This is a genomic window from Streptomyces sp. NPDC048370 (assembly GCF_043200825.1).
Taxonomy (GTDB): domain Bacteria; phylum Actinomycetota; class Actinomycetes; order Streptomycetales; family Streptomycetaceae; genus Streptomyces.
Window position 1 is genome coordinate 141,060 of sequence record NZ_JBICYI010000011.1, and the last position, 54,729, is coordinate 195,788.

The 54,729-nt window shown below is 72.3% G+C and carries 53 protein-coding genes, 1 tRNA gene and 1 pseudogene (1 of these 55 cut by a window edge); 27 read left to right on the forward strand and 28 right to left on the reverse strand.

The window, feature by feature from the left end:
• Positions 1–741, reverse strand: a 741-nt coding sequence (locus ACGFYP_RS23585; RefSeq protein WP_393496839.1) for a hypothetical protein, incomplete at its 3' end; no start/stop codon positions are given.
• Positions 742–788: 47 nt separating this feature from the next.
• On the opposite strand from ACGFYP_RS23585, the gene ACGFYP_RS23590 reads away from it, so the two are divergent.
• Positions 789–977 carry a DUF5703 family protein gene (locus ACGFYP_RS23590; protein WP_393496842.1) on the forward strand — a complete coding sequence of 63 codons (189 nt, stop codon included), beginning with the start codon at positions 789–791 and terminating at the stop codon, positions 975–977.
• Between the two features lie 52 nt (positions 978–1,029).
• Here the strand turns inward: ACGFYP_RS23590 and ACGFYP_RS23595 are convergent, their stop codons facing one another.
• The 3 genes from ACGFYP_RS23595 to ACGFYP_RS23605 form a co-directional block, all read right to left on the reverse strand.
• Positions 1,030–1,875 (reverse strand): chaplin, encoded by an 846-nt coding sequence (locus ACGFYP_RS23595; RefSeq protein WP_393496845.1) that lies wholly within the window; start codon positions 1,873–1,875, stop codon positions 1,030–1,032.
• 155 nt (positions 1,876–2,030) lie between these two features.
• Entirely contained in the window at positions 2,031–2,264 is a 234-nt protein-coding gene (gene chpH, locus ACGFYP_RS23600; RefSeq protein ID WP_361963677.1) for a chaplin ChpH, read from the reverse strand.
• Positions 2,265–2,419: 155 nt separating this feature from the next.
• Positions 2,420–3,745 carry a M20/M25/M40 family metallo-hydrolase gene (locus ACGFYP_RS23605; RefSeq protein ID WP_361963679.1) on the reverse strand — a complete coding sequence of 442 codons (1,326 nt, stop codon included), beginning with the start codon at positions 3,743–3,745 and terminating at the stop codon, positions 2,420–2,422.
• Positions 3,746–3,954: 209 nt separating this feature from the next.
• Here ACGFYP_RS23605 and ACGFYP_RS23610 point away from each other — a divergent pair.
• A tRNA-Leu gene (locus ACGFYP_RS23610) sits at positions 3,955–4,042 on the forward strand.
• A 70-nt stretch (positions 4,043–4,112) separates the two neighbouring features.
• Positions 4,113–5,060 carry an RluA family pseudouridine synthase gene (locus ACGFYP_RS23615; RefSeq protein ID WP_393496850.1) on the forward strand — a complete coding sequence of 316 codons (948 nt, stop codon included), beginning with the start codon at positions 4,113–4,115 and terminating at the stop codon, positions 5,058–5,060.
• 48 nt (positions 5,061–5,108) lie between these two features.
• On the opposite strand, the gene ACGFYP_RS23620 is transcribed toward ACGFYP_RS23615, so the two are convergent.
• On the reverse strand, positions 5,109–6,581 hold the full coding sequence (locus ACGFYP_RS23620; protein WP_393496853.1) for an amino acid permease: 1,473 nt from the start codon (positions 6,579–6,581) through the stop codon (positions 5,109–5,111).
• 196 nt (positions 6,582–6,777) lie between these two features.
• Entirely contained in the window at positions 6,778–7,479 is a 702-nt protein-coding gene (locus ACGFYP_RS23625) for an FCD domain-containing protein (RefSeq protein WP_361963685.1), read from the reverse strand.
• A gap of 137 nt (positions 7,480–7,616) precedes the next feature.
• On the opposite strand from ACGFYP_RS23625, the gene ACGFYP_RS23630 reads away from it, so the two are divergent.
• Together ACGFYP_RS23630 and ACGFYP_RS23635 are read left to right on the forward strand one after the other, a co-directional pair.
• Complete coding sequence (locus tag ACGFYP_RS23630; RefSeq protein WP_393496856.1) at positions 7,617–8,141, forward strand: gluconokinase; 525 nt, start codon at positions 7,617–7,619, stop codon at positions 8,139–8,141.
• 122 nt (positions 8,142–8,263) lie between these two features.
• Positions 8,264–9,661, forward strand: a complete 1,398-nt coding sequence (locus ACGFYP_RS23635; RefSeq protein WP_361963689.1) for a gluconate:H+ symporter — start codon at positions 8,264–8,266, stop codon at positions 9,659–9,661.
• A gap of 39 nt (positions 9,662–9,700) precedes the next feature.
• Here the strand turns inward: ACGFYP_RS23635 and ACGFYP_RS23640 are convergent, their stop codons facing one another.
• Both ACGFYP_RS23640 and ACGFYP_RS23645 read right to left on the reverse strand, forming a co-directional pair.
• Positions 9,701–10,588 (reverse strand): TIGR03619 family F420-dependent LLM class oxidoreductase, encoded by an 888-nt coding sequence (locus tag ACGFYP_RS23640; protein WP_393496859.1) that lies wholly within the window; start codon positions 10,586–10,588, stop codon positions 9,701–9,703.
• Positions 10,589–10,691: 103 nt separating this feature from the next.
• Positions 10,692–12,347, reverse strand: a complete 1,656-nt coding sequence (locus tag ACGFYP_RS23645) for an FAD-binding dehydrogenase (protein ID WP_393496862.1) — start codon at positions 12,345–12,347, stop codon at positions 10,692–10,694.
• A gap of 95 nt (positions 12,348–12,442) precedes the next feature.
• Between ACGFYP_RS23645 and ACGFYP_RS23650 the strand changes: the two genes are divergently transcribed.
• From ACGFYP_RS23650 to ACGFYP_RS23670, 5 genes are all read left to right on the forward strand, one after another.
• The gene (locus ACGFYP_RS23650) at positions 12,443–13,078 is read left to right on the forward strand and encodes a TetR/AcrR family transcriptional regulator (RefSeq protein ID WP_393496865.1); all 636 of its coding nucleotides are present in this window, start codon (positions 12,443–12,445) and stop codon (positions 13,076–13,078) included.
• Positions 13,075–13,857: a glucose 1-dehydrogenase gene (locus ACGFYP_RS23655; RefSeq protein ID WP_393496868.1), complete on the forward strand. Its 783-nt coding sequence runs from the start codon at positions 13,075–13,077 to the stop codon at positions 13,855–13,857. Before ACGFYP_RS23650 ends, ACGFYP_RS23655 begins: the two co-directional genes overlap by 4 nt.
• Before the next feature lie 83 nt (positions 13,858–13,940).
• The gene (locus tag ACGFYP_RS23660; protein WP_393496871.1) at positions 13,941–14,453 is read left to right on the forward strand and encodes an NUDIX hydrolase; all 513 of its coding nucleotides are present in this window, start codon (positions 13,941–13,943) and stop codon (positions 14,451–14,453) included.
• 34 nt (positions 14,454–14,487) lie between these two features.
• Entirely contained in the window at positions 14,488–14,883 is a 396-nt protein-coding gene (locus tag ACGFYP_RS23665; protein WP_393496874.1) for a YidH family protein, read from the forward strand.
• The gene (locus ACGFYP_RS23670) at positions 14,880–15,212 is read left to right on the forward strand and encodes a DUF202 domain-containing protein (RefSeq protein ID WP_361963703.1); all 333 of its coding nucleotides are present in this window, start codon (positions 14,880–14,882) and stop codon (positions 15,210–15,212) included. Before ACGFYP_RS23665 ends, ACGFYP_RS23670 begins: the two co-directional genes overlap by 4 nt.
• Positions 15,213–15,248: 36 nt before the next feature.
• On the opposite strand, the gene ACGFYP_RS23675 is transcribed toward ACGFYP_RS23670, so the two are convergent.
• The gene (locus ACGFYP_RS23675) at positions 15,249–16,190 is read right to left on the reverse strand and encodes an NADP-dependent oxidoreductase (RefSeq protein ID WP_393496878.1); all 942 of its coding nucleotides are present in this window, start codon (positions 16,188–16,190) and stop codon (positions 15,249–15,251) included.
• Positions 16,191–16,397: 207 nt separating this feature from the next.
• Here ACGFYP_RS23675 and ACGFYP_RS23680 point away from each other — a divergent pair, with 207 nt between their 5' ends.
• Together ACGFYP_RS23680 and ACGFYP_RS23685 are read left to right on the forward strand one after the other, a co-directional pair.
• Positions 16,398–16,694 carry a hypothetical protein gene (locus ACGFYP_RS23680; RefSeq protein WP_393496881.1) on the forward strand — a complete coding sequence of 99 codons (297 nt, stop codon included), beginning with the start codon at positions 16,398–16,400 and terminating at the stop codon, positions 16,692–16,694.
• A gap of 189 nt (positions 16,695–16,883) precedes the next feature.
• Positions 16,884–17,753, forward strand: coding sequence for an MBL fold metallo-hydrolase (locus ACGFYP_RS23685; protein WP_393497198.1), 870 nt, complete (start codon positions 16,884–16,886; stop codon positions 17,751–17,753).
• 32 nt (positions 17,754–17,785) lie between these two features.
• On the opposite strand, the gene ACGFYP_RS23690 is transcribed toward ACGFYP_RS23685, so the two are convergent.
• Positions 17,786–19,027: a glucarate dehydratase family protein gene (locus tag ACGFYP_RS23690; RefSeq protein WP_393496884.1), complete on the reverse strand. Its 1,242-nt coding sequence runs from the start codon at positions 19,025–19,027 to the stop codon at positions 17,786–17,788.
• Positions 19,028–19,161: 134 nt separating this feature from the next.
• Between ACGFYP_RS23690 and ACGFYP_RS23695 the strand changes: the two genes are divergently transcribed.
• Together ACGFYP_RS23695 and ACGFYP_RS23700 are read left to right on the forward strand one after the other, a co-directional pair.
• A complete protein-coding gene (locus ACGFYP_RS23695; RefSeq protein ID WP_393496887.1) occupies positions 19,162–20,184 on the forward strand; it encodes a phosphotransferase family protein in 1,023 nt (340 codons plus the stop codon).
• A gap of 6 nt (positions 20,185–20,190) precedes the next feature.
• Positions 20,191–21,405 (forward strand): acyl-CoA dehydrogenase family protein, encoded by a 1,215-nt coding sequence (locus ACGFYP_RS23700; RefSeq protein ID WP_393496890.1) that lies wholly within the window; start codon positions 20,191–20,193, stop codon positions 21,403–21,405.
• Between the two features lie 6 nt (positions 21,406–21,411).
• Here the strand turns inward: ACGFYP_RS23700 and ACGFYP_RS23705 are convergent, their stop codons facing one another.
• From ACGFYP_RS23705 to ACGFYP_RS23715, 3 genes and pseudogenes are all read right to left on the reverse strand, one after another.
• Positions 21,412–22,005, reverse strand: a complete 594-nt coding sequence (locus ACGFYP_RS23705; RefSeq protein ID WP_361969918.1) for a TetR/AcrR family transcriptional regulator — start codon at positions 22,003–22,005, stop codon at positions 21,412–21,414.
• A 51-nt stretch (positions 22,006–22,056) separates the two neighbouring features.
• Complete coding sequence (locus ACGFYP_RS23710) at positions 22,057–23,748, reverse strand: AMP-binding protein (protein ID WP_393497201.1); 1,692 nt, start codon at positions 23,746–23,748, stop codon at positions 22,057–22,059.
• A 207-nt stretch (positions 23,749–23,955) separates the two neighbouring features.
• Positions 23,956–24,510 (reverse strand): annotated as a pseudogene (locus ACGFYP_RS23715) (SDR family oxidoreductase); the annotation flags it as partial.
• 151 nt (positions 24,511–24,661) lie between these two features.
• Between ACGFYP_RS23715 and ACGFYP_RS23720 the strand changes: the two are divergent.
• The 6 genes from ACGFYP_RS23720 (at position 24,662) to ACGFYP_RS23745 (ending at position 31,517) form a co-directional block, all read left to right on the forward strand.
• A complete protein-coding gene (locus tag ACGFYP_RS23720; protein WP_393496893.1) occupies positions 24,662–25,948 on the forward strand; it encodes an exo-beta-N-acetylmuramidase NamZ domain-containing protein in 1,287 nt (428 codons plus the stop codon).
• Between the two features lie 78 nt (positions 25,949–26,026).
• The gene (locus ACGFYP_RS23725; RefSeq protein ID WP_393496896.1) at positions 26,027–27,358 is read left to right on the forward strand and encodes an erythromycin esterase family protein; all 1,332 of its coding nucleotides are present in this window, start codon (positions 26,027–26,029) and stop codon (positions 27,356–27,358) included.
• A 113-nt stretch (positions 27,359–27,471) separates the two neighbouring features.
• A complete protein-coding gene (locus ACGFYP_RS23730) occupies positions 27,472–28,689 on the forward strand; it encodes a serine-threonine protein kinase (RefSeq protein ID WP_393496899.1) in 1,218 nt (405 codons plus the stop codon).
• A 157-nt stretch (positions 28,690–28,846) separates the two neighbouring features.
• Positions 28,847–29,458, forward strand: coding sequence for a hypothetical protein (locus ACGFYP_RS23735; protein WP_393496901.1), 612 nt, complete (start codon positions 28,847–28,849; stop codon positions 29,456–29,458).
• 156 nt (positions 29,459–29,614) lie between these two features.
• Positions 29,615–30,334, forward strand: a complete 720-nt coding sequence (locus ACGFYP_RS23740; RefSeq protein ID WP_393497204.1) for a 3-keto-5-aminohexanoate cleavage protein — start codon at positions 29,615–29,617, stop codon at positions 30,332–30,334.
• Between the two features lie 112 nt (positions 30,335–30,446).
• Complete coding sequence (locus ACGFYP_RS23745; protein WP_393496904.1) at positions 30,447–31,517, forward strand: RNA ligase (ATP); 1,071 nt, start codon at positions 30,447–30,449, stop codon at positions 31,515–31,517.
• Positions 31,518–31,652: 135 nt separating this feature from the next.
• Here the strand turns inward: ACGFYP_RS23745 and soxR are convergent, their stop codons facing one another.
• The gene (gene soxR / locus ACGFYP_RS23750; protein ID WP_393496907.1) at positions 31,653–32,117 is read right to left on the reverse strand and encodes a redox-sensitive transcriptional activator SoxR; all 465 of its coding nucleotides are present in this window, start codon (positions 32,115–32,117) and stop codon (positions 31,653–31,655) included.
• Between the two features lie 102 nt (positions 32,118–32,219).
• Between soxR and ACGFYP_RS23755 the strand changes: the two genes are divergently transcribed.
• On the forward strand, positions 32,220–32,681 hold the full coding sequence (locus ACGFYP_RS23755) for a MaoC family dehydratase (protein ID WP_393496910.1): 462 nt from the start codon (positions 32,220–32,222) through the stop codon (positions 32,679–32,681).
• Here ACGFYP_RS23755 and ACGFYP_RS23760 read toward each other — a convergent pair.
• The 3 genes from ACGFYP_RS23760 to ACGFYP_RS23770 all read right to left on the reverse strand — a co-directional run bounded on the left by ACGFYP_RS23760 (position 32,672) and on the right by ACGFYP_RS23770 (position 34,880).
• A complete protein-coding gene (locus tag ACGFYP_RS23760) occupies positions 32,672–33,307 on the reverse strand; it encodes a TetR/AcrR family transcriptional regulator (protein WP_361969887.1) in 636 nt (211 codons plus the stop codon). The genes ACGFYP_RS23755 and ACGFYP_RS23760 overlap by 10 nt on opposite strands.
• 62 nt (positions 33,308–33,369) lie before the next feature.
• On the reverse strand, positions 33,370–33,657 hold the full coding sequence (locus ACGFYP_RS23765) for a YiaA/YiaB family inner membrane protein (protein ID WP_361969884.1): 288 nt from the start codon (positions 33,655–33,657) through the stop codon (positions 33,370–33,372).
• Positions 33,658–33,728: 71 nt separating this feature from the next.
• A complete protein-coding gene (locus ACGFYP_RS23770; protein ID WP_393496915.1) occupies positions 33,729–34,880 on the reverse strand; it encodes an acyl-CoA dehydrogenase family protein in 1,152 nt (383 codons plus the stop codon).
• A 72-nt stretch (positions 34,881–34,952) separates the two neighbouring features.
• Between ACGFYP_RS23770 and ACGFYP_RS23775 the strand changes: the two genes are divergently transcribed.
• The 3 genes from ACGFYP_RS23775 to ACGFYP_RS23785 are packed head-to-tail and all read left to right on the forward strand — an operon-like array spanning position 34,953 to position 37,324.
• Positions 34,953–35,624, forward strand: coding sequence for a TetR/AcrR family transcriptional regulator (locus ACGFYP_RS23775; RefSeq protein ID WP_393496919.1), 672 nt, complete (start codon positions 34,953–34,955; stop codon positions 35,622–35,624).
• 18 nt (positions 35,625–35,642) lie between these two features.
• On the forward strand, positions 35,643–36,338 hold the full coding sequence (locus tag ACGFYP_RS23780; protein ID WP_393496922.1) for an ArsR/SmtB family transcription factor: 696 nt from the start codon (positions 35,643–35,645) through the stop codon (positions 36,336–36,338).
• A 32-nt stretch (positions 36,339–36,370) separates the two neighbouring features.
• Entirely contained in the window at positions 36,371–37,324 is a 954-nt protein-coding gene (locus ACGFYP_RS23785) for a DMT family transporter (RefSeq protein WP_393496926.1), read from the forward strand.
• A 196-nt stretch (positions 37,325–37,520) separates the two neighbouring features.
• Here the strand turns inward: ACGFYP_RS23785 and ACGFYP_RS23790 are convergent, their stop codons facing one another.
• The 11 genes from ACGFYP_RS23790 to ACGFYP_RS23840 all read right to left on the reverse strand — a co-directional run bounded on the left by ACGFYP_RS23790 (position 37,521) and on the right by ACGFYP_RS23840 (position 51,345).
• On the reverse strand, positions 37,521–38,600 hold the full coding sequence (locus tag ACGFYP_RS23790) for a Zn-dependent alcohol dehydrogenase (RefSeq protein WP_361964891.1): 1,080 nt from the start codon (positions 38,598–38,600) through the stop codon (positions 37,521–37,523).
• A gap of 53 nt (positions 38,601–38,653) precedes the next feature.
• Positions 38,654–40,045 (reverse strand): aldehyde dehydrogenase family protein, encoded by a 1,392-nt coding sequence (locus tag ACGFYP_RS23795; RefSeq protein WP_393496929.1) that lies wholly within the window; start codon positions 40,043–40,045, stop codon positions 38,654–38,656.
• Positions 40,046–40,172: 127 nt separating this feature from the next.
• Positions 40,173–40,670 carry a DUF3574 domain-containing protein gene (locus ACGFYP_RS23800; RefSeq protein WP_393496932.1) on the reverse strand — a complete coding sequence of 166 codons (498 nt, stop codon included), beginning with the start codon at positions 40,668–40,670 and terminating at the stop codon, positions 40,173–40,175.
• 174 nt (positions 40,671–40,844) lie between these two features.
• Positions 40,845–41,585, reverse strand: a complete 741-nt coding sequence (locus ACGFYP_RS23805) for a class F sortase (protein ID WP_393496934.1) — start codon at positions 41,583–41,585, stop codon at positions 40,845–40,847.
• Positions 41,572–42,243 (reverse strand): hypothetical protein, encoded by a 672-nt coding sequence (locus tag ACGFYP_RS23810; RefSeq protein WP_393496937.1) that lies wholly within the window; start codon positions 42,241–42,243, stop codon positions 41,572–41,574. The genes ACGFYP_RS23805 and ACGFYP_RS23810 overlap by 14 nt, the downstream gene beginning before the upstream one ends.
• A gap of 154 nt (positions 42,244–42,397) precedes the next feature.
• Positions 42,398–43,840, reverse strand: coding sequence for a CitMHS family transporter (locus tag ACGFYP_RS23815; protein ID WP_393497209.1), 1,443 nt, complete (start codon positions 43,838–43,840; stop codon positions 42,398–42,400).
• A gap of 159 nt (positions 43,841–43,999) precedes the next feature.
• Positions 44,000–46,195, reverse strand: a complete 2,196-nt coding sequence (locus tag ACGFYP_RS23820) for a molybdopterin oxidoreductase family protein (RefSeq protein ID WP_393496939.1) — start codon at positions 46,193–46,195, stop codon at positions 44,000–44,002.
• Between the two features lie 171 nt (positions 46,196–46,366).
• Positions 46,367–47,044 carry a TetR/AcrR family transcriptional regulator gene (locus tag ACGFYP_RS23825; protein ID WP_393496942.1) on the reverse strand — a complete coding sequence of 226 codons (678 nt, stop codon included), beginning with the start codon at positions 47,042–47,044 and terminating at the stop codon, positions 46,367–46,369.
• A gap of 46 nt (positions 47,045–47,090) precedes the next feature.
• Positions 47,091–48,386: a hypothetical protein gene (locus ACGFYP_RS23830; protein WP_393496945.1), complete on the reverse strand. Its 1,296-nt coding sequence runs from the start codon at positions 48,384–48,386 to the stop codon at positions 47,091–47,093.
• Positions 48,383–49,231, reverse strand: a complete 849-nt coding sequence (locus ACGFYP_RS23835) for a hypothetical protein (RefSeq protein WP_393496948.1) — start codon at positions 49,229–49,231, stop codon at positions 48,383–48,385. The genes ACGFYP_RS23830 and ACGFYP_RS23835 overlap by 4 nt, the downstream gene beginning before the upstream one ends.
• Positions 49,228–51,345 (reverse strand): right-handed parallel beta-helix repeat-containing protein, encoded by a 2,118-nt coding sequence (locus tag ACGFYP_RS23840; protein ID WP_393496951.1) that lies wholly within the window; start codon positions 51,343–51,345, stop codon positions 49,228–49,230. Before ACGFYP_RS23840 ends, ACGFYP_RS23835 begins: the two co-directional genes overlap by 4 nt.
• A 150-nt stretch (positions 51,346–51,495) precedes the next feature.
• Here ACGFYP_RS23840 and hmgA point away from each other — a divergent pair, with 150 nt between their 5' ends.
• From hmgA to ACGFYP_RS23855, 3 genes are all read left to right on the forward strand, one after another.
• The gene (gene hmgA, locus ACGFYP_RS23845) at positions 51,496–52,818 is read left to right on the forward strand and encodes a homogentisate 1,2-dioxygenase (RefSeq protein WP_361964727.1); all 1,323 of its coding nucleotides are present in this window, start codon (positions 51,496–51,498) and stop codon (positions 52,816–52,818) included.
• Positions 52,819–52,847: 29 nt separating this feature from the next.
• Positions 52,848–53,600, forward strand: a complete 753-nt coding sequence (locus ACGFYP_RS23850) for a GntR family transcriptional regulator (protein WP_361964729.1) — start codon at positions 52,848–52,850, stop codon at positions 53,598–53,600.
• 169 nt (positions 53,601–53,769) lie between these two features.
• Positions 53,770–54,729, forward strand: the 5' portion of a protein-coding gene (locus ACGFYP_RS23855; RefSeq protein ID WP_393497212.1) for a type ISP restriction/modification enzyme. The gene runs 195 nt beyond the window's last position; 960 of the gene's 1,155 nt are visible here — the first part of the coding sequence; its start codon is at positions 53,770–53,772; its stop codon lies beyond the right edge, outside the window.

The following is a 54,729-nucleotide window of genomic DNA, read 5'->3' on the forward strand; positions in this document are numbered from 1 at the left end:
GCCCGCGGCCGCCCCCCCCCCCCCGGCCGCCCCCCCCGCGCCCGCGCGCCCCGCCCCCCCCCCCCCCCCCCCCCCCCCCCCCCCCCCCCCCGCCCCCGCGTCCTGCTCCTCCAGGTCGTCGTCCAGCTCGTCGTCGAAGACCGCGCTGACGTCGAAGCGGCAGACGATCCGCTCCGGATCGGCCTGCTCGAAGGGGGCGTTCAGCCACTCCCCCGGTTCGGGCAGCTCCTCCGCGGCCGAGACCCAGAGCGTGGAGTCGCCCTCCTCCAAGCCGAACTCCTTGTGCCGCGAGGCGATTTCGTCCGGTTCGTACTCCCCGAAGAGCACACCGAGCGCGGCGTGCGTACTGACACCGACGGCGGCGGTCGCGTCCGACCCCTCCTCGTCGTTCTCCAGATCGGCGATGCGCTGGGCCTGGGCGAGCAGCCGCTGCGGTTCCACGACGGCGTAGTCGCGGCGGATCAGCACACTGAGGGCGTGGGGCTCCTCGGGCCCGGCGTAGGGCGGGAGGGAGTCGTCGGCGCCCGGGATCTCGAAGGGGGTGACCTCGTCGTAACGGTCGTAGAGCCGCTCGTCGTAGGCCTCGGCCGCCGCGGCGAGGGCATTGAAGGCTTCGTAGACGGCCGGGTCGTCGTCCCCCGAACGACGTTCGACCGCCTCAAGGTGACGGTCCAGTGCGGCTTTGACCGCCTCGGCGGCGGCACGTACCTCGGCAGCGGTGGGCTGCGCAGCATCAGACATGGGACGCACGCTATCCGTACCGGGCCCGTGCCCGCACAATAGATGCGATGCCGGAATACGAATTTGTCGACGTGTACGTGCCGCGCAGCGTCTCCCGCAAGGAGGCTACGCGGCTACTGACCGACCATGCCGAGTACGGGCACTGGGAGTTGGACCGCCTGAGCCTGCACCGGGACGGCAGCCGCAGGGTGCGGCTGCGCCGGCGCATCATCCGTCAGGTTCGCGCCACCTGGTGAACACGAGAAGGGGCCCCGCCGTGCGGGGCCCCTCTGCGTCACTCGATCTTCCCTAGGCGGACCGGCGGGCGCGGCGGTAGAGCACCGATCCGGCGAGCAGCAGAGCGGCACCGGCCGGGACGGCCATGCCGAGCGGACCGGAACCGGTCTGCGCCAACTCCTCGGTCGCCTCGGGCTGCGTGATCGTGTGCGTACCAGGCGTGTTCGGCCCCTGCGGCGTCCCGTGCTCACCGGAGTCACCGGGGTTGCCGGGGGTCCCCGGGTTACCGGGCTCACCCGGGTTCCCAGGGTTGCCCGGCTCACCGGGGTTGCCCGGGTTCCCAGGGTTGCCGGGGTTCCCAGGGTTGCCGGGGTTGCCCGGGTTCCCAGGGTTGCCGGGGTTACCAGGGTTGCCGGGGTTACCAGGCTCGCCCGGGTTGCCCGGGTTCCCGGGGTTGCCCGGCTCGCCAGGGTGGCCCGGGTGCGTGGGCTCGATGCCGTTGCCGCACTCGTTGCCGAACGACGGGTTGATGGCACCGATGACCGAGACGCTGTTCCCGCAGGCGTTCACGGGGGCGTCGACCGGCACTTGGACGGTGTTCCCGGAGCCGACGCCCGGGGAGTGACTGGCGCCACCCTCGGCCGAGGAGCCGCGGTGCTTGCCCGTGCCCGGCTTGGAGACGTTGGCGCACTTGTTGCCGAACGCCGGGTTCATCAGACCGACGACGTTGACGGTGTTTCCGCAGACGTTGACCGGCGCGTGCACCGGAACCTGGACGGAATTTCCGGACGCGACGCCCGGGGAATTCGAGGCCGCGCCGTTCGCATTCGAATCGGCATTCGCATAACCACCACCGAGGGCGATGACGCCGCCCGCGGCCGCAACGGTGATCAGGCCCTTGCGCGTGACCTGTCGCATAGCTTGTTCCCTGCCTTCTCGGCTTCTGCCTTCTGGCTTCAGAAGAGGGGCCACCGGGCCCGAACGCCCGGGGCGGAATGCCCGCCGGCCCCGGAGTGCATGGCACGCACTCCGGGGCCGGCCTGGCTCAGACCCTCACGGGTCGAGGCACAACGTCAGGCGTTGACGCAGGTGTTGCCGAAGGTGGGGTTCAGCAGCCCGATCACGGAGACCGTGTTGCCGCACACGTTCACGGGGATGTGAACCGGCACCTGGACGACGTTGCCCGAGAGCACGCCGGGGGAACCGATGGCGGCACCCTGGGCACCCGAGTCGGCAACGGCCATGCCCGCACCCGCGAGAACGAGACCGCCCGTGGCAGCCGCAGCAGCGACGACCTTCTTGATCATTATTCCTCCTTGTTGGCAATGCGATCCCAGCCGCGGACCGCACCACCTGTAACGAGGGGGAAGTAATGGGGCTACGAGCCTATGAGTTCATTCACTCTTTCCGGTCAAAGCCGCACGCGCGGTCGATTATCGGCAACGGATGAACGAGAGAGCGCTCAGGAGGCGTCGATGAACCGGTCGAGGACGCGGACGCCGAACTTCAGTCCGTCGACCGGCACCCGCTCGTCCACGCCGTGGAACATCCCGGCGAAGTCCAGCTCCGGCGGCAGCTTGAGCGGCGCGAAGCCGAAGCAGCGGATGCCGAGGTCGTCGAAGGACTTGGCGTCGGTGCCGCCGGAGAGCATGTACGGGACGGCCCGGGCGATCGGGTCCTCGGCGCTGAGGGCCAGCTGCATCGCGTCCACGAGGTCGCCGTCGAAGCTGGTCTCCAGGGCCTTGTCCCCGTGCACGTCCTCGCGCTTGACCCGGGGGCCGAGGATCCGGTCGAGGTCGGCCAGGAACTCCTCCTCGTAGCCCGGCAGGAACCGTCCGTCGACGTGCGCCGTGGCCTGGCCGGGGATGACGTTGACCTTGTACCCGGCGCCGAGCATGGTCGGGGCGGCGGAGTTCCGCAGGGTCGCGCCGACCATCTTGGCGATGCCGCCCAGCTTGGCGAGCGTCGCCTCCATGTCCTCGGGGTCGAGCGGGGTCCCCAGCGCGTCCGAGAGCTCGTCCAGGAAGGACCGTACGGTCTTGGTGACCCTCACCGGCCACTGGTGGCGTCCGAGGCGGCCCACGGCCTCGCAGAGCTCCGTGATGGCGTTGTCGTTGTTGGTCATCGACCCGTGCCCGGCCGTGCCCTCGACGGTCAGCCGCATCCAGTGCATGCCCTTCTGGGCCGTCTCGACCAGATAGAGCCGCAGGTTCTCGTTGACGGTGAAGGAGAAGCCGCCGACCTCGCCGATCGCCTCCGTGACCCCGTCGAAGAGGTCGCGGTGGTGGTCGACGAGATGCCGGGCGCCGTAGGTGCCGCCCGCCTCCTCGTCGGCGAGGAAGGCCAGGACGATGTCGCGCGGGGGCTTGCGGCCGCTGCGCATCCGGTCCCGGACGACCGCGAGGGTCATCGCGTCCATGTCCTTCATGTCGACCGCGCCCCGGCCCCAGACGCAGCCGTCGGCGACCTCGCCGGAGAAGGGGTGGTGGGTCCAGTCCTCGGCGTTGGCCGGGACGACGTCGGTGTGGCCGTGGATGAGGAGGGCCGGCTTCGACGGGTCCTCGCCCTCGATCCGGGCGACGGTGGAGGCCCGCCCCTTGTGCGACTCGATGATCTTCGGCTCGAGACCGACCTCCGCGAGCTTCTCGGCGACGTACTCCGCCGCCGCCCGCTCGCCCGGGCCTGAGTGGTCGCCGTAGTTGCTGGTGTCGATGCGGATGAGGTCACGACAGAGGTCGACGACCTCGTCCTCGCCGGTGACGCTCCGGGCCGTGTTCGACTCGCTCACGCTGCTTCCTCCCACTACGTGCCCCACGTGCTTGCTGGTGGACGCCCCCATCCTCGCGCGCCCGACGCCCCGGACCCAAGGGCGGCCACCGACCGACATCCGCCCGTCACACGGTTCCGGCCGGAACGGGGGTGGTGATCGACCACCTCCAATGTTTGCTATGGTTTTCCACGTCGGAACGGCCCAGCGGCCGGAAAGACAGACACCTTGTCCGGGTGGCGGAATGGCAGACGCGCTAGCTTGAGGTGCTAGTGCCCTTTATCGGGCGTGGGGGTTCAAGTCCCCCCTCGGACACCAGCGAAGGACCCCACGTCACGTGGGGTCCTTCTTGCTTTTCGGCCAGGGCTGTACGGGATCGGTGGGAGCTGTGGGACGCAGGACGAGGACGCCGGGGGCGCCGCTCGCGCAGCGGGAGGGGATCGATCCTGTGCGGGTGCGGCTGCCCGAGGCGGCAGGCGAGGGGTGGGCGACCGTCGGGGCGTACCTGCGGGCACGGTTCGGTGGGGCCGTCGGGGACGCACGGGTCCGGGAGATGGTGCGGGACGGGCGGTTCGTGGGCGCGGACGGGCGGCCCCTTCGGGAGGACGAGCCGTACGCCGCGGGGATGTACCTCTGGTTCCACCGGGACTTTCCCGCCGAGGAGCGGGTGCCGTTCGAGATCGGGGTCGTCCACCGGGACGAGCGGATCCTCGTCGTCGACAAGCCGCACTTCCTGGCGACGATGCCGCGCGGGCGGCATGTGACCGAGACGGCCCTCGCCCGGCTGCGGCGGGAGCTGGGGGTGCCGGAGCTGCAGCCCGCGCACCGGCTCGACCGGCTGACGGCCGGGCTCGTGCTGTTCGTCGTGCGGGCCGGGGACCGGGGCGCGTACCAGACGCTGTTCCGGGACCGGCTTGTCGGCAAGGAGTACGAGGCCGTGGCGGCGTACGACCCCGGGGTCGCGCTGCCGGTGACCGTGCGGAGCCGGATCGTGAAGGAGCGCGGGGTGATCGCCGCGCGGGAGGAGCCGGGCGAGCCGAACAGCGAGAGCCGGATCGAGCTGGTCGAGCGGCGGGGCGGGCTCGGGCGGTACCGGCTGCTGCCGATGACCGGGCGCACCCATCAGCTGCGGGTGCACATGAACAGCCTGGGGCTGCCGATCCTGCACGATCCGGTCTATCCGGTGGTCCGGGAGGACGGGCCTGAGGACTACGCGCGGCCGCTGCAACTGCTCGCACGGGTGCTGGAATTCACCGACCCGGTCACGGGGGTGCCGATGCGGTTCGAGAGCGGTCTGCGGCTCGACGGGCTCGATCAGGGGCCCGGGAACGGGTGAGACCCCCGCAGGCCGCCGCCTGCGGGGGTCTCGTTCCCGTGGGGGGCTTCAGCCCTGGGAGGCCGCGGCGGTCGCGCGGACCCGCTTGCGGACCAGGAACCAACCGCCGACGAGCAGGAGCCCGATCAGCGGGAGGCAGTTCACGGTGGTGCGGCTGATGCCGCCGTCCATCCACATCAGGACCAGGACGGAGCCGAGGAAGACCAGCGTGACGATCTGGGTGTACGGGGCCCAGGGCAGCTGGTAGCCGGGGCGGGTGACCCGGCCTTCCTTGGAGCGGTTCACGAACAGCAGCGAACAGACCATGATCATGGCCCAGGTGCCGATGATGCCGATCGAGGCGAAGTTCAGGACGAGCTCGAAGGCCTCGCCGGGCATGAGGTAGTTCAGGCCGACACCGAGGACGCCGAAGGCGGCGGTGAGCAGGATGCCGCCGTAGGGGACGCCGCCCTTGTTCATGACGCCGGTGAACTTGGGCGCGGAGCCCGACAGCGACATGGAGCGCAGGATCCGGCCGGTGGAGTACAGGCCCGAGTTGAGGCTGGAGAGCGCGGCCGTCAGGACGACCAGGTTCATGACGCCCGCGGCACCGGGGATGCCGAGCTTGTCGAAGACCGTGACGAAGGGGCTCTGGTCGCCGGAGTACGCGGTGTACGGCAGGAGCAGCGCGAGCAGGACGACGGAGCCGACGTAGAAGAGGCCCACGCGCCACATGATCGAGTTGATCGCCTTCGGCATGATCTTCTCGGGGTTCTCGGTCTCACCGGCGGCGACGCCGCACAGCTCGACGGAGGCGTAGGCGAAGACGACACCCTGGATGAGCAGCAGCATCGGCATGACACCGGTGGGGAAGATGCCGCCGTTGTCGGTGATGGTGGAGAAGCCCGGGGTGTGACCGCCGACGTCGTGCGAGGTCACGATCAGGAAGATGCCGATCAGCATGAAGGCGACGAGGGCGCCGACCTTGATGATCGCGAACCAGAACTCCATCTCGCCGAAGTACTTCACGGAGATGAGGTTGGCGGCGAGGACGACCGCGAGGGCGATCAGGGCGAGGATCCACTGCGGGACGTCACTGAACATGGCCCAGAAGTGGGCGTAGGTCGCGGCCGCGGTGATGTCGGCGATGGCGGTGGTCGACCAGTTGAGGAAGTAGAGCCAGCCGGCCGTGTAGGCGCCCTTCTCGCCCATGAACTCACGGGCGTAGGAGACGAAGGCGCCGGAGGAGGGGCGGTAGAGGACCAGCTCGCCGAGGGCCCGCACCACGAAGAAGGCGAAGACGCCGCAGACGGCGTAGGCGATGAAGAGGGACGGTCCCGCGTTGGCCATGCGGCCGCCGGCGCCGAGGAAGAGGCCGGTGCCGATCGCGCCACCGATGGCGATCATGTTGATGTGCCGGGACTTGAGGTCCTTGCGGTATCCGGCGTCACCGGCGTCGACGTGGGGGGACGCTCCGGTGGCCGTCGCCGGAGGTGGCGTGGCGGACAGCGTGTCGGCCGCAGAGGGGGTGCGGTCACTCATGGAGTTGTTCGCCTTCGTGAGGGGGAGGGTCTGTGCGGTACCCGGCCGCGCGCGCGTGGAGGTCGTCCACGGCTCTTACGGCCAGCGCACATCGTCACGGCAAGGCGGGAATTCAGCAGTGGCCAATGTCACTGATCGCCCTTATTTGAGCTACTTCTGAGGTTGCTCCAGGGCGAATGCCTGGGATCGGCAGGGTTTACGGCGCGAGAACGTCCAGTTCCTTGAGCGCGCCGACCGCGATCTGGCGGGTCAGCTCCTCGGCGCGGACCGCGTCCCTCTCCCGTACCGCCTCGGCGACCTGGACGTGCAGGGTGACGGCGGCCGGGTCGGGGTCCTCGAACATCACCTGGTGGTGCGTACGGCCGGTGAGGACCTCGGCGACCACGTCGCCGAGCCGGGCGAACATCTCGTTGCCGGAGGCGTTGAGGACGACCCGGTGGAAGGCGATGTCGTGGACGAGGTACGCCTCCAGCTGCCGGCCGCGCGAGGTGGCGACCATGCCGAGCGCCTGCTCGGTCAGCTCGCGGCACTGCTCGGGGGTGGCGTGGGTGGCGGCGAGGCCGGCGGCGACGGGTTCGACCGCCGAGCGGAGCACGGTGAGCGAGCGCAGCTGGCGGGGGCGGTCCGCGCCGGCCAGGCGCCAGCGGATGACCTGGGGGTCGTACACGTTCCACTGCTCGGTCGGCAGGACGATCACGCCGACGCGGCGGCGGGACTCGACGAGGTGCATGGACTCCAGGACGCGGACGACCTCGCGGACCACGGTGCGGGAGACGTCGAAGCGCTGGGCGAGCTCGTCGGTGCGCAGCACGCTGCCGGGCGGGTACTCCCCGGCGGTGATCGCGAGACCCAGGGTGGCGAGGACGTGCGGATGAAGCCCCTGGGCCGGTGTCGTCATGGGGGTCAGCCTACGCGGCGACCAAGATCGGGAACGAAAAGTATGACTTTAATGTCACAGCCTCTTGAATACGTCGTACCCAATGGGTTTCATGAGCGCGACGGATCGATGTCGAAGAAGACAGCGAGGCACCACCCATGAGCACCACCTCCCCGACGGTCCCCCGGGTCGTCGTCGTGATGGGCGTCGCCGGCACAGGCAAGACGACCATCGGACCGCTGGTCGCGGCCGCGCTCGGCGTCCCCTATGCCGAGGGCGACGACTTCCACCCGGCGGCGAACGTCGCCAAGATGTCCGCGGGCGTCCCGCTGGACGACGCCGACCGCGGGCCCTGGCTCGACGCGATCGGGCGGTGGGCGCACAGCCGGGAAGGACTCGGCGGGGTGGTCAGCAGCTCCGCCCTGAAGCGGATCTACCGGGACCGGCTGCGGGCGGCCGCCCCGGGCGTGGTCTTCCTCCATCTGACCGGCGACCGCGAGCTGATCGAGCGGCGGATGGCCGACCGCAAGGGCCACTTCATGCCGACGGCCCTGCTCGACTCCCAGTTCGCCACGCTGGAGCAGCTCGGCGACGACGAGGCCGGTGTCGCCGTCGACGTCACCGGATCGCCCGAGGAGATCGCCGCGCGGGCGGTCGCCGCGCTGGGTCGACACGTCGACTGATCCGTCGTACGCCCCGTCCCCTCGGGGCGACCCGTCCGTGCGCCGGTCCCCTCGGCGCAGCCCTCAGCACCGCTCCTGTTCCGTACCCCCTCCTGCCCCCACCCCGTCCCTAAGGAACCACCGTGACCAGTCTCAGCGTCGAGATGCTGGCAGCGGACGCCGTCGAGCCGATCACCTCGGCCGGCAACGCCCAGCTCGGCTTCGCCGTGCTCGCGGGCATCGCCGTCATCGTCCTGCTCATCACCAAGTTCAAGCTGCACGCCTTCCTGGCCCTGACCATCGGGTCGCTGGCCCTGGGCGCCTTCGCCGGTGCGCCGCTCGGCGCGACCATCGACTCCTTCACCTCCGGTCTCGGCAAGACCGTCGCGGGTGTGGGCGTGCTGATCGCGCTCGGCGCGATCCTCGGCAAGCTGCTGGCCGACTCCGGCGGCGCGGACCAGATCGTCGACACGATCCTCGCCAAGGCGAGCGGGCGCGCGATGCCCTGGGCGATGGTGCTGATCGCCTCGGTCATCGGGCTGCCGCTCTTCTTCGAGGTCGGCATCGTGCTGCTGATCCCGGTGGTCCTGCTCGTCGCCAAGCGCGGCAACTACTCGCTGATGCGGATCGGCATCCCCGCCCTCGCCGGTCTGTCGGTCATGCACGGGCTCATCCCGCCGCACCCAGGACCGCTGGTCGCCATCGACGCGCTCGGCGCCAACCTCGGTGTCACGCTCGCCCTCGGTGTCCTGGTCGCGATACCGACGGTGATCATCGCCGGTCCGCTGTTCTCCCGGTACGCGGCCCGCTGGGTCGACATCCCGGCCCCCGAGAACATGATCCCCGCGCGTCCCTCCGAGGACCTGGAGAAGCGTCCCGGCTTCGGCGCCACGGTCGCGACCGTCCTGCTGCCCGTCGTCCTGATGCTGGTCAAGGCGCTCGTCGACATCGTCGTGGACAACCCCGACAACGCGCTGCAGAAGGTCACCGACGTCATCGGCTCGCCGCTCATCGCGCTGCTCGCGGCCGTGCTCGTGGGCCTGTTCACGCTGGGCCGCGCGGCCGGCTTCACCAAGCAGCGGCTCTCGTCCACCGTCGAGAAGTCCCTCGCCCCGATCGCGGGCGTGCTGATGATCGTCGGCGCGGGCGGCGGCTTCAAGCAGACCCTGATCGACGTGGGCGTCGGCCAGATGATCCTGGACTTCTCCAAGAACTGGTCGATCCCCGCGCTGCTCCTCGCCTGGCTGATCGCGGTGGCGATCCGTCTCGCGACCGGCTCCGCCACCGTGGCGACGATCTCGGCGGCCGGGCTGGTGGCTCCGCTCGCCGAGGGCATGGGCACGAGCGAGACGGCGCTTCTCGTCCTCGCGATCGGTGCGGGCTCGCTCTTCTTCAGCCATGTGAACGACGCCGGATTCTGGCTGGTGAAGGAGTACTTCGGCATGAACGTCGGCCAGACGATCAAGACCTGGTCGGTGATGGAGACGATCATCTCGGTCGTCGGCATCGTCTTCGTCCTGCTGCTGTCGCTGGTGTTGTAACCGCTCCTCCCCGCCGTACGGACCGGGTTCGGGCGCCGCTCAGGCGTTCCGGATCCGGTCCAGTACGTTCCGGCCCAGGTCCAGTGCCTCGTCGGGTTCGCGGGTCGCCTGCTGGAAGTCGACGAAGCAGGAGTCCGCCCCGGTCTCCCGGACGCCCGCCAGGACCGCGGCGATGTCGTCGGCCGTCGCGCCCGGGGTGGCGTTGTACCGGATGTGGCGGCGCAGCGCGTCGGGGTCCCGGCCCGCCTCATCGGCGGCACGCCTGGCCGTCGCCCAGAGGCCCGCGGCGGCCTCCGGCGGCAGGACGGCGCCGACCCAGCCGGCGGCCCGCCTGCCGACCCGGCGCAGTGCGGCCGGGCTGAAGCCGCCGAGGAAGACCGGGGGCCCGACGGGCTGGGCGGGGCGGAGCCCGACGTACGCGCGGGGGATCGTCCAGTGCGGGCCCTTGTGCCCGAACTCCTCCTCGGTCCAGATGCCCCCGAGGATGTCGAGGATCTCGTCGAGGTGTGCGCCGCGCTTCCCGAAGTCGGCGTTGACGGCCGTGTACTCGTCACGGAGCCAGCCGATGCCCAGGCCGACGTCGAGCCGGCCCCCGCTCAGCCGGTCGAGCGAGGTGAGGCTGCGGGCGAGCAACAGGGGCGGGTACCAGGGGGCGTTGAGGGTGGACATGCCGAGGCGGGCACGCGTGGTGGCCGTCGCGGCGACGGTGAGCACGGTGAGCGGGTCGAGGAAGGTCCGGTACTCCTGGGGGTACGGGTTCTCGGGGGTGTGGCCCGGGTAGAGGTCGCTCGGCGCGACCGGGGTGAGCGAACGGTCCCCCACCCAGAAGGAGTCGAAGCCCGCCTCCTCCGCGTCGCGGGCGAATCCGGCGATCACCTCGGGGCGGGCGTGCGTTCCGTACTGGGGCAGTGCGATGCCTATGTCCATGGCCCTCATGGTGAGTTGGGGGCGGTCGGCGCCACGAAGGGGTGGGCGCGTGAGCCGCGCCACACGCCCGTGCCGCACCTAGGCCCGGGCCGGAGCACTCGTGTCAGCTCACCGCCCGGGCCGCCGCCCTGCCCGCCGCTCGCCCCGAGAAGATGCAGCCGCCGAGGAACGTGCCCTCCAGGGAGCGGTAGCCGTGGACGCCTCCGCCGCCGAAGCCGGCCGCCTCACCCGCCGCGTACACCCCCTCCAGTACCTCGCCGCCCTCCCGCAGCACCCGCGACGACAGGTCCGTCTCCAGGCCGCCGAGCGACTTGCGGGTGAGGATGTTCAGGCGTACGGCGATCAGCGGACCGGCCTTGGGGTCCAGGATCCGGTGCGGGGCCGCCGTACGGATCAGCTTGTCGCCCAGGTACTTGCGCGCGCCCCGGACCGCGGTGACCTGGAGGTCCTTGGTGAAGGGGTTGGCGATCTCGCGGTCGCGGGCCGTGATCTCGCGACGCAGCTCCGCCTCGTCGATGAGCGGCTCGTCCGTGAGGGCGTTCATGCCCCGGACGAGGGCGGGCAGGTCGTTCTCGACGACGAAGTCGACGCCGTGGTCCATGAACGCCTTCACCGGGCCCGGTACGTCCGCGCGGGCCCGGCCGATGACGTCCCGGATCGACTTGCCGGTCAGGTCCGGGTTCTGCTCGGAGCCGGAGAGGGCGAACTCCTTGCCGATGATGCGCTGGTCGAGGACGAACCAGGTGTGGTCGTGGCCGGTCCGCATGATGTGTTCGAGCGTGCCGAGGGTGTCGAAGCCCGGGAAGAGCGGGACGGGCAGCCGGCGTCCGGTCGCGTCCAGCCAGAGGGAGGACGGTCCCGGCAGGATGCGGATGCCGTGCTTGGCCCAGATCGGGTTCCAGTTCTCGATGCCCTCGGTGTAGTGCCACATCCGGTCGCGGTTGATGTGGTGGGCCCCGGCCCCCTCGGCGATGCCGAGCATCAGTCCGTCGACATGGGCGGGGACGCCGGAGAGCAGCTTCGCGGGCGGGGTGCCGAGCCGGTCGGGCCACTGCTTCCGTACGAGGTCGTGGTTGCCGCCGATGCCGCCCGAGGTGACGATCACCGCCTGCGCCCGGAGCGCGAAGGAGCCGGTCACCTCCCGGCCGCTCGCGGTGCCGCGCTCGGCGGAGGACGGCTCCAGGATCTCGCCGCTGACGGTGTCCACGGCCCCGGCCGTGGACCCGAGGGCGGTCACCCGGTGCCGGAAGCGGAACTGGACGAGGCCGCGGGCCACGCCCTCGCGGACCCGGCGCTCGAAGGGGGCGACGAGGCCCGGTCCCGTGCCCCAGGTGATGTGGAAGCGGGGCACCGAGTTGCCGTGCCCGTTCGCGTCGTACCCGCCGCGCTCGGCCCAGCCCACCACGGGGAAGAACCGCACCCCGCGCGCGTGCAGCCAGGAACGCTTCTCGCCCGCCGCGAAGTCGACGTACGCCTCCGCCCACTTCCTCGGCCAGTGGTCCTCGGACCGGTCGAAGCCGGCCGTGCCCAGCCAGTCCTGGAGGGCGAGGTCGTGGCTGTCCTTGATCCGCAGCCGGCGTTGCTCGGGCGAGTCGACGAGGAAGAGGCCGCCGAAGGACCAGTGGGCCTGGCCGCCCAGGGACTGTTCGGGCTCCTGGTCGAGCAGGATGACGCTCCGCCCGGCGTCCACGAGTTCGGCGGTGGCCACCAGGCCGGCGAGGCCGGCTCCGATCACGATCACATCAGCGTCGTACGACATGGACCGAATCTTGGATACACGGATGTATCGAGTCAACCGTTCGGACCCGTGCACACCCTTCCCGCTTTCTAATGTCGAGCATTAATATGGGCGACATGGCAAGGACGTCAGGGCCCGAGACCCGGGAGAAGCTGATCCGCGCGGCGGAGGAGATCTTCGCCGCGCAGGGCGTCGACGGCGCCCAGCTGCGGGATGTCGTGGCCCTCGCGGGCCAGAGCAACCCGTCGGCCGTGCAGTACCACTTCGGCTCGCGCGCGGGCCTGCTCGACGCGGTGATGGCCGGCCGCCAGAGACGTACGGAGCAGGTGCTCGAACCGCTCCTCGCCGAGGCCGGCGACGAGCCGCACGAGCTGCTCCGGGCCCTGGTCGGCGCCGAGGCGAGCGAGCTGCGCACCGAGCGCGGTCGCCGCTGTCTGCGGATCTCAGCGCAGCTCAGCCACGAGAGCGGGGTGCGCACCCGCACGCCCCATCCCACCCTCGAAGGCACCGTGTACTGGCGGCTGATCGAGCGGGTCGAGGCCTGTCTGACCGGGCTGCCCGAGCCGCTGCGCCTCGAACGGCTCGACCTGGCTCTCACCGTCGTCGGCGCCGCCCTGGCCGACCGGGCCCGGCAGTACCTCGACGGCACCGTCCCACTGACGGACGAGGAGCTCTTCCTCGCCGACCTCGTCCAGACCACGACGGCCCTGCTGCAAGCTCCGCCACCCCCGATCGACAAGGACTTCTCATGACCGAGAACACCCGCCTCCACGACCTCACCGGCAGGACCGTCCTCATCACCGGCGGCGCCCGCGGCCTGGGCGCCGAGGCCGCGCGGCAGGCCGTCGCCGCCGGCGCGAACGTCGTGATCACCGACGTGCTCGACGACGAGGGCAAGGCGACCGCGGCGGAGCTGGGCGAGCGGGCGCGCTTCCTCCACCACGACGTGACCTCCGAGGACGCGTGGGCCGCGGCCGTCGCGTACGCGGTCGCGGAGTTCGGCGGGCTGCACGGTCTGGTGAACAACGCCGGGATATCCAGCGGGGCCTTCCTGGAGACCGAGTCCGTCGAGAACTTCCGCAGGGTGCTCGACATCAACCTGACCGGTGTCTTCATCGGCATGAAGGCCGCGATCCCGGCGATGAAGGAGGCCGGCGGCGGTTCGATCGTCAACATCTCCTCGGCCGCCGGTCTGATGGGGCTCGCGCTCACCGCCGGCTACGGCGCCTCGAAGTGGGGCGTACGCGGTCTGACGAAGATCGGCGCGGTGGAGCTGGGCACGGCGCGGATCCGCGTCAACTCGGTCCACCCGGGCATGACGTACACCCCGATGACCGCGGGCGTCGGCATCGAGAAGGGCGAGGGCAAGTACCCCAACACCCCGATGGGGCGGGTCGGCGAGGCGGACGAGATCGCGGGCGCGGTGGTCTTCCTGCTGTCGGAGGCGGCCTCGTACGTGACGGGCGCGGAGCTGGCCGTGGACGGCGGTTGGACGACCGGTCCGACGGTGAAGTACGTCATGGGTCAGTGATCGTCGTCCGTCATGGGTGGGTGATCGTCGGCCTCATGTGTCAGTGATCGTCCTCCGTCATCGGTCGGTGATGAGATGGGGCTATGAACCCCGCTGAAGAGGTACTCGACGTCGTCGACGAGCACGACGAGGTGATCGGACAGGCCCCACGCGGCGAGGTGTACGCGCGGGGTCTGATCCATCGCTGCGTCTTCATCCAGGCACGGGACGCCGAGGGCCGGATCTTCGTGCACCGGCGCACGCCTGCGAAGCTCGTCTACCCGTCGATGTACGACATGTTCGTCGGCGGGGTCGTCGGCGCGGGCGAGTCGTACGACGACGCGGCGCTGCGCGAGGCCGAGGAGGAGCTCGGCGTCTCCGGTCTGCCGCGCCCCGAGCCGCTGTTCCGGTTCCTGTACGACTCCGGGGGCGTGGCCGGGAAGTGGTGGTCGGCGGTCTACCGGGTGCGGTGCGAGCTGCCCGTGGACCCGCAGGTGGAGGAGGTCGCCTGGCACGCCTTCCTGCCGGAGGCCGAGGTGGTCGCGCGGCTCGGGGAGTGGGCGTGGGTGCCGGACGGCCTGGCCGCGTACGAACGGCTGCGCGCGGAGCGCGGTTAAGGTGCCCGGGTGAGTGACTTCGTAAGGTGCCCGGGTGAGTGACTTCGTGCAGAGTCTGCGGCTGTGGTTCGCGCCGCAGCGGATCCGTGACGAGGGCGAGACTCCGGACTACCGGTTCTCGCTGGCCAACGAGCGCACCTTCCTCGCCTGGATCCGGACCGCGCTCGCGCTCGTCGGTGGCGGGTTCGCCGTCGACCAGTTCCTGCCGGACCTGCGCTGGGGCGTACGGGTCGGGCTCGCGCTCGCGCTGCTCGCCGCGGGCGTGCTGTGCGCGTTGCGCGCGGTGAACCACTGGGTGCGGTGCGAGCGGGCGATGCGGCGCGGGCAGGACCTGCCGGTGTCGCGCTTCCCGACGGTGCTGAGCCTCGCGGTGGCCCTGGTGGCGCTCGCGATGGTGGTGGTCATCGTCTTCGGCTGGGCCGGGCGGTGACCGGTGCGGCGTCCGGGGCGGCGGAGCCCGCACGGGATCCGGGGCTGCAGCCGGAACGGACCCGGCTGGCGTGGCGCCGTACGACACTGACCTGCACGATCGTGGCGGTGCTCGCCGCGAAGTCGGCGATCAGGGACGAGATCACGGCGGCGGGGGTGGCGGGTGCGGCGCTGACGGCGTTGGTCTGGGTCGGCTTCCTGGCCGTGGCCCACCGCAGGATCCACGCCCTGGACGCGGCGCGGCCGGGGCCGCTCTCGCACCGGGGCGCGCTGCTCGCGACGGCGTGCACGGTCGCGCTCGCGGGGTTCGCGGTGGCGGTCGTCCTGTAGGCGGGGGCTGGAGGCCTCCAGGGGCTGTCCGGCGGATCAGGAGTCGGGCCAGGCCACCGTGACCACGACCTTGCCCTGGAGGCCGCCCTCCTGGTTGGCGCGCTGGGCCTCGGCCGCCTCTTCCAGGGGGAAACTCCGCGCGACCCGCACGGAGAGCACGCCCTCGTCGACAAGAACGGCGAGCGCGGCGAGGTCCTCGGGGGCGGGGCGGACCCAGAAGTAGCGGCCGCCCAGGGCCAGCACCTCGCCGTCGGCGATGGAGGCGAGGCGGCCCTCGGGGGCCAGGACGTCGGCGGTCTTCTTGAGGAATGGGCCGCCGATCGTGTCGAAGGCCGCGTCCACACCGTCGGGCGCGAGGGCGCGGACCTGCTGGACGAAGGTGTGCTCGTCGAAGACGACGGGCTCGGCGCCCAGCTCCTTGACCCGCTCCTGGCCCTCCTCGCGGGCCGCGCCGATGACCCGGCAGCCGAGGTGGCGGGCGATCTGGACGGCCATGGAGCCGACGCCGCTGGCCGCCGCGTGCACCAGGACGGTGTCGCCCGGGCGGACGGCGAGGGCCTGGTGGAGCACCTGGTAGGCGGTGAGCCCGGCCAGCGGGAGGGCGGCGGACTCCTCGAAGCCCACGGTGCGGGGCTTGCGGGCGAGCGTTCGGACGGGGGCGGCGACGTACTCCGCGAAGGTGCCGCGGGAGAGGAAGTCCTCGCGGACGTACCCCATGACCTCGTCACCGACGGTGAACTCGGTGACGGAGACACCGGGCTGCACGACGACCCCCGAGACGTCCCAGCCGGGGATCACCGGGAAGACGGCGTCGATCATCCCGTCGAGGTAGCCGGCCTGGGCCTTCCAGTCGACCGGGTTCACGGCGGCCGCCCGTACCTTCACGAGGACGTCGTCCGGGCCGACCTTCGGGTCGGGCCGTTCGCCGTACTCAAGGACCTCGGGTCCGCCGTAGCGGCTGTAGCTGATCGCCTTCATACCCCGAACGATCACGGCGGCCTCCGTCCCCCGCAAGCCGGATTCCCCCGGCAGAGCGCGTACGCGGGCGGGTACGGGGGCGTCGGGGCCTGCACGGGGGCGCGTACAGGGACGCGTCCGCCGACGCACAGGGGCGGAATCAGGACGACTCCGACATTCAGGGCTAACCTGAGCCACGTCACACCACACCCTCACAGAGGCGATGTCATGACCCTTCTCCACCAAGAGCACCCCACCCACGAGCACGTCCACGGCCCGACCTGCGGCCACCCTGCCGTCGAGCACGAGGGGCACGTGGACTACGCCCACGACGGGCACCTCCACCGGGAGCACGACGGGCACTGGGACGAGTGCGAGCGGTCGCAGCACCAGGCGCACGACGGGCACGCACACGAGCACGGGCCGGAGTGCGGGCACGAGGCGGTGGCGCACGGCGACCACGTGGACTTCGTGCACGACGGGCACCGCCACGCGGCGCACGAGGGGCACTGGGACGACCACTGACTTTTCCGGACTTTCCCCCGAACGGGCCCGACTGACAAGCTGCCACCTGTCAGTCGGGCCCGTTCTCGCCGTCCGGGGGTTTTCTTGTCCGCCTACGCCGATGCCGACCCCGTCGCCACTTCGACGTCCACGTCCGCCTCCACTTCCACCTCCGCCTCCGATCCGTATGTCGTCGCGCTCGCGCCGGACGTGCACGCCTTCGTCCAGCCCGACGGCGGCTGGTGCCTGAACAACGCCGGTTTCCTGGGCGACGCCCGCGAGAGCCTGCTCGTGGACACGGCCGCCACCGAGCGCCGCGCCCGCCTGCTGCGGGCGGCCGTGCTCGCGGAGGGGCTGCCTCTCCCCCGGACGATCGTCTCGACCCACCACCACGGTGACCACACCTACGGCAACGGGGTGTTCGCGCCCGAGGCGCGCGTCGTGGGCCACGACAGCTGTCGGGCCGAGCAGATCGCCGCCGGGCGCCAGCTCCATCTGATCTGGCCGCGGACCGACTTCGGCGCGGTGGAGGTGACCCCGCCGTCCCTCACGTACAGCGAGCGTCTGACCCTGTACGTGGGTGAGCTCGAGGTACGGGTGCTGCACCCGGGGCCCGCGCACACCACCGGCGACTCGATCGTCCATGTCCCCGAGCGGGGTGTCGTGTTCACCGGGGACCTGGTCTTCCAGGGCGGGACGCCGTTCCTGCCGATGGGTTCGCTGGCGGGTTCGCTGCGCGCGCTCGGCCTGCTGCGCTCGCTGGACGCGCCGACGGTCGTGCCGGGGCACGGGCGCGTGACCGACCCGTCGGCGTACGACCTGACGGAGCGGTATCTGCGCCGGGTCGGCGAACTGGCCCGCGAGGGGTACACGAAGGGCGCGACGCCCCTGGAGACGGCGCGCCGCGCCGACCTCGGGGAGTTCGCCGCCTGGCGGGAGAGCGAGCGCCTCGTGGCCAATCTGCACCGCGCCTACGCGGAGCTGAGCGGCCTCCCGGAGGGCTCGCCGCTGAATCTGGTGACGGTCTTCGGGGACATGGCCGCGATGAACGGCGGCGTACCGGTGGCCTGCCACGCGTAGCGCGCGACCCGGAAGCGCCCTCCGGGAAGCCCTCAGGGCCGCAGCCTGCGCATCGCCGCCGCGTCGTCGCGGTCGCGGTGGGTGCCGTCGTCGTCGAGCCAGCGTCGGTGCAGCTCCGCGAGCCGGGCGCGGTCCAGTTCGACGCCGAGGCCCGAGGCGTCGGAGACCACGAGGCGCCCGTCCCGGAAGACGGGGCGGGTGGTGACGACGTCCTCGGTCTGCCAGGGGTAGTGGGTGTCGCAGGCGTGGTCCAACCGGGGCAGCGTCGCGGCCACCTGGGTCATGGCGGCGAGGCTGATGCCGAGGTGGGTGTTGGAGTGCATGGAGAGCCCGACGCCGTACGTGCGGCAGAGCGCGGCCAGTTCTCGCGTGCGGTGGAGGCCGCCCCAGTAGTGGTGGTCGCAGAGGACGATCCGTACCGCACCCTTGGCGAAGGCCTCGGGGACCTCCTCGAAGGTCGTCACGCACATGTTGGTCGCGAGCGGTACGTCCGTACGGGCCGCGACCTCGGCCATGGCGGCCGTGCCGGTCGCCGGGTCCTCCAGGTACTCCAGGACGTCCTTCAGTTCGCGCGCCACGTCGAGCGAGGTCTCCGTGGACCAGGCGCCGTTGGGGTCGAGCCGGAGCGGCCGGCCGGGGAACTCCTCGGCGAGGGCCCTGATCGCGGCGATCTCCTCATCGGGCGGGAACACCCCGCCCTTGAGCTTGAAGGAGCGGAAGCCGTAGGCGCGGTCGAAGCGGCGGGCCTGCTCCACGATCCCGGCCGGATCGAGCGCAGGGCCCCAGTCGTCGGTGCCGGCGTACTTGTAGAAGAGGTACGCGCTGTACTCGACGGAGTCGCGGACCTTGCCGCCGAGCAGCGCGTGCACGGGGAGGCCGACGGACCTGCCGAGGGCGTCCAGGCAGGCGACCTCGAAGGCGGAGACGACGGAGAGGCGGAGCTTGTCGGCGGTCTGGACCCCGCGCAGCCCGCCCGCGTCGACCCGGTCGTCCGCGGCCCGTGAGTCGCCGCACACCCGCTCGGCCAGCGCGAACAGGCCGTTCATGTCCGTGACCGAGCGGCCCGGGAGCGCCTCGGCCAGCGGCCGGGCGAGGTCCAGGTACTTCCCGTCGCCGTAGGTCTCGCCGAGGCCGGTCACCCCACCCCGCGTCACCACCTCGACGATCAGGCGGGGAGTGAAGGGCTGGTGGACGCCCTGGGTGTTGAGCAGCGGCGGGTCGGCGATCAGGATCGGGGTCAGCCGGACGTCCTCGACAAGCAGCTCGGGATTCATATGTGAACTCTATTCACAGGAGCGACCCACGACCAGACCGGCGGCACCACTTTCCCCCGCGAACCCTGGACGACATACCGACTGGTCGGTCATCATGAACGCCGACCGGTCCCCCGTCCCCGGAGGTACGCACGATGAGTTCAGCCCAGCCACCAGGTCTCGACCCCGAGCAGTTGCGCGGATTCCTCGACCGGGAACGGCCGGGACTCGCGCGCGGCCCCCTCGACGCCCGGCTGATCGAGGGCGGCCGGTCGAACCTGACGTACGTCGTCTCCGACGGCACCGACCGCTGGGTGGTACGCCGGCCTCCGCTCGGCCATGTCCTCGCCACCGCGCACGACATGAAGCGCGAGCACCGGGTCATCAGCGCGCTGCACTCGACGGCCGTCCCCGTCCCGGAGACCGTTCTCCTCTGCGAGGACGACTCCGTGCTCGGGGCGCCCTTCTACGTCATGGAGTTCGTCGCCGGCACCCCGTACCGCTCCGCCGAACAGCTCGCGCCGCTCGGCCCCGAGCGCACCCGCGAGGCCGTCCTCGGCCTGGTCGACACGCTCGTCGACCTGCACGCCGTGGACCCGGCCGAGGTGGGTCTCGGCGACTTCGGGCGGCCCGACGGCTTCCTCGACCGGCAGCTGCGCCGCTGGGGCAAGCAGCTCGACGCCTCCCGCAACCGCGAGCTCGCGGGCATCGACGAGCTGCACGCCGCGCTCGGCCGCGCCCTCCCGGCCTCCGCCGCCCCTGCCGTCGTCCACGGCGACTACCGCCTGGACAACGTCCTGATCGGCGAGGACGACCGGATCAAGGCCGTCCTGGACTGGGAGATGTCCACGCTCGGCGACCCGCTGACGGACCTCGGCCTGCTCGCGATGTACAGCGCGAAGCTCGACCTGCCGCACTCCCCCGTCTCCACGACCGCCGCGGCCGCGGGCCACCCGGACCCCGCCGAGCTGATCGAGCGGTACGCCGCCCGCTCGGGCCGCGACACCTCCGCCATCTCCTGGTACACGGCCTTCGCCTGGTTCAAGCTCGCCGTGATCCTGGAGGGCATCCACTACCGGTACACGCTCGGCCAGACCGTCGGCGCCGGTTTCGACCGCATCGGCGAACTCGTCCCCGTCTTCATCGAGCACGGCCTCACCACCCTCCAGGAAGGCTGATCCGCCATGGACTTCGCATTCGACGCGCGCACCGAGGAGCTGCGGGAGAAGCTGCTCGCCTTCATGGACGAGCACGTCCACCCCGCCGAGCGGACCGCCCACGAGCAGCGGGCGCTGCTCGCCTCGCCGTGGGACACCCCGCAGATCGTGGAGGACCTGAAGGCCGAGGCCCGCCGCCAGGGCCTGTGGAACCTCTTCCTCCCGGACTCCGAGCACGGAGCGGGTCTGACCAACCTCCAGTACGCGCCGCTGGCCGAGATCACCGGCCGCAGCCCGCAGTTGGCGCCGACCGCCCTCAACTGCGCCGCGCCCGACACCGGGAACATGGAGGTGCTCGCCCAGTTCGGCGACGAGGCGCAGAAGAAGCAGTGGCTGGAGCCGCTGCTCGCCGGGGAGATCCGCTCGGCGTTCGCGATGACGGAGCCCGAGGTGGCCTCCTCGGACGCGACGAACATCGAGACGCGGATCCTGCGCGACGGCGAGGACTACGTGGTCGACGGCCGCAAGTGGTACATCTCCGGGGCGATGAACCCCGACTGCAAGATCTTCATCGTGATGGGCAAGACCGACCCCGACGGCGCCGACATCCGACGCCAGCAGTCGATGGTCCTCGTGCCCCGCGACACCCCCGGCGTGGAGGTGCGCCGGGCGATGCAGGTGTACGGGTACGAGGACCACTCCCACGGCGGTCACGCCGAGGTCGTCTTCCACGACGTGCGCGTGCCCGCGGCGAACCTGATCGGCGAGGAGGGCGGCGGCTTCGCCATCGCCCAGGCCCGGCTCGGGCCCGGCCGGATCCACCACTGCATGCGGCTGATCGGCATGGCCGAGCGGGCGATCGAGCTGATGTGCCGCCGGGCCGTCTCCCGTACCGCCTTCGGCAAGGCGATCGCCCAGCAGGGCGTCGTGCAGAACTGGATCGCGGACGCCCGGGTGACGGTCGAGCAGCTGCGGCTGCTCGTCCTGAAGACGGCCTGGCTGATGGACACCGTGGGGAACCGGGGCGCCCACACCGAGATCCAGGCCATCAAGATCGCGACCCCGCGCGCGGTGGTCGACATCCTCGACAAGGCCGTGCAGGTGCACGGCGCGGGAGGCGTCTCGCAGGACTTCCCGCTGGCGGAACTCTGGGCCGGCGCGCGGACGCTGAAGCTCGCGGACGGACCGGACGAGGTGCACCAGCGGTCGCTGGCCCGGCGGGAGCTGAAGAAGTACCTGTAGGGCGTGTTACGGCCGCAGGGCGCGCAGCAGCAGGTCGGCGAGCTGGTCGGCGACCTGCTGCGGCGTCATCGGGCCGTCCGGGCGGTACCAGGTGGAGAGGTGGTGGACGGAGCCGAAGTGGTAGTCCACCACCAGGTCCGCCGGGGTGGCGGAGGAGAAGACCCCGGACTGCTGGCCCTCCTCGATGAGGGCGCGGAAGCGCTCGTGGTAGCGCCGCCGCTCGGCCCGCACCTGCTTGTTCTTCTCCGGGCTGAGGTGGTGCATCGAACGGAAGAAGATCGAGGCGTCGTCGAGGTTGTCGATGGTGGTCACCACGACGTCGGCGGCGGCGTCGCGCAGCCGCTGCTCGACCGGGGCGTCCGCGTCCGCGAAGGCGTCGAGCCGCTCCTGCTGGAGCCGCAGCACTCGGGAGTAGACCTCCTGGAGGAGGTCCTCCTTGGAGCCGAAGTAGTGGTAGAGCGCGCCCTTGGTGACGCCCGCCGCCTCCACGATCTCCTGGACGGAGGTGCGGTCGTAACCCTGCTCCGCGAAGAGCCGGGTGGCGGCGGCCAGCAGCCTCTGGGGGACGGGGGTACCGCTCCCGTCCGTCGTCCTGGCCATGCGCCGCCGCCTCTCTCGTGATCACCGTGGGTGTCGTGATGTGTGTCGTGTCTACCGGTGGGAACGGAGTTCCCTCCTGAGGATCTTCCCACTTGTCGTCTTGGGCAGCTCCGCCAGGATCTCGACCTCGCGCGGGTACTTGTACGCGGCGAGCCGCTGCTCGCAGTACGCGGACAGCTCGGCGGGCTCGACGGGGCTGCCCGGGCGCAGGCTCACGTACGCCTTGACCGTCTCGCCCCGGTAGGCGTCCGGGATGCCGACGACGGCGGCCTCGCGGACGGCCGGGTGGGTGTAGAGGACGTCCTCCACCTCCCTCGGCCAGACCTTGAAGCCGGAGGCGTTGATCATGTCCTTCTTGCGGTCGACGACGTAGAGCCAGCCGTCCGCGTCCATGAAGCCGATGTCCCCGGTCCGCAGTTCCCCTTCGGGGAACGTGGCGTCGGTGGCCTCGGGGAGCCGCCAGTAGCCGGGGACGACCTGCGGGCCGCGCACGGCGATCTCCCCGTGCTCGCCGAAGGGCACCTCCGCGCCGTTCTCGTCGAGGATCCGGACGACCGTCTCCGGCCCGGGGACGCCGACGGACAGGGTGCCGGAGGCGGGGTCGACCGGGGCCTCCTTCTCGGGCGGCACGGCGGCGCAGGGGGCGGTGCACTCGGTGAGCCCGTAGCCGTTGTGGATGTACGGGCCGAAGCCCGCACGGAACTTCTCCACCAGGGCGGGTGGGACGGGGGCGCCGCCCGAGGAGACGACGAGGAACGAGGAGAAGTGGTCGCGGGTCGCGCCGGGGTGCGCGGCGAGAGCCATGAAGGCGGTGGAGGGGCCGACGGTGTAGGCGGGCCGGTGCTCCAGGAAGGCGTCGAGGACGACGCCGGCGTCGAAGCGGTAGGCGAGGACGAGCGTGCCCGCGTTGCCGAAGCAGGCGGCCAGCTCGCAGACCAGGCCGGTGATGTGGAAGAGCGGGGCGAGCGCGAAGTAGCTCCCGCCCTCGGGGACGGGATGGCCGGTGCGCTGGCGTTCGGCGTTGTAGGCGATGCCCCGGTGGAGGTTGAGGGCGCCCTTGGGGGTGCCGCTGGTGCCCGAGGTGTAGCTGATCAGGGCCACGTCCTCGGCGGAGGGCTCCCGGCCCTCGGGGGCGGGGTGGCCGGTCAGGGCGACGGCGAGGAGGTCCTCGACGTCCGTCTCCACCGGCTCGAAGGCGAGGACGCGCGGGTCGTCGCGGGTCTGGAGCTCACGTTCGCAGGCCGTGAGGGCGATCCGTACGGGGGTGTCGGCCACGGCCTCCCGCAGGAAGCTCGCCCAGGCACGGTCGGAGCAGACCAGGGCGGTGGCTCCGGAGTCGCGGAGGGCGTGCCCGACCTCGCCCGCCTTGTACATCGGGTTGAGCGGGACGACGGTCGCGCCCGCCTTCCAGGCGCCGAGCAGGGCGAGGACGAAGTGCGGGCTGTTCTGGAGCATGATCGCGACCCGGTCGCCGGCGGCCAGGCCCCGGGAGGCGAGGTGTCCGGCGACCGAGTCGGAGAGCGCGTCGGTCTCGCGGTAGGTCAGCCGGCCGTCGAAGTAGGCGAGGGCCGGGTGTTCGGGGGCGCGGGCGGCGGCGGCGCGGAAGGCGTGCAGCGGGGTGGCCGGCGGGGATATCGGGGCGCGCTGGACCTCGGTGAGCTGGGCGAGCCAGGGCTTGGCGGCGTAGACGGACTCGGCGGGCTCGGCGGGCTCTGCGGGCTCTGCGGGCTCGGTCGAGGTCATGCGGGGGGTTCCCTCCCACTTCCGCTGGATGTGGTTCATGTTCCCGAGCCACCGCTCGGGGTCGGCGGCTCGCGCCCGGTAGAAGTCGGCGACCTCGGGGTGCGGGAGGACCAGGAAGCGGTCGGACTCGATGGCGTCGAAGAGGGAGTCGGCGACGTCCTCGGGCTCGATCGCGGTCGGAGCGAGGACGAGCTCGCCGGCGGATCCGGCGGCGGTGAGCATGTCCGTACGGACGCCCTGCGGGCAGATCGCGTGGACCTTGAGGCCCCGGTGGCGGTAGGTGAGGGAGAGCCACTCGGCGAAGGCGTACGCGCCGTGCTTGGAGACGCTGTACGGCGCCGCGCCGACCATGGTGAGCAGGCCCGCGGCGGAGACGGTGGAGACGAAGCGGCCGCTGCCGCGCTCCAGCCAGTCGGGCAGCAGGGCGCGGGCGGCGCGGACGTGGGCCATCACGTTGACGTCCCAGGCGGCGGCCCAGACGGCCTCGTCGGCGAAGGCGTCGCCGCCCGAGGCGAGTCCGGCGTTGGCGCACCACACGTCGACGGTGCCGCCGAGGGCCTCGCGGGCCTCCTCGACGATCGCCGAGGCGTCGCCGGGGACGGCGGTGGCGCCGATCTCCTCGGCGACGGCCTTGGTGCGGTCGGGGTCGAGGTCGTTGACGACGACCCGGGCGCCCTCGGCGGCGAAGCGGCGGGCGAGCGCGGCTCCGATCCCGCCGCCCGCTCCCGTGACGACCACTCCAGAACCCTGCACCGTACTCATCGGCCCCCGCCTCTCCGTTGCGACAGTACGGGCAGACTAACCAGTCGGTATGTCGTCGCGAAAGTCCCGTGCGCACGCCTCGTTCCCTGGGGCGGTCAGGCGCGCTAGCGTGCGTGGCCATGCCAGGGAAGGCGATCAAGGAGGATTCCTCATGAGCCTGTCGAGCCTGTCGAGCCTGTCGAGACGCGGACTGCTGGCCGCCGGCGGCGCCCTCGGGGCCGGCGCGCTGGCCGCCCCGGCAGCGGTGGCCGCCCCTGCGGCCGAGGCGCACGAGGCGCACGAGGGCGGTCGGCGGGTCCGTACCGGATTCGAGCGGCTGGCCGCCGACGGGTACCGGGCGCTCGCAGGGGAGCGCGTCGGCGTCGTCACCAACCCGACGGGTATCACGGCGGACGTCCGCCACATCGTGGACGTCATGCACGCCGACGACCGGGTGGACCTGGTGGCGGTGTTCGGCCCCGAGCACGGCTTCCGGGGCACCGCGCAGGCCGGCGGCTCCGAGGGCCGCTACGACGACCCCGCGACCGGGCTACCCGTCTACGACACGTACCTGAAGAGCGGGCAGCCGCTCGCGGACGTCTTCACGGCCTCGGGCGTGGACACCGTCGTCTTCGACATCCAGGACGTCGGCGCCCGGTTCTACACGTACATCTGGACGCTCTACGACTGCATGGTGGCGGCCGAGCTGGCGGGGAAACGGTTCGTCGTGCTCGACCGGCCGAACCCGGTGACCGGGCGGGCCGCGCTCGGCCCGGTCCTCGACCGGGCGTTCGCGACCTTCGTGGGACGCGAGCCGATCGCGCAGGCGCACGGGATGACGGTGGCGGAGCTGGCGCTGCTGTTCAACGGGGAGTTCCTGGCCCGGCCGGTGGAGCTGGAGACCGTACGGGTGTCGGGGTGGCGGCGCTCGGACTTCTTCGACGCGACCGGGCTGCCGTGGGTGCCGCCGAGCCCGAACATGCCGACGGCCGACACCGCGCTCGTCTACTCCGGCACCTGCCTCTTCGAGGGGACCAACCTCTCCGAGGGGCGCGGCACCACCCGCCCCTTCGAGCTGCTCGGCGCGGAGGGGATCGACCGGAGGTGGGCGGAGGCCGCGAACGCGCTCGGGCTGCCCGGGGTGCGGTTCCGGGAGGCGTACTTCGCCCCGACGTTCTCCAAGTTCCAGGGGAAGACGGTCGGCGGGGTCCAGGTGCAGGTGCACGACCGGGCGGCCTTCGACCCCGTACGGACCGGGATCGGGCTCCTCGTCAGCTCCACGCGCGCGTGGAGCGGTTTCGCCTGGCGCCCGGACAACTGGATCGACAAGCTGACGGGCTCGACGCGGGTGCGGACGCTGATCGACGCGGGCGCGGACACGGACGAGGTGGTGGGGGCGTGGGGTGCGGACCTGGCCAAGTTCCGCGCGGTACGCAGGGAGTACCTGCTGTACCGGTGACGGGTGGGGCAAACCCCCGTACGGGCCGGGGTGTTGGCAGGTTGGCCGGGGCGGAGCCGTGGCAGACAGGCTTGATCCATGAACACGCACACCTCTGCACGACGTCGGTTACCGCTGGTGGGGGCGGTCGTGGCGCTCTGCCTCGCCGCTCTCGCCCCCGCCGCGCGGGCGGACGCCCCGACGGCGACGCCCGACCCCGCCCGTGAACTCGCCCACAGCGCCCGGCCCTTGGTCGACCTGCGCCCCTTGGACCGGATGATCGGCTCGGCCAAGGTGCTCGGGATCGGCGAGGCGACCCACAGTTCGGGCGAGTTCTTCGAGACCAAGCACCGGATCTTCGAACACCTGGTGGAGAAGAAGGGCTTCACCACCTTCGCCCTTGAGGCCAACTGGTCCACGGGGCTGCTGCTCGACGACTACGTACGGTTCGGCAAGGGCGATCCGCGCCGGATCATGCGCGACGAGTTCCAGAACGCGTACCGCTTCTGGAACACCGAGGAGTACCTCGACCTGATCACCTGGATGCGGCAGCACAATCTGCGCCACCCGGACCACCAGGTGCGGTTCATGGGCAACGACCTCGGCTACGCCGGAACGAACCTCTTCGACACGGTCACCGGATACGTGTCCCGCACCTACCCGCGGCTGCTGCCGCGCTTCCAGGAGCTGTACCGGGCCTCGCGGCCGGTCGGCGAGGTCGACGCGTGGATGAACGCGTATCTCACCAAGCCGGGCGAGGAGCGGCGGCGGACGGCGGCGGACGTGAACCGCGCGCTGACCCTTCTCGAACGTCAGAAGCCGGGCCGTGACCGCGAGGAACACCGCTGGATGGTCCAGCACGCCCGGGCGATCGCCCAGGTCGGCACGGAGTACGCGCACGACATGACGGGCACGGGGGTCGCCGACGCGATGCTCTACCGCGACCGGATCATGGCCGAGAACACCGTGTGGTGGCAGCGGGCGACGGGCGACCGGATCGTGCTGTCCGCGCACAACGGGCACGTCGGCTACGAGACGACCAAGCCGGACCAGTACCCGCGTCTCCAGGGCGCGTTCCTGCGCGACGCGCTGGGCCGGGACTACGTGAGCATGGGCGCCTCCTTCGGGAAGGGATCGTTCAACGCGCACGACACCGAGGCGCCGGGCGAGCCGATCAGGAGCTTCACGGTCGGGCTGCCCGGCGCGGGGGACAGCAGCGCCGAGACCCTGGACCGGGTGTCGCCGCGCCCCTTCTACCTGGACCTGCGCGCCACGACGCCCGCCGCCCGGAGCTGGCTCGACGTGCACCGGCCTGCCTGGCTGGTCGGCACCGCGTACCCGTGGCCCGGCAACCAGGCGGCGGTCCGGCTCGCCACGTCGTACGACCTGCTCGTCCACTTCCCCGAAGTCTCCGCGGCCCGCCTGCGCTGAAAGCCTGGTCGTCCCTCCGTGCGCGCAGGATGCTGACGCGGGCAGAGCTTCCCCGGGGAGCTCCCCAGGAGCCTCCCCCAGGGGCTTCCTCGACGCGGAGGGACGGGCAGACCATGGCCGGGATGAGTGTGGAGCCGTACCGGGAGATCACCTTCGACAAGGACGGCGACGGGGCGGCCGGGCAGCGCGAGGCGCTCGCGGGCCTGGCCGCCCGAGGGGTCACGGATGTGGTGGCGTTCGCCCACGGGTGGAACAACACGCCCTCCGTGGCCCATCGCCTCTCCTCGGCGTTCTTCGCCCCCTTCCCGCAGACCGTGCGGCCCGATGTGCGGGTGGGGTACGTGGGGGTGGTGTGGCCGTCGATGATGTTCTCGGACGAGCCGATACCGGACTTCGAGTCCGTGGCCGCCCTGTATCCGGGCAAGGAGGCGGTGGTGGGGCGGCTCGCCGCGCTGCTCGGGGAGCAGCCGGACGAGGAGGGGGCGTTCGCCGAATTCGGGGCGCTGCTGCGGACGTTGACGGAGACGGACGGCTCGCACAGCTTCGGTGACGGCGGCGACGACGTGCCCGACTTCCTGCTCGCGGACACGGTCGCCGTCTGCGCGATGTTCACCGACGCGCTGGAGGAGGTGGCGGGGCCTGGAACCGTACCGACCCCGCGCGAGGCGTTCGGCGGCAGGCTGACCCGGTACTGGAAGGGCGCCAAGGAGGCGCTGCGCCAGGCCACGTACTACACGATGAAGCGCCGGGCCGGCGCCGTCGGCGAGCGCGGGCTCGGCCCGCTGCTCGGCGAGGTGGCCCGCTCCTCCCCCGACCTGCGGATCCATCTCGTCGGACACAGCTTCGGCGCCCGCCTCGTCGGCCACGCCCTGCGCGGGCTGCCCTCCGGGGCGCGGAACGTGGCGTCGGTGACCCTGATCCAAGGGGCCTTCTCGCACTACGCGTTCGCGGCGCGGCTCCCCCATGAGCCGGGGCGGGGCGGCGCACTGCGCGATCTGCAGCGACGGGTCGACGGCCCCGTGGTGGCCTGCTACTCACGGCACGACACCGCACTCCGGGTCTTCTACCCGCTGGCCTCCCGGCTGGCCAGGGACGCCGACTCCCTGCTCGGCACGGACAGACGCTGGCAGGCCATCGGCCACGACGGCACCCAGGCCGTCCCGAACACCCCCACCCTCCCCCTGTCCCGTGCCCTGCGCGACGACCTCCCGACATCGGGCTGCGTGAACGTGGACGTGGCGGAGGTGGTCTCCGAACACAGTGACATCTGCCACCCGGAGCTGGCCGCGGTGGTGGCGTCGGCGGGGCGTATCGGCCGCGGGACCTCCTAGTACTCCTGGGGGACACCCCTGGTACGTCCTGCAACAGGTCTCCCGCGGGCGCCTCTGATGGGCCCCATCGAATTTTCGATGGAACACGAAGGGCCGGTCGTTCGTCCATTCCATAACGTCCTTGACGCCGAAGTACCAGCGACGGAGGTGCGGAGCGATGGCGGGTTTCCGGAGTCTTGCGAGACAGGTGCGTGATCCGGGGAGTGATACGGCGCTGCGGAGGTACTCGCTGCGCAAGTGCCTGGAGCGGTTCGCGCCGTACGGGCACCGCGCGACCTGGGACCACCTGTGCCGCAGGCACAGGTTCGGGCCCGAGGACCGGCAGCTCGATCCAGGGCGGCTGGTGGCCGCGCTGGAGGAGCTGGAGGAGGCGCGGGCGGTCTGGCTCGCGTACGAGAAGGAGTTCGCGGCGCGACGGCGGCGCGAGAAGCACGAGGGGCTGCGCCGGCCGGGCGCGCTCGACGACTGGCACCGGCGGACGTGGGGCGGCAACGGGGTCGCGCGCTGCGACGACCCGGCGGTCCATCCCTCGGAGCCGCTGGCCGAGGTGTTGCGGCGGCTGATCACCGCCCTGGAGTCCGCGCCCGGGGAGCACTGCCCGGTGTGCGCGGGGGACCGTATCGACTGGCGGCCGGATCTGGCCGACGAGCCGTGGTTCGGCCCGGTGTGCGGGGAGTGCGGTGTGGTCGTGCCCCGGGCGGTGCTGACGACCGGCGCGCTGGCGCGGGCCCGAGGAGGAGCGGTGTCCCGGCTCGCGTCGGTGGCATGAGGAACGGTGCGTGAAGAGCCGCGGTGTGTCGTGAGCGACCGCGCGTGACGAGTGGCGGTACGTCGTGAACCGCGGTACGTCCTGAGCAGTGGTGCGTCGTCGTGAACAGTGGTGCGTCATGAGCAGCGGGGGCAACGGGGGCCACGGGGGAACATGGTGATCCAGGTCTGTCTGAACGGGACCCGGGGGCCCGGGGATTCGGCGGCCGTGCCGATGTCGCCCGGTGCGATGGCGGAGGAGGCGGCGCGGGCGGTCGCGGCGGGGGCGCGGGACGTCCATGTGCACCCCAGGACGCCGTGCGGGAGCGACACGCTGTCGCCCCGGGTCCTCGCGGAGACGCTGGCGGCGATCCGGGAGGCCGTCCCCTTCGACGTACCGGTGGGCGTGACCACGGGTGCCTGGGCCGAGCCCGATCCCGTGCGGCGCGTGGAGCGCGTCCGGGCCTGGACGGTCCTGCCCGACCACGCGTCGGTGAACTGGCACGAGCCTGGCGCGGAGGAGCTCGCGGCGGCGCTCCTGGAGCGGGGCGTGGGCGTGGAGGCGGGCCTGTGGTCCGGTACGGAAGGTCCTGAGCGGTTCCTCCGCTCGCCCCTGGCTCCCCGGGCGCTGCGGATCCTGGCAGAGGTCACCGATCCCGACGCAGCGACCGTCGAGTCCACGGCCCTCGCGCTGCTGGCGACCCTGGCCGACTCGCCCCACGGACGGCCGGTCCTCCTCCACGGCGAGGACGGCGGCGCCTGGCCGGTGCTGCGTCTGGCCCGCCGCCGCGGCCTGGACACCCGGATCGGTCTGGAGGACACGCTGTCGCTGCCCGACGGCAGCTACGCGGAGTCCAACGCCCAGCTGGTGGCGGCCGCGCTCGCGGCCCCCTGCTGAGCGGCGCGAGCCGGCGGGACCGTACCAGAGCGCAAATCGGTGGCCCACCCCAATTCCGCTCCCGCAGAGTGTCCTGAGACGAGAACGCCAACCGAGTCTCCGGAGAACCGACATGTCGACGCTGCGCGTCACCGCCGAAACACTGGCCGTCCACGCCCACCCGAACGCCGACGCGCTGGAGCTGGCCCAAGTGGGCCTCTACCGCGCCGTCGTGGCGAAGGGGGCGTACCGCAGTGGTGACATCGCCGTCTACATCCCGGAGCAGGCCGTGCTTCCCGCCGCGCTCGTCGACGAACTCGGGCTGACCGGGCGGCTCGCAGGCAAGGCGTCGGACCGGGTCAAGGCGGTACGGCTGCGCGGTGAGGTGTCGCAGGGCATCGTCTGCCGTCCGAAGGCGCTGGCGGACGTGGACCTGGCGACAGCCGCCGCCGCGGGGACCGACTTCGCCGAGCTGCTCGGGATCACGAAGTGGGTGCCGCCGATCCCGCCGACGATGAGCGGGGACGTGGAGGCCGCTCCCGATCTGCTGCCGTGGGTCGACATCGAGAACCTCCAGCGGTATCCGGACGTCTTCGAGCCCGGTGAGCCGGTGGTCCTGACGGAGAAGCTGCACGGATCGGCCTGCCTCGCCACGTACTTCGCGGAGGACGGGCGCGTCCAGGTCTCCTCGAAGGGCTTCGGTTCGAAGGGACTTGCGCTCCAGGAGGATCCGCGGAACCTGTACTGGCGGGCCGTCCTCGGCCACGACGTCCCCGCGGTCGCGGCGCGGCTCGCCGCGCGCCTGGGCGCACGCCGGGTCGGGCTGTTCGGCGAGGTCTTCGGGGCGGGCGTGCAGGACCTCGGCTACGGCGCGAACGCCCGCGGCGAGGACCTCGGTTACGCGGTCTTCGACGTGTCGGCCGAGATCGACGGCCGGGTGCGGTGGCTGGACCCCGCCGAGGTCCTGGAGGCCGGCGAACTGCCCCTCGTACCGCGGCTGTACACGGGTCCGTACGACCGGGACACCGTGCTCGCGCTGGCGAGCGGGCGGGAGACCGTGTCCGGGCGCGAGCTCCACCTGCGCGAAGGGGTCGTGATACGCCCGGTCACGGAGCGGTACAGCCCGGTCGTCGGCGGCCGCGCCATCGCCAAGGCGGTCAGCCCGGCGTACCTGACCCGCAAGGGCGGCACCGAGTACGAGTGACCGGCGCGAGTCGGGAGTTCGGGAGTTACGAGACCGAGGGGCCCGTCCACGGGGGTGGTGGGCCCCTCCTCGCCGTCGCGGGCGTCGTGAGTGGCCCGCGCCTGGCCCGCGCCTGGCCCGCGCCTGAAACAGGCCCTAGGCCCTCCTGCGCTCCGCCATCAGGCGCGAGCCGGTGAGCTGTTCGCCTATCACGTCGTCGGGGTTGGACAGGACGCACGTCCGCAGGGACAGACACCCGCAGCCGATGCAGTCGGTCAGGTGGTCCCTCAACCGGCCGAGCTGCTTGATCCGTTCGTCCAGTTCCGTGCGCCAGGTCGCCGAGAGCCGGGCCCAGTCCTCGTTGGTGGGCGTGCGCTCCTCGGGGAGTTCGGCGAGGGCGGTGCGGATGGTCGCCAGAGGGATGCCGACGCGCTGCGCGGCCCGGATGAAAGCGACCCGGCGGAGGGTGTCACGGCCGTAGCGGCGCTGGTTGCCGCTCGTACGGCGACTGCTGATCAGGCCCTTCGTCTCGTAGAAGTGCAGGGCGGACACCGCGGCGCCGCTACGCGCGGACAGCTGGCCGACGGTGAGTTCATGGACCTTCTCTGGAATCTGCGGCACCCCTGGAACCCTACTGTCCGTTGACAGCGGACCCCCCACCCCCACATGCTGAGCAAGCGCTTAGAAACAGGAGTCACAGGTTCACGAAGGGACGAGGGAAACATGGCTGAGCCGAGGATCTTCACCTCCGCCGAGGAGCTGCGTGCCGCCGTCGGCGAGCAGCTGGGGCACAGCGACTGGCTGGAGATCGAGCAGAAGCGGATCGATCTGTTCGCCGACGCGACCGGTGACCACCAGTGGATCCACGTGGACCCGGAGCGGGCGGCCGAAGGGCCGTTCGGGAAGACCATCGCGCACGGCTATCTGACGCTCTCGCTGCTGCCGACCCTGGTCCCGCAGATCATGCGCGTCGAGGGCATGAAGATGGGCCTCAACTACGGGACCAACAAGGTCCGTTTCCCCGCCCCCGTACCGGTCGGCTCGCGGCTGCGCGCCGGGGCCGTCCTGACCGAGGTGACGGAGGCCGGCGGCGGGGTCCAGGTGACCGCGACCGTGACGGTGGAGCGCGAGGGCGGCGACAAGCCGGTCTGCGTCGCCGAGTCGGTCTCGCGCTACTACTTCTGAGCGCCGACCATCCGCAGCACGAGGTCGGCGTAGAGCGCGCCGACCTCGTCCGGCGTCCGGCGGCCCTGGACGTTGAACCAGCGCGACACGTCGATGCAGAGGGAGAGCACCGCGACGGTCGTGCCCGGCACGTCCGGCACGTCGAACTCGCCCGCCGCCACGCCCTCGTCGATGATCCTGCGCACGGTCGCGTCGGACTCCCGGCGCAGCGCCACGATCTCGGTGCGGTGCTCGGGCCCGAGGGCGTCGAGCTCGTACTGGACGACCCGCGCCGTGGTGTGCCGCTCGGCGTGCCAGCGCACGAAGGACCGTACGGCGTCGGCGAGCCGCTCCCCGGCCGTGCCCTCGCCGTCGGCCGCGTCCCTGAGGATCTCCAGGGCCTTGTCGTGACCGATGCGGCTGATCCGGTGGAGCAGCTCTTCCTTGGTCTTGTAGTGGATGTAGAGCGCGGCCGGGCTCATCCCGGCGCGGCCGGCGATGTCCCGGGTCGTGGTGGCGTGGTAGCCGCGCTCGGCGAACGCCTCGACGGCCGCGACGAGCAGCCGCCGGGCCGCCTCGGGCGTGACCTCGCCCCACGGCGCGTCCTCGCCGCCGGGCGTCTCCTCCGCCGCGTCCGCCGCGCTCATCGCTCGCCCTCATCTCAGCCGGTCGTCAGGACGAACACCATACAACGAAGCTGAGCAAGCGCTTAGAGCTTCTGGAACGGGTCGTGCTCGGCGAGGAGCTTCTCCAGCCGGGCCTGGTCGACGCGGCTGACGATCTGGCCCGCCTCCTGCCGGTCACGGACGACCTTGGCGAGGGTGAAGGCGGAGGTCGTGAGGTAGAGGACGGCGATGGCGAGGAAGGCGCGCACCCAGCCGTCCGCGTCCAGCTGGTAGATGCCGACGGCCACGGCGGCGAGCGCGAGCCCGAAGGAGAGGACGGCCTGCGTGTAGTAGGCGGCCGTGTTCTGCTGCTTGACCGGTGTGTCACTCATGGTCGTAAGGATCGGGCGGATGTGGCACCCGCCACATCCGCCCGCGTACTCAACCGTCCGTCACCCCGTACTCAGAAGGCCGACACCCCCGTCAGCGCCCGCCCGATGATCAGCTTCTGGATCTGGCTCGTGCCCTCGTACAGCGTCATCACGCGCGCGTCCCGCAGCAGCTTGCCGACCGGGTACTCGTCGATGTAGCCGTAGCCGCCGAAGACCTGGAGGGCGTTGTTCGCCGCACGCACGGCGGCCTCGGAGGCGTAGAGCTTGGCCTTGGAGGCGGCGGTGGCGAAGTCCTGGCCGCGGTCGATCAGGTCGGCGACCCGCCAGGTCAGCAGCCTGGCCGCGTCCACGTCGACGGCGATGTCGCTGATCAGCTCCTGCACCAGCTGGTACGAGGCGATGGGCTTGCCGAACTGCTCGCGCTCCCCCGCGTAGCGCACGGCCGCGTCGAGGGCCGCCTGCGCGATGCCGACACAGCCGGCCGCGACCGACATGCGCCCCTTGGCGAGGGCGGACATGGCGACGGAGAAGCCCTTGCCCTCGGGGCCCAGCATCGCGGAGGCGGGCACGCGCACGTCCTGAAAGGCCAGTTCGGCGGTCGCCTGGCCGCGCAGACCGAGCTTGCCGTGGATGGTGCGGCGGGTGAGGCCGGGAGTGTCGGTGGGGACGAGGAAGGCGGAGACGCCCTTGTGGCCGGGGGCGTCTCCGGTACGGGCGAAGAGCAGGACCACGTCGGCCCAGGTGCCGTTGGTGATGAACATCTTGGAGCCGTTGACGACGTACGTGTCCCCGTCGCGGACGGCCCTGGTGGCGAGGTTGCCGGCGTCCGAGCCGGTGCCGGGCTCGGTCAGCCCGAAGCAGCCGATGGCGTCGCCGGAGGCGAGCCGGGGCAGCCAGGCGCGCTTCTGGTCCTCGTCGCCCCAGGAGGCGATGGTCTTGGCGACGAGGCCGAGCGAGACGGAGACGATGCCACGCACGGAGGAGTCGCCGCGGCCGAGCTCCTCGGTGACGAGGCAGTAGGCGAGGTGATCGCCGCCCGAGCCGCCGTACTCCTCCGGGATCGTCAGGCCGAGGAAGCCGACGGCCCCCAGCTTCTTCACGATCGACCGGTCGACGTCCTCGGCGCGGTCCCACGCGACGACGTGCGGGGCGACCTCGCGGGCGACGAAATCCTCGGCGAGCCGCCGTACGGCTTCCTGTTCCTCGCTGAGCTCCAGGTTCACTGCGCCACCGACCTTCGTGAAGACTTTAATTAGCACTGCTAGTTTCCATGGGGCAGGCCTACTATGTGCGCCATGGCCCGACCGCGCAAGCCCCTCCTCAGCCGAGAACGCATCGTCGAGACGGCGAGCGCGCTCGTGGACGCCGAGGGCCTCGCGGCGCTCTCGACGCGGCGGCTCGCGGCCGAACTCGGGGTGAGCGGGCCGTCCCTCTACAACCACTTCCGCACCAAGGACGAGATCCTCGACGCCGTCGCCGACGCGGTCAGCGCCAAGATCGACCTGTCGATGTTCGCGGAGGACGACGGGCGCGACTGGCGTACGGCCCTGCACGACTGGGCAGCCTCCTACCGCGCCGCCCTCGCCGACCACCCGAACGTCGTCCCTGTCCTCGCCCAGGGCCCCGGCCGCCGCCCCGCGGGCCTGAAGGTCGCCGACGCGGTCTTCGGCGCGATGGTCCGCGCGGGCTGGCCGCCCGCACAGGCGACGTACATCGGCGCGCTGATGCGCTACTTCGTCACCGGCTCGGCCCTTGGCTCCTTCGCGCGCGGCTTCGTCGACGACGAGACGGCCTACGACCCCGCCGACTACCCCCACCTCGGCCAGGCGCACCTCCTCGCGGAGCACCGGCAGAAGGTCGACGAGGGCGCCTTCGAGACCGGCCTGCGGGCGCTGCTCGACGGCCTCGCGCTCCAGTACGAGGCGGGCGTACGCGGGAAGGACGGTTCGGCCTCCGCCGAACGGTGAGGGCGTCATCCTGGGGCCATGGCATCCCAAGACCTCGCCGCCCTCGCCTCGCTCTTCGCCGACGAGACCCGTGCCGCGTTCGTGCTCGCACTGCTCGACGGGCGGGCCTGGACCGCCGGGGAGCTCGCGCGCCACGCGCGCGTGGCCCCGTCCACCGCGAGTGAGCACCTCGGAAAGCTCGTCGCGGGCGGGGTGCTCGCCGAGGAGCGGCAGGGACGCCACCGGTACGTGCGCCTTGCCGACTCCGGGATCGCGCACCTGGTGGAGGACCTCGCCGCCCGCGCCGAACCCGTACGGAAGGCGCCGCCGCCGACGCTGGGCGCCGCGAGCGCGGGGCGGGCGATGGCCCGGGGGCGGACGTGTTACGACCACCTCGCCGGGCGGCTCGGGATCGTGATCACCGAGGCGATGACCGCGCGTGGACTCCTGCGCCAGGACACCGGGTTCGCACTCACGGACCGGGGCGTGGCGTGGTTCGGCGAGCGCGGCATCGCCCTGGCGGCCTCGGGTCGGCGGCCGGTCGCGCGCGGCTGTCTCGACTGGACCGAGCGCAAGCCGCATCTCGCGGGTGTCGCGGGCGCGGCCCTGTGCCGGCACGCCCTTGACGCCGACTGGTGCGTGCGCATCGGCTCGCAGCGCGCGGTGAAGGTGACCCCCGCCGGGGAACGCGCGTTCCAGGACGTACTGGGCATCGACCCGGCGATATTGCGGTGAGCGCCGACATGTCCAGGGCCTACGGTCGCTCCATGACCGACTCCCCTGCCACTCCCGCCTCCTCCGGGGGCCCCTCCCACTCACGCCTGGCCCTCGCCGCCGCCGGTGTCACCGTCGTCCTGTGGGCCTCCGCCTTCGTCTCGATCCGCAGCGCCGGGGCGGCCTACTCCCCCGGCGCCCTCGCCCTCGGCCGGCTCCTCTCCGGGGCCCTCGTCCTCGTCGCCGTCCTGCTGATCCGGCGGGAGGGACTGCCGCCACGGGCGGCCTGGCCGGGGATCGCGGTCTCCGGGGTCCTCTGGTTCGGCGCGTACATGGTGGCCCTCAACTGGGGCGAGCAGGAGGTCGACGCGGGGACGGCCGCGATGCTCGTGAACGTCGGGCCGATCCTCATCGCCCTGCTCGGTGCCCGGTTCCTCGGCGAGAAGCTGCCTCCCCGGCTGATCGCCGGCATGGCGGTGTCCTTCGCGGGCGCGGTGGCCGTGGGGTTGTCGATGTCGGGCGAGGGGCACGCCTCGGTGCTGGGTGTCGTGCTCTGCGTGGTGGCGGCGGTCGCGTACGCGGGTGGTGTCGTCGCCCAGAAGCCGGCCCTGGCGCACGGAAGCGCCCTGCAGGTCACGACCTTCGGGTGCCTGGTCGGCGCGGTGGCCTGCCTGCCCTTCGCGGGGCAGCTGGTCGACGAGGCGGCGAGGGCGCCGCTGTCGGCGACCCTGAACATGGTCTACCTCGGTGTGTTCCCGACCGCCCTCGCCTTCACGACCTGGGCCTACGCCCTGGCCCGTACGACCGCCGGCCGGATGGGCGCGACGACGTACGCCGTACCGGCGCTCGTGGTCGTCATGGCCTGGGTATTCCTCGGCGAGCTGCCGGGGCTGCTGACGCTCGCGGGCGGGGCGCTGTGCCTGGCGGGTGTGGCGGTCTCGCGCTCCCGGCCGAAGCCTCCTTCGAAGGCACCGGCCGAGAGCGTCGAGTCCGCCAAGAGCCGCTAGGGCCTGTCCGGCGGATCAGGGTCGGATAGGGCGCGGCGTCTGGTGCGGTCCGTCGCAAGGCGCCGGAGCGTCTCGATAGCGGAGCTATCGGGGCGTTTCGGCAACGCGGCGAGGGGCCGTGCCAGGCGTCGCGGCCCCGGCCATGATCCGCCGGACAGGCCCTAGGGAGTGTCCGGCGGATCGGGCCGGGCTGCTGCTAGAAGACGACGAGCGCCCGGCCGCCCTTGCCCGCGAGCATGTTGTCGAAGGCGCCCGGGATGCCGTCCAGGGTGATCCGTTCGGTGATCAGCGCGCTCAGGTCGAGGCGGCCCGCCCGGATGTGCTCGGCGAGGACGGGCAGGTCCTCGGCCGGGTTGGAGTTCCCGTACACGCAGCCGGCCAGCGTCCGGCCCCAGTGGAAGAGCTCCAGGGCGTTGAAGGTGACCTGCTGATCCTTGCCCCCGATGCCGACGACCGTGGTGCGGCCGCCGCGCCGGGTGGAGTCCCAGGCGGTACGGATGGTGGTGGCGCGGCCGACGCACTCGACGGCCACGTCGGCGCCCTGACCGCCCGTCAGCTTCCGGACCTCCTTGGCGGTGGTCTCGGAGGCGACGACGTACTCGGTCGCTCCCGCCGCCCGGGCCAGGGCCTCCTTCTCCGGCGAGACGTCGACCGCGATGATCGGCGAGGCGCCCGCGATCCGGGCGGCCTGGAGGGTGGCGAGGCCGACGCCGCCGACGCCGTACACGACGACGGACTCGCCCTGCCGGACCCGCGCCGAGTGGTGGATCGCGCCCCAGCCGGTGAGGACGGCGCAGCCGAGGAGGGCCGCGTCGGTGAGCGGCACACCGTCCGGCACGGGCAGGACGCACCGCGCCGCGACGACGGTCTCCTCGGCGAAGGCCGCCACGTTGAGACCGGGGTGGAGGTCGGTGCCGTCCTCGGTGGCGGCGTAGACGGTTCCCGCGCCGGTCAGCGCGTCGGCGCAGAGCCAGACCTCGCCGAGGGAGCAGGGGTGGCAGGCGCCGCAGGACGGCGCCCAGTTGAGGACCACGCCGTCGCCCGGGGCGACGTGCGTGACGCCCTCGCCGACGGAGACGACCGTGCCCGCGCCCTCGTGGCCGAGGACGGCGGGGACGGGCACGCGCATGGTGCCGTTGGAGAGGGACAGGTCGGAGTGGCAGACCCCGGCCGCGGCGAGGCGGACCCGGACCTGGCCGGGGCCGGGCTCGGGCAGGCGTATGCCGGTGATCTCCAGCGGAGACCCGACGGCGGGCAGGAAGGCGGCGCGGACCACGCTCATGACGCGTCTTGCTCCTCAGGTGCTCGGAAGGGCCGGATCGGCAGGGGTCAGAACTGCAGCGACTTGGTCTGGAGGTACTCGGAGAGGCCGTGCGCCCCGAGTTCGCGCCCCACGCCCGACTGCTTGTAGCCGCCGAACGGGGCCAGCGGGTTGAAGCGGCCGCCGTTGATGTCGACCTGGCCGGTGTCCATGCGGCGGGCGAAGGCGACGGCCTCCTCCGGCTCGCCCCAGACGGCGCCGCCGAGCCCGTACACGGTCCCGTTGGCGATGGCGAGGGCGTCGTCCTCGTCCTCGTACCGCAGGATCGAGACGACCGGGCCGAAGATCTCCTCCTGCGCGATGGTCATGTCCGGGGTGACGTCCGCGAAGACCGTCGGGGAGACGTAGTAGCCGGTCTCGCGCGGGGCCTCGGGGCCGCCGGCGACGATCCTGGCGCCCTCCTCGACGCCCTTCTCGATGTAACCGCGCACCCGCCGCAGCTGCTTGGCGTTGACGAGCGGGCCGACGCGCTCCCCGGGTACGTACTTGGCGACGGCCTCGGCGGCCAGCGCCACCGCCTCCTCGTACTGGTCACGGTGGACCAGCATCCGGGCCCAGGCGCTGCATGTCTGGCCCGAGTTGCTCATGACGTTGGCGATGCCGACGGAGACGGCCTTGCCGAGGTCGGCGCTCGGCAGGATGACGTTGGCGGACTTGCCGCCCAGCTCCAGGGCGACCCGCTTGATCGCTCCGCCCGCGAGGGCGCCGATCCGCCGGCCGACGGCGGTGGAGCCGGTGAAGGAGACGAGGTCGACGTCCTCGTGCTCGGCGAGCGCCTGCCCCGCGACCGGGCCGAGGCCCGTGACCAGGTTGAAGACCCCGGCGGGGAGGCCCGAGGAGTGGACCGCCTCGGCGAAGAGCTGGGCGGTCAGCGGGGTGTCCTCCGCGGGCTTGAGGACGACGGTGCAGCCGGCGGCCAGCGCCGGGGCGACCTTGGCGACGATCTGGTGGAGCGGGTAGTTCCACGGGGTGATCGCACCGACGACGCCGACCGGCTCGGAGTGGACGGTGGAGTTGCCGACCTTCTCCTCGAAGGAGTGGGTGGCGGCGAGTTCGGCGTACGTGCCGGCGACGGCGATCGGCAGGCCGGCGTGGACGGCGGCGGCGAGCTGCGGCGGGGCGCCGAGCTCGGCGGTGACGGTGGCGGCGATCTCCTCGGCGCGGGCCGCGAGGCCGTCGCGGAGCGCGCCGATCAGCTTGGCGCGCTCGGCGGGCGGGGTGGCGGCCCAGCCGGGGAAGGCCGCGCGGGCGGCCCGTACGGCGGCGTCGACGTCCTCGGCGGTTCCGGCCGGGACGTGGGCGATGACCTGCTCGTCCGCCGGGTTGACGACCGGGATGGTGTCCGGGGAGGCGGCGGGCCGCCACTCCCCGCCGATGTACATCGCGTCGTGGCTCTTCATCCGCTGCTCCTTCGGTCCTTCGGTCGTTCGGTACGAGCTCTTCGTCGCTCTTCGCGCCGGCCGGTTCGAGATCCGGCCCCCAAACTAGCGCTGATAGTTTTCTGGCGCCAGAGCCGCTCTCGCCCGCTCAGAAGTCGGCCAGGGTCGGCTCGTCGAGCCGGGCCACGGACTCCTGCCCGTGGGCCTTTCGGTACGCCTCCCTGATCCGCTCGATCGCCGGATCGTGGAGCCTCGCCTCGGACGCCGGGTACAGCAGGATCAACTCGTAGGAACGCTCCCGCTCGATGGTGCCGTTCAGGTCGCGCCACTGTCCACGCCCGTTCTGGACAGTCAGTCCGGCCGGAAATCCGGGGGTGACCTCCTTGTCGACGAAGGCCATGAACTGCGCGTCGGTGACGGCGGGGCCACCGTCGGGGCGCTCGGTCCCGAAGAAGAGCCGGGTCTCGACGTACGCCTTGCCACGGGCCTGCGCCGTGGCGGCGGCCGGCGCGGCGGCGCTGTCGCCGAGGGTGGCGTACGCGGTGGGGGCGCCGACCGCGATCAGGAGCCCGGCGGTGGCGACGGCGACGCGGGTACGGGTGGTCGGCGGGCGGAGGGTGCGGGAGGTCGACGGGCGGAGGGGCATGGGTCACGTCCTCGGGGTGCGGGGTCCGGGGCGGGTGGGAACGGATCAGTTCTAGCGGCCCGGCCGAGCCCTCCCCTCCACACTCGCGCCCCGCCCCCCGGAAACATGGGGAGACGGGGCGCGGACTTCCCCCGTATCAGCGACGGAGGTGCCACCTCCTGCTCGGCGCCTCGCTCAGATCGTCCGGGCGATGTCCGTGAGGTGGGCGAAGACGACGATGTTCGACGTGTACCCCGTCTTGGCGTCGAAGGGGCCGCCGCACGTGAGCAGCCGTAGTTCGGGGCGGCCCGTGGAACCGTAGACCTCGCCGTCGGGGAATTCCTCCTTCGTGTACGTGCGCACCTTGTCGACCGTGAAGACGGCGACCTTGCCGTCGGCGCGGGCGACCCGGACGGTGTTGCCGGGGGCGAGCGAGTCGAGGTTGAGGAAGATGGCCGGCCCGGTGCGGGTGTCGCGGTGGCCCACGACGATCGCGGTGCCGCGCTCACCCGGGGCCGGACCGCCCGCGTACCAACCCACGATCCGCGGGTTCTCGATCGGCGGGGAGCCGAGCTGCCCGGCCCTGTCGAGGCTCAGGCCGACGACCGGGGCCTCGATGGTGATCGCCGGGATGGCGAGGCCGGTGGCACGCGAACGGGCGAGGGGCGCGGGCGGCGGGGCGGGCTTCTCGATGGCCTTGGTGCGCGCTGGCGCCTTCGGCTTCTGGTCGCGGTGCTGCCCGGGCTCGCCCGGGGCCCCGGAACCCGCCGCCGTCGCGTGCGCGGCCGGGGCGGCGACAGCCGGTGGGTCGGACGGTTCCTCGTCCTGGGCCCACCAGATGCCGCCGCCGACCAGCGACAGGGTCACCACCACGGTCCGGGCGAGCCGGCGGCGGCGCCGCTGTCTGCGCGTGGTGCGGGACCTACGCGGCGCCATCGGTGCGGCGACGCGACCGGCGGACGAGGATCAGGCCGGCCGTGCCGGCGAGGCCGGCGGCGAGGGCCGCCCCGACCCCGAAGGCGGAGCCGCTGTCGGAGGCGGGGTCGGCACTGCCGCCGCCGCCCGCGCCGACCGGACCGTGCGGGGGCTTGTGGTGGGGCGGCTTGCCGTTGCCGCCGTTGTCTCCGTTGCCGCCGGTGGTGGGCGGCTGCGTCGGGTTGGTGATGTCGTCGAGGCAGTCGACCCTGAAGACCTTGCTCTTCTTGGCGCCCTGCTGGCCCACCCAGGTCCACTCGACCTTGTACATGCCGTCGGCGAGGGCCAGGTCCGGGGTGTGCCCGTCACCCTGCGTGTTGACGGCGATCTTGCCGCTCAGGGCGACACTGTCCACGGGTGGCTGCGGTGAGACCGTCCAGGTGAGTTCCTGGAGCCCGTCGAAGTTGAAGGCGGCGAAGTAGAACTTGCAGACCTTGGGCTTGTTGCTCTGGTCGTCGAGGGACGTGCGGGGCGGGTTCGGTCCGGCGTGGTGGACCTTGACGTCGCCGTTGTCACCGGGTGCCGCGACGGCGGCGGGCGCGCCGGCCAGCGTGACGGCGCCGAGGGCGAGGGATGCGGCGGCGACGGACAGCAGGGGACGTACTGCCAGAGCGGTCATGCGGGGTTCCTCCAGTCGTGAAAGACGTCGAACGTCTCAAGCCGATAATCGGACTATCTGTCACGACATGACTACGGAGGGTGTCGATTCCCTCGCGACACCCTCCGTATTCACTCGACCGGCAGAGGGCGGGATCACCCTCGGTGGCCTCTCCCTAGATGATCCCGAAGAGAATCCCCGCCCCGAGGACCACCAGCGAGGTGAGCGCCGCCCACTTCACGGTGAACCGGGTGTGGTCGCCGAACTCGACCTTCGCCATGCCGACCAGGACGTACACGGCCGGGACCAGCGGGCTGGACATGTGCAGCGCCTGGCCGACGATCGAGGCCCGGGCGATCTCCAGCGGCGACACGCCGTGGGCCGCGCCCGCCTCCGCGAGGACGGGCAGGACACCGAAGTAGAAGCCGTCGTTCGACATGAAGTACGTGAGCGGGAGGCTGAGCACACCGGTGACCAGCGCCATGTGCGGGCCCATGCCCTCCGGGATCGCGCCCACGAGCCAGTCGGCCATGTGCTTGACCATGCCCGTGCCGGTGAGGACACCGGTGAAGACGGCGGCGGCGAAGACCATGCCGGCCACGTTGAGGACGTTCTCGGCGTGGGAGGCGATCCGGGCCTTCTGGTCGGCCATGTTCGGGTAGTTGACCGTGAGCGCGAGGGCGGCGCCGAGGAGGAAGAGCACCGGGATCGGCAGCAGTTCGAGGATCATCGCGCTGAGCAGCGCGACGGTGAGACCGGCGTTGAACCAGTACAGCTTGGGGCGGAGGGTCGACCGGTTCGGGTCGAGCCCCTGGAAGCCACCGTCGGCCGCGTCGGCCGCCTGGAAGGCACCGTCCGCCGCCTCGGCCGCCTCCGGCGGCAGGGAGCCCGTACCGGTACCTGAACCGGATCCGGAACCGGCCCCCTTCATCGCGCTCGTGCCGCCGCCCGCCTGCACCAGGACGGTCTCGGTCTGCGGCTCCAGGACCTCGTCCAGGGTGAGGTAACCGATGCGCTTGCGCTCGCGGCGGCCGAGGACGTACGCGAGGGCGAAGACGAAGAGCAGGCCCACGCCGAGCGCCGGGATCATCGGGACGAAGATGTCGGCCGCGTCGACCTTGAGCGCGGTCGCCGCGCGGGCGGTCGGGCCGCCCCAGGGCAGGGTGTTCATGACGCCGTTGGCGGTGGCGGCGACACCGGTCATGACGACCAGGCTCATCCCGAGCCGCTTGTAGAGCGGGTACATCGCCGAAACGGTGATCATGAAGGTCGTGGAGCCGTCGCCGTCGAGCGAGACGATCGCGGCGAGCACCGCCGTACCGACCACCACGCGCACCGGGTCGGCCTTGCAGAAGCGCAGGATGCCCCGGACGATCGGGTCGAAGAGGCCGACGTCGATCATCACGCCGAAGTAGACGATGGCGAACATCAGCATCGCGGCGGTGGGGGCGAGCTTCTCCACGCCGTCGATGACGTAGTCGCCGAGTTGCGCCCCCTGCCCGACGGCGACGCAGAACAGCGCGGGGATCAGCACGAGCGCCGCGATCGGCGACATCTTCTTCGTCATGATCAGGACCAGGAAGGTCGCGATCATGGCGAAGCCGAGGACGGTCAGCATGGAGGACACCTCACGTTCACCTTTGAACTCACACCGGGGCGGCTCCCGCCGGTGCGGCGGTCCGGATGACGTTAGGTGGCCTCTTCTGCCGTTAACAAGATGTTGACGCGTGAGCAATACGAGCAAAAGCCCAGGTCAACGCAGGGGGCACCGCAGTGGCTACGGCAGGGGTGCCAGCTCCACGGGGAATCCGTTGAGGACGGCGGTGCCGGAGAGCGGGTCGAGCCGGGAACCGTCGAGGAGCTGGTTGACGTTGACTCCGGGGCGGGCGGCGGCGACCGCGAGGCGGGTGCCGGGCCGGTCGTGGCCCCAGCCGTGCGGCAGGCTCACCACCCCGCTCCGTACGGTGTCGGTGATCTCCACCTCGACCTCGAGCGCCCCGCCCTCCGCCGCGATCCGGGCGGGCTTGCCGTCGGCGAGGCCCAGGCGGTCGGCGTCGGCGGGGTGGACCTGGAGGGTGCACCGGTTCGAACCGCTGTTGAGGGACGGCGCGTTGTGCAGCCAGCTGTTGTTGGAACGCAGGTGCCGGCGGCCGACGAGGACGAGACCGCCGGGCTCCACGTCGAGGGCGGCGCGCAGCCGGGGAAGGTCGGCCGCGATCGGGGCGGGCAGCAGCTCCACCCGTCCGCTGCGGGTCTTGAGGAGCCCGGGCAGCCGCGGCTCCAGGGGACCGAGGTCGATGCCGTGGGGTGCCTGGCGAAGGTCTTCGAGGGTGAGGTCGTACGGGCCGAGGCGCAGCATCATGTCGAGGCGGCGTTCGGGGCCGGTCGCGCCGCTCAGCTGCGCCGCGACGGCCTGGGGGTCGGCGCCGTGGACGGGCGAGTGGGGCTGCGCGACGGCCTTGGCGAGGGCGGTGTCGACGGCCAGGTCGTCGACCGCGGAGGGCGGGGCGCCGTGCATCCCGGAGACCGCGAGGACCAGCCGGGCATGGATCTCGCACTCGTCCATGCGTCCCTCTTCCAGAGGGACGGCGGCGGGAGTGAAACGGACCTGGTTGCGGACGGCGAAGCCGTTGAAGGCGAAGTCGAAGTGGGCGCTCCGTGAGGGCGGCGGCGGAGGCAGGACGACGTCGGCGTGGCGGGTGGTCTCGTTGAGGTACGGGTCCACGGCGACCATGAAGTCGAGGGCGCCGAGCGCGGCGTCGAGGCGCCGGCCGTCGGGGGCGGACAGGACGGGGTTGGCGGCGACGGTGATCACCGCGCGGATGCGCCCCTCCCCCTCCGTGTCGATCTCCTCGGCGAGCGCGGCCGTGGGGAGTTCGCCCTTGGCCTCGGGATGGCCGGAGACCCTGCTGGTCCAGCGGCCGAGCGCGAAGCCCTTGCCGGGGCCGGCCGGTCGGGGCGCGGGGGCGGTGGCGGAGAGCGGGAAGAGCGCGCCGCCGGGGCGGTCGAGGTTGCCGGTGAGGACGTTGAGGACGTCGACGAGCCAGTTGGCGAGGGTGCCGTACGCGACCGTGGAACTGCCCATCCGGCCGTAGACGGCGGCCGTGGGCGCGGCGGCGAGGTCGCGGGCGACGGTACGGATGGTGGCGGCGTCCAGGTCGCAGGCGGCGGCGACGGCCTCGGGCGTGAAGTCCCGTACCGCTTCCCGTACGTCCTCGATGCCCTGGACGTGGTCCGCGAGCGGGCCCGGGTCCGTGAGGCCCTCCGCGAAGAGGGTGTGGACGAGCGCGGCGAGGAGGAGGGCGTCGGTGCCGGGGCGGATGGCGACGTGGCGGTCGGCGAGCCGGGCGGTGCGCGTGCGGCGCGGGTCGACGACGGTGAGGGTGCCGCCGCGCTTGCGCAGCGCCTTGAGCTTGCCGGGGAAGTCGGGGGCGGTGCAGAGACTGCCGTTGGAGTCCAGCGGGTTGGCGCCGAGCATCAGCAGGTGGTCGGTGCGGTCCAGGTCCGGGACCGGTATGGCGAAGGGGTCGCCGAAGAGCAGTCCGCTGGAGACGTGCTTGGGCATCTGGTCGAGGGTGGAGGCGGTGAACAGGTTCCGGGTGCGCAGGGCGCCGATCAGCAGCGGCGGGTAGAGGGCGCCGGCCATGGTGTGGACGTTCGGGTTCCCGAGCACGAGGCCCACCGCGTTGGGACCGTACGTCTCAATCAGGGGCCTGATCCGGGCGGCGACGGTGTCGAACGCCTCCTCCCAGGTGGCCTCCTGGAGCCTGCCGTCCTTGCGCACGAGAGGCCCGGTGAGTCGGTCGGGGTCGGCGTCGACCTCGCCGAAGGAGGCGCCCTTGGGGCAGATGAAGCCCTGGCTGAAGACGTCGTCACGGTCCCCGCGCGCGCCGGTGATCCTGGTGCCGTCGAGGGTCAGGGTCAGCCCGCAGGTGGCTTCGCAGAGGGGGCAGATACGCAGGGCGGTGGACATGGCGACTCCCTGGAGCGGCGGCGGTGGCGCGCGGGCACCAGCGAGCATACCGACCGGTACGGACGGTGGGGAGGGCCGGGCGGCTCGGGAAGGGCAGCCCGCCGGCTCGGGGAAGGTCCGCCGGCTCGGGGAAGGTCCGCCGGCTCGGGGACGGCCGTCAGCTCGGGGAGTTCAGCTCAGCGAGGGCGCGAGATACGCGTAGAGGAGTTGCCGCGTCTCGGCGATGAGCGCGGGGTCACCGGACGGGGCGGTACGGAAGGCGAGTTGGAGCAGCGCGTCGGCCGCCTCGACCCCGACGAGGACCTTGCGGCGCAGGGCCTCGTCGGCGGTGCGGCCGAGGTGGGCGGCGAGGAGACCGCAGAGGCGGTCGGCGACGAGATGGTTGGCGTCGCCGCCGGAGCCGCCCGGGGAGCCCCCGCACTCCGCATCCGCCTCGGCGCCCTCGTCGACTTCGGCGGCCTCGTCGACGGTGGGCGCGGGGACGCCGAAGTCGACGAGGGCGAAGCCGGGGACGGTGCGCTTCATCGCGATGTACTCGTCCAGGACGCCGTCGATCGCGCTGTACGCGTCGACCCGCCCGGTCGCGGCGAGGCGGGCGGAGATCCGCTCGGCGTAGCGGTCGAGGTTGCGGTGGGCGAGGGCGTCGGCCATCGCGCGCTTGTTGCCGAAGAAGCGGTAGACGGAGCCGATGGGGACGCCCGCGCGCACGGCGACCGCGCGGGTGCTCAGCTGCTCGTAGCCGGTCTCGTCGAGGAGTTCGGCGCAGGCGTCGAGGATCCTGGCGAGGCGCTCGGCGCTGCGCTGCTGGACGGGGGTGCGGCGGAGGGATGGCTGGGGCACGGGGTCCATGATGCCGCTCCGGTCCTGGTCGGGTCAGGCGGTGAGCCCGGTCGGGTCAGGCGATGAGCAGCCCGATGCCGCCGAGGGTGTACGCGATCATCAGCGCGAACAGGGGGAGTTGGCCGGCCACGGCCTTGGCGGGCGGGAAGAGGCGCACGGCGCGGTCGTGGGCGGCCACGACGCCCAGGACGTGGCCGGTGACGATGGCGCCGACCTGGAGGGTGGCGAGGGCGCCCGGGGTCAGTGGTGGGGCGGGCGCGGGGGCGTTGTCGGTGCCCACTGTCATGATGACGGTACGTGGCCCTTCGGTGACGAAGAGTGTGAAGTAGTGGGCGACGAGGTAGCCGAGGGCGATGGGCAGGAGGGAGTGGGCGAAGGAGGTGAGAGGGGTGGTGAGTTCGCGGGACATCAGGCGCAGGGTGCCCGCGCAGAGGCCGTAGAGGGTGGCGACCAGGGCGACGGCGGCGAGGAGGCCGAGGGTGGCGGTGGTCGTCGGACCGAGGGGGGAGGTCTGGAGGGTGGTGATCCAGCGAGGGTTGTCGGAGAAGCCGTCGTAGGCGGTGGAGCCGAGGAGGACGCAGACGGTGGCGACGAGGCCGGGAGTCTGCGGGGTGGAGTCGAGGCTGTTGAAGGGGGAGCGCAGGACGAGTCGGCCGTCGGCCCGGCGGCCGAGCGGGGAGAGCCGGGCGAGGAGGGCGGAGTAGACCTCGAAGGGGTCGGCGTGGGCGAACCATGCGGGGCCGTGGCGGGCGGCGCCGAGGAGGCCGGCGGCGGTGACGACGGCGAGGAAGACCAGGAGGGTGGTGGTGGACGCGGGGGCGGGGGCGGCGAGTTCGAGCCAGGCGAAGAGGAGGAGTCCTGCGGCGGCGGGGCGGATGCCGAGGCCGGCCGGCACGGGCCGTGGGTTCCGGGGAGCGGGGAGCAGCGCGTGGAGGGCGCGCAGGGGGTTGAGGAGGCGCCAGACGGGCCCGAGGAGGAGCGAGGCGGGGACGAGGCCCACCCAGAGCAGGACGTAGACGGCGCCGGGGGCGGGGTTGCGGTCGGGGTCGTCGGGACCGAGGAGGAGGTGGAGCAGGACGGCCGTGGCGGCGGCCGCGCCGACGAGGCGCAGGGCGGTGCGGGTGGCCGGGGCGTCGGCGAGGCGCTGGACGGCGGCGGGCAGTGGGCGGCCCGCCCGGTCGCCGCGGAACCGGGAGGCGGGCCAGAGCAGGCCGAGGGCCAGGAAGGAGACGAAGAGCGCGGCGAACGCGCCCGCGTAGGCGTAGAAGGGCGAGAGAGGGAGGTCGTGCTGGGAGCCGATGCCGTGGGCGAGGAGCTGTGCGGGGGCCAGGGGGTGCGCGGGGGCGGTCACCGGACGACGAGCTGGGTCAGGAGGAGCCCCGAGCCGTGGGTCTCGACCTCGAAGAGACCGGTGCGGTCGGCGGTGAAGGTGAGGGTGCCGGGTTCGCCGGGGGTGAGGGGCAGTTCGCGGTCGTAGCCGTGGACATGGAGGGTGTCGGCGCGGTCGGCGGTGACGCGGAGGGTGAGCTGCTCGCCCTTCTTCAACTCGATGCGGGAGGGGGGTGGTTGGACGGCCTTGCCGGTGACGGTGATCTCGACGGTACGACCGGGGGCGGGAGCGGTGGTCCTGGGCGGCGCGGCCGTGGGAGCCGCGGTGGCCGTCGGAGGGGTGCCGGGGCCGGTCGCCGGCGGAGGGATGGCCGCCGCGGAGGCGGTGGTCGTGGCGAGAGGGACGGTGGCTTCGACCGGCTTGCCCGCGACCGCCCAGACGGTGTGGTCGTCGGCGTGGAGCCGGACGGTGACCGAGCGGGCGCCGGGCGGGACGTGGTGCCAGGGGGCGTAGGCCCGCCCGATCTCCTTGCCGTCGACGAGGAGCCGGGCGTGGCCGCGGCCCGGGATGGCCGCGCCGCCGACGCTCTCGGGGGTGAAGCGGAACCTCTCCACGGTGAGGTGGATGTTCCAGCCGCCCTCGGTGTCGGACCGCGCCTCGACACGGACCGAAGGGGCGCCTTCGGCCGGCACCTCCCGCAGTCGGTGCCCGGACTCGTCCCTCGCCGCGAGCAGGGTGCCGCTGCCTCCGGTGGCCTCCTGGTGGCTGGTGCCCGGCTTGTGGTGGGTCGTCGCCCGGCCGCCGCACCCGGCGGCGGTCAGGGCGACGGCGAGGACGACCCCGGCCCACGCGCCCGCCCGCCTCACGACGCACCCCCGTCGTTCGCCCCGTCTCCCGCCTCGCGCGCCGCCGCGGTGACCGGGGTCGGACCCGGGGCCGGGGCGGGTTCGTGGTCGTCCGCCTCCCCGGGGGCGCGACGGCCTGCGGCCACCACCGCCCACAGCACCCACACCACCGCGAGGAGCCCGCGCAGCCAGGCGGGGCCGAGGGGGATCCAGGGGATCATCAGGACGGCCTTGTCGAAGGCGTCGAGGAGGGTGAGGGCGCCGAGCGCGAGGGTGGTCCAGGCGAACGCGGGGCGGGTCGGGCGGAAGGCCAGGCCCAGGACGGTCCACCAGGCGCCGATCAGGAGCAGCGCGAGCGCGGGGAGCGGGCCGGAGGACAGGCCGAGGGTGGAGCCGACGACGTCCAGGGCCAGGCCCACGAGGCCCAGGAGGGTCGCGACACCCGCGAGCCGGTGGCCCCGCAGCCTGCGCCACCACAGGGCGCCGCCCACGAGGGCGAGGACGACCGCGATCCCCAGGGCGAGCTGGGTCTCCACGCGCTGGATGCCCCGCGCGCCGTACCAGTCGCAGCCGGCGGGCAGCCGCCGCGCCTGGACGTCGTAGTCGGCGCACACCAGGAGGTGGGCGAGCTTGGCCGGTTCGCCGACGAGCCGGTCGGTGTTCCCCGAGACCTCGCCGCGCCGCTTCCCGCACTCGGGCAGGGAGCCCGGGTTCGACGCCCCGGACGGCAGGCCCTCCGCCTGCCAGCAGTTGCCGCCGCCCTGCCCGTCCCACCACACGTCCGCGCGGTTGGGCCGGGAGGCGCCGGAGCGGTCGACGCCCAGGTGGTTGCCGGCGTAGCGGTTGTGGTGGGAGGTGTCCGTCTGCTTGCCCCAGGCGGACTCGCCCCGGATGAAGGCGGGGACGGCGCTCAGGAAGAAGGCCGCGCGCTGGTGTCCGTACACCCAGTTGTTCTCGTACAGGTTCCAGTTGCCGCCCGCCGTGATGATGCCGGTACCCGGCGGCATGGAGATCTGCGGGCAGACGACGCCCTGTTCGTAGCCGCGCTCGACCGGGGGCTTGGCGCAGGTGCCGTCGGCGACGTACCGGTAGTAGTTCTGGTTGTTGTCGTGAATCAGGTTCCGCTCGAAGCGGGCGTGGTTCTGCGGGAGTCCGGGGTGGCCGGGGAAGGCGGAGTCCATGGAGGCTCCGCCCATGTTGTGGTCGAACTCGTTGTCGTGGACCCACACCGAGTCCCCCGCCGTGCCGCTGTATCCGACCATGTTGTGGTGGCTGCGGCAGCCGGTGATCTCGATGGAGTAGCGCGGGACGTCGTAGCCCCGGCCGTCGTTGATGTCGGAGGCCGAGCCGGGGTAGATGCCGGAGTCGCCGTTGCCGTACGACTCGCAGTTCTTGTAGAGGCCGTGGTCGGAGGCGAAGGTGAGGAAGCCGTACTCGTCGTTCCACCGCGTGAGCACGTCGTCGATGACGAAGCCGTCGGCCGCGAGGACGTACAGCGAGTTGAATGTGGTGCGCTGCGCGGTGAAGTTGCGGAAGTAGATGCCGTCGGAGCCGTCCGCGCGCAGGGCGTTGAGCTTGGTGTACTTCGCGTCGAACACGACGTCCGTGCGGGAGGCGCCGGTGCCCTCGATCTGGAGGTTCTTCTTGCCGAGGATGGCGACCAGGTTCTGGTTGTGCGGGCACTGCTTCTGCTGCTCGTACGACAGGATCTGGTAGCCGAGCGCCGACTTGGGGGCCTTCAGCGCGGCGCAGGCGCCGGTCGGCGCGGGCTGCGAGGGCTCCTCCTCGTACAGGCCTGGCAGGACGGCGATCGTCGTCCCGGGCCGGTCGACCGCGTCGACGGCCTCCTGGAGATGGCGGAAGCCGCTGCGCGCGCAGCGGTCGAAGAGGGCCAGGTTCCGTGCCTTCAGCTCGGCCGGGAAGGCGGAGACACGGCGGGTGAAGTCGGCCCGGTCCGTCTTGCAGACCAGGAGATCGGGCTCCCCGGTACGGAGCGTCGGCACACTGCCGGATCCGTCGGGGAAGGTGACGGGCCGCTCTTCGTGGGCCTGGGCCCCGGGGGCGGTGACAAGGGCGGCGGCGAGCGCCGCGAGAACGACCGAGAGCGCGACAAGGAGCCTGCGGGTCCACGACATGCGCGTGAGAGTAGAGCATTGTTCATCTTTTGGAACCCCTCGTGCACGCATCACGTCGAACCGAGACCTTGGCGCCCCGTTGACGCGGACGGGGGCGGAATCCTACGGTCATGCATAGGATTGTTTTGGGCGTCAGGACAGGAGCGTGCGATGACCACGGAGAACACCGAGCGGGCGAGGAAGACGGCCGACGGACTCCAGTACTCCACCGGCTTCGGCAACGAGCACAGCTCCGAGGCGATCCCCGGCGCCCTGCCGCACGGCCGCAACGCGCCGCAGCGCGCGCCCCTCGGCCTGTACGCGGAGCAGCTGAGCGGCAGCGCGTTCACCGAGCCGCGCGCCCACAACCACCGCTCGTGGCTCTACCGGATCCGCCCCTCGGCCGCGCACCCCCCGTTCACCCGGATCGAGAACGGCGCCGTCCGCTCCGCGCCGTTCACCGAGACCGTCCCCGACCCGAACCGGCTGCGCTGGAACCCGCTCCCCGACCCGGCGCCGGCCACGGACTGGCTGGCCGGCCTCTGGACGCTCGGCGGCAACGGCGACGCGACCCAGCGCACGGGCATGGCCGTGCACCTCTACCACGCGAACGCCTCCATGGAGCGGGTCTTCAGCGACGCCGACGGCGAGCTGCTGATCGTCCCCGAGCGCGGCGACCTGCTCCTCCGTACGGAACTGGGCCTGCTCGCCGTCCACCCCGGCGAGGTCGCGCTGATCCCCCGTGGCGTCCGCTTCCGCGTCGAACTCCTCGACGCCACCGCCCGCGGATACGTCTGCGAGAACTACGGGGCGCCCTTCCAGCTCCCCGACCTCGGCCCGATCGGCGCCAACGGCCTGGCGAACGCCCGCGACTTCCGCGCGCCCGTCGCCGCGTACGAGGACGTCGAGGGCCCGGTCGAGGTCGTCAACAAGTTCTGCGGCAACCTCTGGTCCGCGACGTACGACCACTCCCCGCTCGATGTCGTCGCCTGGCACGGCAACCACACCCCGTACGTCTACGACCTGCGCCGTTTCAACGTCATCGGGACGATCTCGTACGACCACCCGGACCCGTCGATCTTCACGGTCCTCACCTCGCCGACCGACACCCCCGGCCTCGCGGGCGTCGACTTCGTGGTCTTCGCCCCGCGCTGGCTGGTGGGCGAGGACACCTTCCGGCCGCCGTACTTCCACCGCAATGTGATGAGCGAGTACATGGGCCTGATCGAGGGCGCGTACGACGCCAAGGCGGAAGGCTTCGTCCCGGGCGGCGGCTCGCTCCACAACATGATGTCCGCGCACGGACCCGACCGGGAGACCTTCGACAAGGCGAGCGCCGCCGAGCTGAAGCCGCACAAGATCGACGACGGTCTGGCCTTCATGTTCGAGACCCGCTGGCCGGTGACGGCCACCGCCCAGGCGGCCGGCGCCGACCACCTGCAGAGCGCCTACGACGACGTATGGCAGGGTCTGGAGCGCCACTTCCGGCCGTAGAGTCTCGTTGCCGTCGTACGGAGAACGCCGTGACCGCCTTCGCTCCCGACTCGCTGGTCCTGAACCGCAAGCTGCCGCTCTGGTATCAGGTCTCGCAGTCGCTGCGCGCCTCCATACTGGGCCGCACGCCCGACGCCTCGCTGCGGCTGCCCACCGAGGAGCAGCTCGCCGCGCACTACGGCGTGAGCGTGCTGACGATGCGCCAGGCCCTCAAGGAGCTGGAGGAGGAGGGCCTGATCAGCCGGCACCGGCGGCGCGGCACCTTCATCGAGCCGGGCGCCCGGCGCGCCTCCCCGCGCCGGCTGCTCGGTTCGATCGACGCGATCGTGGCCCAGCAGTCCGGCGAGCGGACGACCGTCCTCGACCACGGCACCGAGCCGGTCCCCGGCGAGCTGGCCGAGTTCTTCCCCGACGTCACCGAGGTGGTCGCCTACAAGCGACTGCGGCGCGACGGGGAGAGCGGCGAGCCCACCAACTGGGCGGAGAACGCGGTACGTCCGGACGTGGCGGCCGGTCTCGACCCGGCCGATCTGGAGCGCTGGCCGATGACGAAGGTGCTGCGGGACGTGGTGGGGGTCCGGATCAGCAGGATCACGGACACGGTCGAGGCCCGGCTCGCCGACCCGGAGACGGCGACCCTCCTGCAGGTACCGCTGCTCTCGCCGATCCTGCACTACACGGGCGTCACGTACGACGAGGAGGGCCGGGTGGTGGACGTGGCCCGGATCCGGTACCGGGGCGACCGCTTCTCCTTCACGGTGACGGTCGAGGCGTCGCACTGAGCCACCGACCACCGTGGCTGTGGCCGTGGCCGTGACCCGTGGCCCGTGGCCCGTGGCCCGTGGCCCGTGGCCGTGAAGGCACGCTGGAAGCACACCGAGCACGCTCGCTAGCATCCGGGGCGTGACCGAAGACGTACCGCTGGACGACGCGCCCCTCCTGGACGAGCTGATGCCGTGGTCCGTCGCGCCGCTGCGGCTCGGCCGGTCCTGGATCGTGGCGCCTGACGTCCGCACCCTGCGCGAGCGCTGGAACCGGCTGGTCGCCGCCGACGCGGAGGAGCGCGAGGAGCTGTTCCGGCCCAGCCGGGCGCGTACGCCGTCGAGTTCGGTGGCCGCGCTGCCCGGGCAGCGGACCGGCACGGTCCGGTTCGCCCGCGAGACGGGGCCGTGCCCGGAGCCGGTACGGCTCGCCCACGGCCCCTTCGACGAGCAGTGGCTGCTCCCCGATCACCGGCTCATCGACGTCGCGCGCCCCGAGCTGTGGCGGGTCGCCGACGCCCACCAGCTCTTCGCCGTCGAGCAGGGGTACGTGCCGGGCGCGGCCGGCCCCGCGCTCCTGGTGACGGCGGCGCTGCCCGCGGGCCGCTCCCCCGCGGGCCGGCCTGGCCGGATCCGTCCGCTCTTCCGCCGCCCCGGGGGCGAGGAGCCGAACCTCGCGCCCGGCCTGCTCCCCTGGCTGAGCGAGCGGTACGGGACTCGGGTCACCGCCCCCGACGTGCCGGCCTGGGCCCTGGCCGCCGCCCGCCCTTCCCCGAAGGGCTGTCGCGTCCCGCTCCCGGCGGACCCGGACGTCTGGGCGACGGGTGTGGAGCTGGGCCGCCGGCTCACCGACATCCAACTGCGGGGCGCCCGGGGCGGCGAGCGACCCCGGCTGCCCGGCGGCCGGCGCCCCTACGTCCGGGCGCCGATCCCGGCCCGGCCGACCACGCTCGCGTACGAGCCCGGGGAGGAGGCCCTGACCCTCGACGACGGCAGGATCTCGCCCGTCCCCGCCGAGGCCTGGGAGTTCCACGTAGGGGGCGTACGGATGCTGGAGCAGTGGTTCACGCACCGGACCGCGCCCGCCGAGCCCGGCGCCCTGGAGGCGATCGGCCCGGCGGCCTGGCCGCAGGAGTGGACCTCCGAACTC

What these genes read in the sequence shown, in the direction of transcription:
- chpH (WP_361963677.1), bottom strand. Translation starts at nt 2,264, where the DNA reads ATGATCAAGAAGGTCGTCGCTGCTGCGGCTGCCACGGGCGGTCTCGTT.
- ACGFYP_RS23640 (WP_393496859.1), bottom strand. Translation starts at nt 10,588, where the DNA reads ATGGACATAGGCATCGCACTGCCCCAGTACGGAACGCACGCCCGCCCC.
- ACGFYP_RS23810 (WP_393496937.1), bottom strand. Translation starts at nt 42,243, where the DNA reads ATGACCGCTCTGGCAGTACGTCCCCTGCTGTCCGTCGCCGCCGCATCC.
- ACGFYP_RS23805 (WP_393496934.1), bottom strand. Translation starts at nt 41,585, where the DNA reads ATGGCGCCGCGTAGGTCCCGCACCACGCGCAGACAGCGGCGCCGCCGC.
- ACGFYP_RS23720 (WP_393496893.1), top strand. Translation starts at nt 24,662, where the DNA reads ATGAGCCTGTCGAGCCTGTCGAGCCTGTCGAGACGCGGACTGCTGGCC.
- ACGFYP_RS23650 (WP_393496865.1), top strand. Translation starts at nt 12,443, where the DNA reads ATGGCAAGGACGTCAGGGCCCGAGACCCGGGAGAAGCTGATCCGCGCG.
- ACGFYP_RS23795 (WP_393496929.1), bottom strand. Translation starts at nt 40,045, where the DNA reads ATGAAGAGCCACGACGCGATGTACATCGGCGGGGAGTGGCGGCCCGCC.
- ACGFYP_RS23775 (WP_393496919.1), top strand. Translation starts at nt 34,953, where the DNA reads ATGGCCCGACCGCGCAAGCCCCTCCTCAGCCGAGAACGCATCGTCGAG.
- ACGFYP_RS23815 (WP_393497209.1), bottom strand. Translation starts at nt 43,840, where the DNA reads ATGCTGACCGTCCTCGGCTTCGCCATGATCGCGACCTTCCTGGTCCTG.
- ACGFYP_RS23675 (WP_393496878.1), bottom strand. Translation starts at nt 16,190, where the DNA reads ATGAAGGCGATCAGCTACAGCCGCTACGGCGGACCCGAGGTCCTTGAG.
- ACGFYP_RS23840 (WP_393496951.1), bottom strand. Translation starts at nt 51,345, where the DNA reads ATGTCGTGGACCCGCAGGCTCCTTGTCGCGCTCTCGGTCGTTCTCGCG.
- ACGFYP_RS23595 (WP_393496845.1), bottom strand. Translation starts at nt 1,875, where the DNA reads ATGCGACAGGTCACGCGCAAGGGCCTGATCACCGTTGCGGCCGCGGGC.
- ACGFYP_RS23785 (WP_393496926.1), top strand. Translation starts at nt 36,371, where the DNA reads ATGACCGACTCCCCTGCCACTCCCGCCTCCTCCGGGGGCCCCTCCCAC.
- ACGFYP_RS23825 (WP_393496942.1), bottom strand. Translation starts at nt 47,044, where the DNA reads ATGGACCCCGTGCCCCAGCCATCCCTCCGCCGCACCCCCGTCCAGCAG.
- ACGFYP_RS23780 (WP_393496922.1), top strand. Translation starts at nt 35,643, where the DNA reads ATGGCATCCCAAGACCTCGCCGCCCTCGCCTCGCTCTTCGCCGACGAG.
- ACGFYP_RS23620 (WP_393496853.1), bottom strand. Translation starts at nt 6,581, where the DNA reads ATGAGTGACCGCACCCCCTCTGCGGCCGACACGCTGTCCGCCACGCCA.
- ACGFYP_RS23710 (WP_393497201.1), bottom strand. Translation starts at nt 23,748, where the DNA reads ATGACCTCGACCGAGCCCGCAGAGCCCGCAGAGCCCGCCGAGCCCGCC.
- hmgA (WP_361964727.1), top strand. Translation starts at nt 51,496, where the DNA reads ATGACCACGGAGAACACCGAGCGGGCGAGGAAGACGGCCGACGGACTC.
- ACGFYP_RS23735 (WP_393496901.1), top strand. Translation starts at nt 28,847, where the DNA reads ATGGCGGGTTTCCGGAGTCTTGCGAGACAGGTGCGTGATCCGGGGAGT.
- ACGFYP_RS23700 (WP_393496890.1), top strand. Translation starts at nt 20,191, where the DNA reads ATGGACTTCGCATTCGACGCGCGCACCGAGGAGCTGCGGGAGAAGCTG.
- ACGFYP_RS23645 (WP_393496862.1), bottom strand. Translation starts at nt 12,347, where the DNA reads ATGTCGTACGACGCTGATGTGATCGTGATCGGAGCCGGCCTCGCCGGC.
- ACGFYP_RS23695 (WP_393496887.1), top strand. Translation starts at nt 19,162, where the DNA reads ATGAGTTCAGCCCAGCCACCAGGTCTCGACCCCGAGCAGTTGCGCGGA.
- ACGFYP_RS23655 (WP_393496868.1), top strand. Translation starts at nt 13,075, where the DNA reads ATGACCGAGAACACCCGCCTCCACGACCTCACCGGCAGGACCGTCCTC.
- ACGFYP_RS23590 (WP_393496842.1), top strand. Translation starts at nt 789, where the DNA reads ATGCCGGAATACGAATTTGTCGACGTGTACGTGCCGCGCAGCGTCTCC.
- ACGFYP_RS23705 (WP_361969918.1), bottom strand. Translation starts at nt 22,005, where the DNA reads ATGGCCAGGACGACGGACGGGAGCGGTACCCCCGTCCCCCAGAGGCTG.
- ACGFYP_RS23755 (WP_393496910.1), top strand. Translation starts at nt 32,220, where the DNA reads ATGGCTGAGCCGAGGATCTTCACCTCCGCCGAGGAGCTGCGTGCCGCC.
- ACGFYP_RS23800 (WP_393496932.1), bottom strand. Translation starts at nt 40,670, where the DNA reads ATGCCCCTCCGCCCGTCGACCTCCCGCACCCTCCGCCCGCCGACCACC.
- ACGFYP_RS23630 (WP_393496856.1), top strand. Translation starts at nt 7,617, where the DNA reads ATGAGCACCACCTCCCCGACGGTCCCCCGGGTCGTCGTCGTGATGGGC.
- ACGFYP_RS23730 (WP_393496899.1), top strand. Translation starts at nt 27,472, where the DNA reads ATGGCCGGGATGAGTGTGGAGCCGTACCGGGAGATCACCTTCGACAAG.
- ACGFYP_RS23625 (WP_361963685.1), bottom strand. Translation starts at nt 7,479, where the DNA reads ATGACGACACCGGCCCAGGGGCTTCATCCGCACGTCCTCGCCACCCTG.
- ACGFYP_RS23680 (WP_393496881.1), top strand. Translation starts at nt 16,398, where the DNA reads ATGACCCTTCTCCACCAAGAGCACCCCACCCACGAGCACGTCCACGGC.
- ACGFYP_RS23690 (WP_393496884.1), bottom strand. Translation starts at nt 19,027, where the DNA reads ATGAATCCCGAGCTGCTTGTCGAGGACGTCCGGCTGACCCCGATCCTG.
- ACGFYP_RS23745 (WP_393496904.1), top strand. Translation starts at nt 30,447, where the DNA reads ATGTCGACGCTGCGCGTCACCGCCGAAACACTGGCCGTCCACGCCCAC.
- ACGFYP_RS23660 (WP_393496871.1), top strand. Translation starts at nt 13,941, where the DNA reads ATGAACCCCGCTGAAGAGGTACTCGACGTCGTCGACGAGCACGACGAG.
- ACGFYP_RS23725 (WP_393496896.1), top strand. Translation starts at nt 26,027, where the DNA reads ATGAACACGCACACCTCTGCACGACGTCGGTTACCGCTGGTGGGGGCG.
- ACGFYP_RS23760 (WP_361969887.1), bottom strand. Translation starts at nt 33,307, where the DNA reads ATGAGCGCGGCGGACGCGGCGGAGGAGACGCCCGGCGGCGAGGACGCG.
- ACGFYP_RS23765 (WP_361969884.1), bottom strand. Translation starts at nt 33,657, where the DNA reads ATGAGTGACACACCGGTCAAGCAGCAGAACACGGCCGCCTACTACACG.
- ACGFYP_RS23820 (WP_393496939.1), bottom strand. Translation starts at nt 46,195, where the DNA reads ATGTCCACCGCCCTGCGTATCTGCCCCCTCTGCGAAGCCACCTGCGGG.